The organism is Vibrio sp. 99-8-1 (genome assembly GCF_013114595.1).
Taxonomy (GTDB): domain Bacteria; phylum Pseudomonadota; class Gammaproteobacteria; order Enterobacterales; family Vibrionaceae; genus Vibrio.
Map to the genome: position 1 here is coordinate 1 of NZ_VTXE01000002.1, position 57,671 is coordinate 57,671.

Here is a 57,671-nt window from a genome sequence, read left to right on the forward strand (position 1 = left end):
TGTTACTGATTCTTGCCGTAGAATGACTATGCCTTCAAATCAGTGCCTTGATCAGCAGCCAATAAATTCTCGCTGAACAAGCACCTTGAGGTCACTTGAGTATAGTGGGTTACGTATCGCTTTCAACAAAAAAAGGAGCCTAAGCTCCTTTTTAGCAGTAACGCAAGATTAACCTTGCATCTGTCTCTCTTTCATTTCAGCTAATGTCTTACAGTCGATACATAGATCGGCAGTAGGGCGAGCTTCAAGGCGACGAACACCAATTTCTACACCGCAAGATTCACAAAAACCAAAATCATCTTCTTCAATCTTGAGAAGTGTTTTCTCAATCTTTTTGATTAGTCGACGTTCACGATCACGGTTACGAAGTTCTAAACTGAATTCCTCTTCTTGTGATGCGCGATCAACTGGATCTGGGAAATTTGCTGCTTCGTCCTGCATATGGTGCACAGTACGCTCAACTTCATCCCTAAGTTGATTACGCCAAGCTTCTAAAATCTTAGTAAAATGAGCCATTTGTTCTGGTGACATATATTCTTCACCAGCTTTTTCCTGATAGGGCTCAACACCTGCAATGGCTAGGATGCCTAGCGCTTTTTTCTTTTCTGGCATACCTCATCTCCTACTTACACCAATTATTAACTGATTTGCAGTTAATTTAAGGCGGGTATTTTTAGCAGAAAGAAAAGCTGGAAGCAAACACTGGATTTTTCTAATTGTTCCCAGTGTGAAGATCGCATCATTTTCGCATAACAGTTTTTGCTTAACTATCAATAAACGGGATAGGTTTCACAAGATTCATTTTGCTATTTGATATTTCTGCTTTATAGCAGAGGATCTCTACACCAACTTCTTTTGCTTGTTTTAATAATTGTGAATAATGTGCATCTATATGGTGTGCAGCGGATACTTTTTCAATCCCTGAATGTAAAACAGTAAACAAAAGTACGGCTCTGCTTCCAGAATTGACCATTTCTGTGAGTTCACGCAGATGCTTCTGCCCTCTCGTTGTGACCGTATCAGGAAAATACCCTTGTCCATTCTCCTCAAGTAAGGTCACGCTTTTTACTTCAATATAGCACGGTGTTCTATGCTCTGATTGGAGATAGATATCAATTCGGCTATTTTCGCGACCATATTTTACTTCAGTTTTAAGGTTTTCATAGTCAGACAGTTCTTTAATTACGCCATTCTTGATCGCTTCAACAGCAAGTTGATTGGCTTTTAGAGTGTTAATGGCAATGAGATCACCTTGTGGGGTCTGGCTCAACTCCCAACTATTAGGGTATTTTCTTTTTATATTGCTAGACGTTGAGAACCAAACTTTGTTTCCCGGTTCAGCACACCCGGTCATGGCACCTGTGTTTGCACAATGAATGGTTCGGATTGTGCCATCTTCTAATTCTATGTCGGCCAGGAATCGTTTATAGCGTTTTATTAATCGGCCACTTTCTAGTATCGGTTCAAATTGCATAGTCTGTTGTTTTTATTCATAGGATGAGTTTATTATACTCAAGTGACCTCAAGATGCTTGCTCCGTGAGAACTTATTGGTTTCTGATCAAGGCATTGATTTGAAAGCACAGTCATTTTATGGCAACAATCAGTAACACAGAGCAGGAGCCAATAAAGCTTGCCTGTTGGGATCTCATCTGCATGCCCATTTTTACGTCAGATAGCTTTGAAAGGGGATGCCATTTCTTCGATTATCTTTCTTGAACTGAACCTGTTGATGCCGCTCTGAATCCTGCACCTAGAGGTCACTTGAGTATATACTGTATCAAATCCAAGATGTTTTTAATTGCGATAGCATAAGGCTCTCCAGTGTCACAACTTCCGATTCAAGCTGTTCTTCCAGAATTACTAAAAAAACTGCAATTAGAGAGTCAACTTATCTTAAAAGCCCCTCCAGGCGCCGGAAAGTCGACGCTATTACCACTAGAAATACTCAAGCAAAAGTGGTTGTCGGGTAAAATAGTTATGCTTGAACCTAGACGTTTGGCGGCAAGGAATATTGCTCGATATTTAGCGAGCCAGCTTAATGAAAACGTTGGTGAGACGATTGGCTACCGTGTTAGAGGTGAAAGTAAAACCAGTGCGTCGACTCGATTAGAGATAGTGACAGAAGGGATAATGACTAGGATGATCCAGTCTGCTCCCGAACTGTCGGGCGTTGAATTGCTGATTTTTGATGAATTTCATGAGAGAAGCATTCATGCTGATGTTTCTTTGGCGTTTAGTTTAGAAGTGCAACAAGTTTTTAGAGATGACCTTAAACTGCTGATAATGTCGGCAACGTTAGATCAATCAGCACTGCAACGATTGTTGCCTGAAGCTGCCTATGTAGAGTCTCAGGGGCGACATTATCCGATTGAATATCGTTATGCTCCTTTGAGAGTGAATGAAAGAATGGACCAGATGATATCTCGTCAAATCCGCACGCTCCTTGATTCAGAATCCGGTTCAATTTTAGTTTTTTTGCCGGGTATGGCAGCCATCAAGCAGGTACAAAATAAACTCAATATCGCCATGGATAACGTGGATGTACTGCCACTTTATGGTCAACTTGATTTTTCACAACAGCAGAAAGCGATCTCGCCGAGCAAGTCTGGGAGGCGCAAAGTTGTGTTGGCCACCAATATTGCTGAGACTTCTTTAACTATCGATGGTATTCGAGTGGTTATTGACAGCGGTATAGAGCGACTGGCTAAGTTTGATTTGAAGTCCGGGATAACCCGTTTAGAAGAAGGGCGCATTGCTCAATCTTCAGCGGAGCAAAGGGCGGGTCGAGCGGGGAGGCTTGAAGAAGGGGTCTGCTTGCGGATGTACAGTAAGGAGCAACTCGCTCTACAACCGCAAGTTCCACAGGCCGAAATTCTTCATTCAGATTTATCATCGCTCTGTATGGAACTCTCCCAATGGGGAGTGACTTCTGTTGAGGAGCTGAGTTGGCTGGATATACCCTCGATAAACGCCATTAATCAAGGCTATGAGCTACTAACAAAGCTAGGGTTAGTTACGGATAGTCGGCAGTTAACCGAATGGGGAAAAGAGCAGAGCCAGTTAGGTACCGATGTTCGGTTGGCGGCTATGCTGCTTAAAGCTAAGCAGAACGGTACTGCTATGCTGAGTTGTGCGTTATGTCTGGTGGCATTAATTGAGGAGTCTCGCCATAGCGGTGTAGACATTGCTAGTGAAGTCTATGCAATTAAAAATCATCGCCATAATAAGCAGTCACTGATTGCAAAGCGAGTAGCAATACTGGCTAAAAGGATGGCAGTCACGGTTAATTTAAAAGAGATAGATGATACTCTGATAGGACTCTGCTTAGCGGTAGCATATCCCGATCGAATCGGACAAAATCGAAATAATCGTTCAGGTAAGTTTATTTTGGCTAATGGTCATGGTGCGACTATCTCGTCAGATGATCCACTCTCAGATAGCCAGTATATTGTCGCGATTGATCTTATGCGTACTCGAGATAGAGAGAGCCAAATATTTTTAGCTGCAAAGTTGGATATAGCGTGTTTGACAGAGTCACTGCCATATCTAGTTGAGGAGAGTGAATCGGTAGAGTGGGATGTGGCTAAAGGCCGTTTAATCGCTGAAACCAGACAGTGTATCGGTAATTTAGTGATATCAAGAAAGGCACTACCTCAGCCAGCTCAAGCACAGCTAACTCAAGCTTTACTGAACTATATTCATCGCTCAGGGCTACAATGCTTGCCTTGGGATAAACAGAGCCAAGCTCTTCTGGAACGGTACCGGTGTGGTGCTGAATGGTTCCCGGAGAAAGAGTGGCCGAATTTATCTGCAGAAGCTCTACTTACACAACTAGATGCTTGGTTAGAGCCGTTTATGAATAATATGAAAAGCGTGAAATCGCTACAGAGTATTGATTTATCAGCGGCGCTCACAGCGTATTTAGGTTGGCCATTAAACCAACAAGTGGATGAGTTGTTGCCCATAGAGTATCAATTACCTACGGGCAGCAAAAAGCGTATTCGTTATCAAAGCGGTAAAGAGCCTATGCTGTCAGTGCGAATGCAAGAAGTGTTTGGAGAGAAAGTCTCCCCAGCGATAGCTAATGGTAGAAAAACCATCGTATTAGAGTTACTTTCTCCTGCGCAGAGACCATTACAAATTACGGCGGATTTAGCAGGATTTTGGCAGGGAGCCTATAAAGAGGTGCAAAAAGAGATGAAGGGACGATACCCCAAACACCTATGGCCTGACGATCCTGCAAACCATATCGCGACAACCAAAACAAAACGACAGTTGAAAATATGACCAATAAGAAAGCAGTCGAAAAGAAGAGCAGCGCTAAAAAGCGTGTTGCTGCAAAGAAGAAGCCCAGCAAAAGAGCGGCTACAGGTAAGAGACGCAGCAGAAAGTCAACTCAAAAAGTGTCACTATTGCGTCGTTTTTGGCGGTTGAGTTGGAAGCTTGCACTGGTTTCCGCCGCTTGTCTGCTGTTTATCGGTATCTACTTAGATACGGTTGTACGATCCAAATTTGATGGGCAGATATTTGATTTGCCTACGGTTGTGTATGCTCGAGTTCTTACCATTTTCCCTGGGCAGGAGATGAGTATTGCGGAAATGAGACAAGAACTTGATGTTTTAAACTATCGAAAAGTAGCAAAGCCTAGACATGCGGGAGAGTATTCATCATCGTCAACCAAGTTAGAGTTAATACGTCGACCATTCGAGTTTGAAGACGGACCACAGCCGGATAGACGGGTGATGCTTCACTTTGACAATTTAGGCTTGAAGCGAATCTACTCTCTTGAAAATAAAAGCGACATGGGCTTTTTACGCATAGAGCCTAAAATGCTAGGGATGTTGGAAAATGATGTCGACCAAACTCGCCTTTATTTAAAAAGAGAGCAGTTTCCAGAGTTTCTTGTTGATGCTCTGCTGACCACGGAAGATAGAGATTTTTATCAACACGATGGGGTTTCTCCTACCTCTATTTTACGTGCATTGGTTGCCAATATTAAAGCTGGTAGAACGGTACAAGGTGGTAGTACCTTGACCCAACAATTGGCTAAAAACTTGTTTCTATCCCGAGAAAAAACCTTATGGCGGAAAATTAGAGAAGCGTATATCGCTCTTATCATTGATTATCGTTATGACAAAGACCGAGTATTAGAAGCTTACCTAAATGAAGTGTATCTAGGTCAGGCCCAAGGGCAGGCGGTACATGGCTTTGGTTTAGCTGCTCGATTCTATTTTGGTGTTCCTCTTCAGGAGTTGAGATTGGATCAATTGGCTCTATTAGTCGGAATGGTTAAAGGCCCTTCTTATTATAATCCCATCCGTTATCCTGCTCGCAGTAAAGCGCGACGAGATTTAGTGTTAAGGCTGCTAATGCAGCAAGAGATTCTGACCGCGGCACAATACGATCAAGCAGTAAGTCGGGAGTTGGATATACAGAAAAAGCCACAAATAGCCAGCAGACAACCCGCATACTTTCAACAATTGAAAATAGAGTTGCAAGAGAAGTTGGGGGATGAATTTCACCAACATGCTGGATTACAACTGTTTACAACATTGGATCCTGTCTCTCAATCGCTAATGGAGAAAGCGGTAGCGAAAAAAGTCGCACAGCTAGAAAAAAATAGCGGTAAAGGTCTGGAGGCAGCAGTGGTTGCTGTAGACAGGCAGACGGGAGAGATACGAGCCATGGTTGGTGGGAAAAGAGCGGGTTATGATGGATTTAATCGAGCGTTAAATGCCAGTCGGCCAATAGGCTCTCTGGTCAAGCCAGCCGTTTATCTAACTGCGCTCTCTTCTCCATCTCAGTATACATTGGCGACAACGTTACAAGATAAACCAATCAAGATGAAAGGGAGTAAAGGGTCTGTATGGCAGCCACAAAATTTTGATAAAAAATTTAGAGGAGAGGTGCCTTTATATAAAGCGTTAGCCTACTCGCTAAACATACCGACAGTTCGTCTTGGTTTGGCATTAGGGATTCCGAAGGTGACGAACACGCTAGACGCGCTAGGGGTTGATAGACAAGAGATTCGTCCGGTACCTGCTATGTTCTTAGGCGCTTTTTCTCTCTCTCCTTTTCAAGTGTCGCAAATGTATCAGACGTTAACTAATTCCGGAAAACTGGCAAAATTATCAGCACTGCGTATGGTAAAAGACATTGATGACAACGTATTATATCAATCCATCCCAACCATGAGTGCGACGGTGGATGAGCAAGCGGCGTGGTTAACAACTTATGCGATGAAAAAAGCCGTAGCAGAAGGCACTGGCCGTTATTTGCAGGGTCAATTTGGTTGGGCGGCATTGGCGGGGAAAACCGGAACCAGTAATGATAGCCGAGACAGTTGGTTTGTTGGGGTTGATGGACGTGAAGTGGTTACCATTTGGGTTGGGCGGGATGATAATAAACCGACTAAATTAACGGGATCGAGTGGAGCTTTGCGAGTTTATGCTGAGTATTTGAACAAGAGGATCCCGCAACGCTTGTCATTACCGTGGCCAAAAAGTATCTCTACCCTAGGGTTTAGCAGAACAAGCAGTGGTGCTCTTAAATTGGATTGCTCAAACAGTTTTAAATTACCTGTATGGGACAAAGATGGTCAAATTCTTCGTTCTTGTCAGAGCTCACCCGCACAGTGGATAAAAAGGCTTTTTGAATAAGCCGATTACGGTTAATTAAATGATGATTTCTCCGGTAGTGTCGTTTAAATCGCCACTATTGATATGTGTTTTAATTCTAAATCCACTTTCTTTGAGGTTTGGGCGTGAAAGGATTTTATGACTACTTACGAATCGTAGCGATTGTATGCTGCTGTTACTCTGTGAGCATACACGCTGCACAAGTTACTGCGGATTCGTCTTCTCAGGAACGTCCTACCATCGCCGTGGTATTGGCCGGAGGAGGAGCAAAAGGTGCCGCACATATTGGCGTACTCAAAGCGCTGGAAGAGATGCACATTCCTGTGGATATTGTGACAGGAACCAGTATGGGGGCGTATGTTGGAGGCTTGTATGCCACAGGCATGAGCGCCGATGAGATAGAAGCGTTAATTTATACTACGGATTGGAATAGCGGTTATCGTGACAGAGTCAGTCGTAGTGATAGACGAGTAAGAGATAAAGCCTATGAAGACTACTTTCAACTGACCACAGACTTAGGGCTAGGTTGGGGGGAGATACGTTCGCCTAAAGGGATCGTTCAAGGGCAAACTATGATGCGGATTCTCCGCGAATCATCAGGAAACTTCCCTAGATTTGAGTCATTTGATTTACTTCCTCTTCGTTATCGGGCCGTTGCTACCGACATCGTAGAGCTGGATGAAGTCGTGTTGGATAAAGGATTACTTACCGATGCGATGATGGCCAGTATGTCGGTGCCGGGAGCTCTGCCGCCTTTCCCTTTAGAGGGTAAGTTACTTGTTGATGGCGGAGTGACCAATAATATGCCCGTCGATCTAGCACGCTCTATGGGGGCGGATATCGTTATTGCCGTAGATATAAGCACTGATTATCTCGATCAAGAAGGCGTGATCGATATGATGACGGTTGCCGGTCAACTTTCCAATTATCTTGTTCGGCGTACCACTAATGAACAAGCTGAGCAGTTAACGGACAAGGATACACTGTTAAAACCTGCTGTTGGGGAAATGGAGACCATGGAGTTTGACAAAATGCCTCAAGCTTATCGTTTCGGTTACCAAGCGGCACAGCAACAAAGTGAAAAACTGCAAAGATATGCGGTGACAGTTGCTCAGTATCAAAAGTATATCGACGATAAAGAAGATGCCAGAAGAGCTCTAAAACATGGTGATGAGCTGGTGGTGGATAACATCGTGCTTAATAACCATTCACATTATAAAGATGAGCTGGTGCTTGATCGTTTAGGAGTGAGTACCGGTGAGAGAGTATCGACAGAGTCTTTAGAGTTGAGTGTCAGTAACCTCTATGCCTTAGATAGGTTTGAAACTGTCTCGTATCATTTTGATACATCATCCGATGAAACCACACTGACTTTTAATGTAAAAGAGAAAGAGTGGGGACCTAACTATGTTAATTTTCGTTTTTTCTTAGAGGAAGATTTTACTTCTGAGAGTCAATATGCCTTGGGTGTATCCACCAACTTTACTGGACTAAATAGCGTTGGGGCTGAGTTAAAAGCGAATTTAGAGCTGGGGACCGACAGAAATATTGCGCTTAACTGGTCTTCGCCATTTTTTAGTAATCAGTACTTATTAAATTTACTGAGTGTCAGTTATAGCAAAGATAAAAAGAATACTCCTATATCGGGCTTAAATGGTGAAAGTAACTTGGATATGGCGGATAACTCTTTATCCACGACTTATTCGGAGTTTAAAGGCGAAGCCGCCATTGGTTTTCAGCCTCAGTTATGGCAAGAGTTAAGGGTAGGTGCCCGTTTTATTGATGGTGAGGCAAACCTAAGTACAGCTCCAGATTATGGCTTTGCGGACTATACAAGGAAAGGTATGTTTGCTCGCTATCGCATTGATACTCTAGATGATTTTAGTTTGCCTACCAAGGGATTTCAGTTTGATATTGAGTACTTTGTGTCGGATGATTCTGTGAAAGGTTCCACTATAGTAAGGGACGAAAACAACGATCAAGAAGAGTTTGATTTCAAAGACGATGTGGTTCATGAAATTTCAACCCTTGTACGTGGTGCCTATAGTTTTGGTGATAATACTTTAGTCGGACATCTTGAATATGGCGCGGTAGAGGACAAAACCGCCAATAATCTTGCTATTCAACCTAAAGAGCTTGGCGGATTTTTGCGTTTGTCGGGAATATCCAGAAACAGCCTTGTTGGTCAAAACCTGTTTTTTAGTAGCTTAGTTTATCGTTATCGCTGGTTTAATAATGATTTTGGGCTGTTCACTGCCCCGGTTTACTTAGGTGCGTCATATGAGTATGGCGGAGTATGGAATGATACAGATGTCAAAATCAAAGACGCGCCTCTTTACCATGCAGGGTCTGTTTTTGCTGGTGTAGCATCACCTATTGGGCCGATTGTATTTGCATTTGGGATGACAGAAGGACATCGTCAATCTGTTTACTTAATACTCGGTCATACTTTTTAGTCTAATAACAAATAATAAAAATCATAAAATTCATAATGATATAAATTGCGCATTGTAGAACTTTAGTCGCAAGATGATATGTTGGTCAAAATGATTGGATTTTAATTTTTAGTTAAATTTGCTATTCTCTCTTGCACAGTTTGGCCCTCGCCGCTGTCCGTTTATTAACCTGAATTAAATAATAATGTGCGGCAGGAAGCCAAGTTTTCCAAGGATGTTCATTTTCATACTAAAAAGAAATTGAACCGCAATGAGAGGAATTAGTCGTGCTTGAAGCCTATCGAAAACACGTCGAAGAACGTGCAGTGGAAGGAATAGTTGCAAAACCACTGAATGCAGAACAAGTTGCTGCATTAATTGAACTGGTTAAAACCCCACCTAAAGGTGAAGAAGCGTTTATTCTTGACCTACTAGAAAACCGAATTCCCCCTGGTGTTGATGAAGCCGCTTATGTAAAGGCTGGTTTTTTGACGGCTGTTGCAACGGGTGAAGCAAGTTCTCCGCTGGTAAGTAAAGAGAAAGCTGTTGAGCTTCTTGGCACAATGCAAGGTGGGTACAATATTGAACCGTTAATTTCATTACTTGATGATGACTCTTTAGCGCCAATATCAGCAAAAGTGCTGTCTCATACTTTACTCATGTTTGATGCTTTTTATGACGTAGAAGAGAAAGCAAAGGCCGGTAATGAATATGCCAAGCAAGTATTAACCTCATGGGCAGAGGCTGAGTGGTTTTTATCTAAGCCTGAGCTTAAAGAGAAAATTACACTAACGGTATTTAAAGTAACTGGCGAAACAAATACGGATGACCTCTCTCCAGCTCCTGATGCGTGGTCGCGTCCAGATATTCCGCTGCATGCTTTAGCGATGCTTAAAAACCAAAGAGAGGGTATTGAACCGGATCAAGCGGGTAGCATTGGCCCTGTAAAACAGATTGAGAGCCTTAAAGAGAAAGGTCATCAACTTGTATATGTTGGTGACGTTGTAGGTACAGGTTCATCTCGTAAGTCTGCCACAAACTCTGTGTTGTGGTTTATGGGGGATGATATTCCTAATGTACCGAACAAACGTGCTGGTGGTTATGTATTGGGTGGCAAAATAGCCCCGATATTCTTTAACACCATGGAAGATGCTGGTGCGCTTCCTATTGAAGTTGATGTCTCTAAATTGAATATGGGTGATGTAATTGATGTCTATCCATATGAAGGCAAAGTCACGGATAACGCGTCAGGCGATGTGTTGGCGGAGTTTGGCTTAAAAACAGATGTGTTGATTGATGAAGTTCGTGCGGGTGGTCGTATACCTCTAATTATCGGTCGCGGATTGACTGATCGCGCTCGTGAAGCGTTAGGGTTGGAGCCATCAGAAATTTTCCGCCGTCCAGTTGCGGTAGAAGATACGGGTAAAGGTTATACATTAGCGCAAAAAATGGTGGGTAAAGCTTGTGGTGTTGACGGTATTCGTCCAGGTACCTATTGCGAACCTAAAATGACCACCGTTGGCTCACAAGATACGACCGGGCCAATGACTCGTGATGAGCTAAAAGATCTTGCTTGTTTAGGTTTCTCTGCAGACCTAGTGATGCAGTCTTTCTGTCACACTTCAGCGTATCCAAAACCTGTTGATGTTAATACGCACCATACATTGCCTGATTTCATAATGAACCGTGCCGGCGTTTCTTTGCGCCCTGGTGACGGTGTTATTCACTCTTGGTTAAACCGTATGTTGCTACCCGATACAGTTGGAACCGGTGGTGACTCTCATACTCGTTTCCCTCTCGGTATCTCATTCCCAGCAGGTTCTGGTTTGGTGGCGTTTGCTGCTGCGACTGGAGTGATGCCGCTGGATATGCCTGAATCTATACTGGTTCGTTTTAAAGGTGAAATGCAACCGGGTATTACGCTACGTGATCTGGTTCATGCGATTCCATATTATGGTATCAAGCAAGGACTCCTTACTGTAGAGAAAGCGGGTAAGATCAATGAGTTCTCAGGTCGTGTACTAGAGATCGAAGGTGTTGAACATTTAAGTGTGGAACAGGCATTTGAACTTTCTGATGCTTCTGCAGAACGTTCTGCGGCAGGTTGTACGGTTAAATTATCTCAAGAGTCGATTGAAGAGTACCTTAACTCCAACATTGTTATGTTGAAGTGGATGATTTCTGAAGGGTATGGTGATGTACGCACCCTTGAGCGTCGTATTACATCCATGCAAGAGTGGCTTGAAAATCCTGAGTTAATGACGGCAGATAATGATGCTGAATACGCTCACGTGATTGAAATTGACTTGGCTGAGATCAGTGAGCCAATTTTATGTGCGCCAAATGATCCGGATGATGCGCGTCTACTTTCTGATGTACAGGGTACTGCGATTCAGGAAGTCTTTATTGGTTCTTGTATGACCAACATTGGCCATTTCCGTGCCGCGGGTAAGTTGCTTGATAAGCATAGCGGTCAACTTGATACTCGTCTTTGGATTGCTCCACCGACGAAGATGGATAAAGATCAGCTCACAGAAGAGGGGTACTACGGTATCTTCGGTCGTGCTGGTGTTCGTATCGAAACTCCGGGCTGTTCTCTCTGTATGGGTAACCAAGCACGGGTAGCCGATGAAGCGACAGTGATTTCAACATCAACTCGTAACTTCCCTAACCGTTTAGGTACGGGGGCGAATGTCTATCTTGCATCTGCTGAGTTAGCATCGGTTGGCGCTATTTTAGGCAAAATTCCGTCTAAAGAGGAGTATCTAGAGTTTGCTAAGCAGATTGATGCGACAGCAGCAGATACTTATCGCTACCTAAACTTCCATAAAATGGGACAGTATACAGAAAAAGCGGATACGGTTATTTTCCAAGAGCCAGCATAAAGGCTTGGAAGAATCCATTCACTGAACTAAAAACCTACTTTATTAAGTAGGTTTTTTTATAGCAGTGGTGCAAAAAATGAAGTAGCTAACTTGACGAGCAATTAACATGTGCTAAGTCTTAATAATGAGACAGAAAAACAGCCAATGTCTCGATACTGTTATATCCCTGCGAATATTTTCTTGTATACAGAGAAAGTATTTTTTTAGGGTCAATAGACCACTGAGTAGTGGGTGCATTCCTCTCAACAAATATAATAAAAAAGGATCTGTCATGGGCACACAATTTCGAATGGATTCTGTTGCGGGCTCTCTTGTCGTGGTTGGTGGTAAGCAAGAACCGTGGTTGTCTGTTTTAGAGCAAGAAGGTTGGCAATGTCAGCGGTGTGGTGATTTACGTAAAGCGGACATACTGTTAAATGATATTGGTCCTTGTATTGGTATCGTAGATTTAAGTCAGGATGAATTTAGTTTAAACGGCATTGCTAATTTAGTTAGTAGCTATAAACACGTCCGATGGTTGGCATTTATAAGAGAATCACAATTAAGCTCTGATACCATCTGCCAGTTTATTGTTAACTTCTGTATCGATTTTTTTACCGCTCCAATGCCAGATACACAACTGATGAGCACCATTGGTCACCAGTTAGGCATGCTTAAATTAGAAAGAAAAGTATGGCCTAATTATGGATGCAATAAAGACATGGGGTTAACAGGTGAGTCGGTTTCTATGAAACGGCTCAGAGAACAGGTTAAACGCATCAGCTCTACGGACGTCAGTATTTTAATTTATGGTGAAAACGGAGCTGGAAAAGAGTGTGTGGCAAAAGCTATTCACACTATGTCTACCCGTTCGAAAGAAGCTTTTATTAGTGTTAATTGTGGGGCGCTATCAGAAGCTAGGATGGCTCAGGAGCTATTTGGCAAAAATATCGATGCTGATGCCGGCCCATGTTTATTAGAAAAAGCGCATGGTGGTACTCTATTTTTTAATGACATTTTAATGATGTCACGCTCTCAACAGAGAAACTTACTTCGATTCTTGCAAGATGGAAAAATCGAGTCAATTGATGGCAGGAAAGAATTGGATGTGAGGATATTAGCAGGTTATAGCACGGATATTGAGAAGTCGTTAGCAGACAAAGATTTTAATGAAGAGCTTTATCATTATATAAACGTTCTTAGAATTAATATTCCTAGTTTAAAGGAACGGACTGGTGATATAGCGATTTTGGCTAAACATTTTTTGCAGGAGTTTTCTAAAGAATATAATGCGCAGGCAAAAGGTTTCTCTGATCAAGCTTTGAAGGCGTTAATGCAATATCATTGGCCGGGTAATGTGAGAGAGCTTTCTAACCAAGTAAAACGAGCGGTATTGATGTCTGATAGCGCTATAATTGATATTAATCAGCTTGATCTTCCTAAAGTTATTAGTGGTAGACGAAGCCTTAAAAGTATTCGAGAAAATTCTGAGAAAGATGCCTTGGTTTTGGTATTAGAGTCGCATGAAGGGCAAGTTTCACCCGCGGCAAAAGAGCTAGGGGTCTCTAGAGCGACCATGTATAGGTTATTGAATAAGCATAATTTAATTTCAGAATCCATGTAATGATCATTGTCTACACAGAGAACTTTCCGCTAACGAGTGACAGCGGGAATTAGATATTTCTCACATATACTCAAGTGACCTCAAGATGTAAGATTCAGAGCAACATCAACACGTTCAGTTCAAGAAAGATAATTGAAGGAATGGCATTCCCTTTCAAGATTATCTTCCGCAGAAATGGGCGTGTTGATGTGCTCCCAAAGGGCGAGTTTTATTGGCTCCTGCTCTGTGTTACTGATTCTTTCCGTAGAATGACTATGCCTTCAAATCAGTGCCTTGATCAGCAGCCAATACATTCTCGCTGAACAAGCTCCTTGAGGTCACTTGAGTATATTAATAGATAGCAGATGTAAGCGTGAATAAATTTTCACTTTAGTAGTAAATAGCTATTGCATATAACTTAAAAGTGGTTACAATTTGAGCGTGAATAACATTCACTCATCTTTACGATTAATTAGTTTTTAACAGGAGGCACAAATGAAATATTTCACATTCGTTCATACAATTTGTGCGTTCTTAAATTCTGTATCGCTGGATAGATCCGTATTTTTTATGGCTTCTTCTATCACCAAGCATACTGATACTAATTAATCCGTAACCTGAAAGGCTGCGGAAAATGGCAGCTAAATAGGGTTATAGTCTATATTTTCAATTCTACTGCCATTTTTCCAGTCAAATTATTTAATTAACTGGAGATTAATCATGAGTCACTCTATCTATTTAAAAGTAGCGGTTTTATTTGTTAAAGCAGATTTACGCCGAGAAGAAAAAAAATGGCAAAGTGCAATACGTCGTTCAAAGTATGATATTCCTTGGCAGAATACACATCTGTTGAAAGATATTGGCCTTGAAAGTGATGGTCGAGTTATGGGATATACCGAGCCTGAAAACTTAGTTGTAGAACGTCGTATGCGTCATCTTCGTCGTGTTTTTCGATCGAGACTGGTAACGTAATGGTAGGGGGAAGGTAAATTTCCCCCTATGATTGCGGCTTTAAGGACAAGGATTGGAGTATTCAACTCCAATCTTTTCAATCTCTTCTAGTAACTCCTTGCTTAATTCTACTTCCATACTGTTAATATTGGCGGATAGCTGTTCTAGGTTTGTAGCACCAATAATGTTTGATGCCACAAATGGTTGTTGATTAACAAACGACAACGCCATTTGTGCTGGCTGCAATCCAAATTGCAAGGCAAGATCGGCATAAGCTTGAGTCGCTTTTATACCTTGGGGTGTAAAGTAACGCGAGAATCGCTGCCACTGACTACAACGAGCTCCGTCTGGTTTGGCATTGTTTAGATATTTTCCTGAAAGACAGCCAAACGCGAGTGGAGAATAAGCAAGTAACTCAACACCTTCGTGCTGGGCAATTTCTGCCAATCCTATTTCAAAGCTGCGGTTGAGTAAGTTATAAGGGTTTTGGATCGAGACTATCTTAGGTAAGTCATGTTTTTCGGCTAACTGAAGAAACTTCATTACTCCCCAAGGCGTTTCATTGGATAAGCCAATATAACGAACTTTCCCTGCTCTAACGAGCTCAGCAAGTGCTTCTAGAGATTCAATGAGAGTGACTTCTTCATTTTCATCTTGATAGTGATAATTGAGTTTGCCAAAGAAGTTGGTTTGTCGTTGAGGCCAATGCAGTTGGTAGAGATCTATGTAGTCAGTTTTAAGACGAGTAAGGCTACTATCTATCGCGCTGTGAATATTTCTTCTACTTAAACTCATCTCGTCTCTGATATGAGGAACGTTAGCGGGCCCTGCTACTTTAGTCGAAAGAATGACCTTTTCTCGCTTGCCTGATTTCGCCAACCAATTACCAATAAATTGCTCGGTAGAACCTTGAGTTTCTTTCTTTGGAGGGACAGGATACATCTCTGCCGTATCAATGAAATTTACGCCGTGATCAAGAGAAAAGTCAATTTGTTCAAAGGCTTGTGACTCAGTGTTTTGCTCGCCAAAAGTCATTGTACCTAAGCATATTTTACTGACTTCCAATGTTGAATTTGGCAGCTTATGATATTTCATAACACTTCCTTGTACTGTTATTTTTAACCAATATACCCAAAGAAGAGACAGTAATGAAATTAGAATTTACCGATAGCTGAACTAAGCTTATATAGAAAGAAGGAGATTCTATGGAAAAAATTCAATTAGACCACTGGTTACATGCCGACCACAATGAGAAGCATATTCAACCTAAACTGTATGTTATTAGTTGTGAAGATCTGTCTGACTACTTATTGGCAGTGGAGTATAAGCACAAGCTGGAGCCTATTTACCGAAATGACGAAGTAATACATTACTCGTCGCTGGATCAGATAAAAGATGATCTTGGTCGGTTAGGTGTAGAGTCGGTGTATTTACGTTTGCACAATACTGATGATGAATGTGGTTCTCCCGAAGGGACGATCCCTTATCACGATATCGAACTCTCTCTGCAGCGCCACTAAGATTGAGCGGATATGTAACGAGATAGAATGTTAGCGGTAAACTGAGTCCTGAGATAGAAACCTCTTGGGAGCGTTTTTATCGGTTTGCCTGAAGCTCCGTATGCTTCTGTAACAACTCGGCTATTTGCTGCTTTTGGTCTAAGTTGCATTACTTCACCGTGTTTGGCTGTGATGTTTTCTACTTCACCTAAAACGATTAACTCCATCAACTCTTCCCAGTCAGCTTGAAGAGCTCGCTCCTCCTGCTCTGAAGGCGACCAAAGAATAGGGGTTCCAACCCTTCTATCTGCAACAGGAATTTCTCTTTCTCCTTCAACAGGGATCCAGAGCACTTTAGATAGCTTCTGTTTAACATGGCACTGTTGCCAAGTTAAGCCATGTACACCAATTAAAGGAGCAACACAGACAAATGTCGTTTCTAACGGCTTTCCGCTATAACTGATAGGAATACTTTTTAACTCGATGCCAAGCTCGACAAAATCTTGTTGTGGTTTGCTCCCTGCAATAGCGCCTAAGTGCCATTCCAACAATTGACCTACCCAACCTTTGTCTCGTTTTAGATTTTTTGGTACAGAAATATTGGCTTCTTCTGCCAATTCATAGAAAGTAAAACCAGCAATTGCATGCGCTCTATCTAGTAATTCTTGTTCTGATTTTGGCTGCGGTTTCATGATCGATTAACAAAGACAATTGTGAAGTAAGAAGTGGCTAGTGTAACAAATAATGCCTAGTAAAGATCGACTATCAAGCGATATCAATCATATTTCGCGATAGCTCTAAACGATGAGCATGATGATCTATGGCTAAATAGACAACCGTGTCCATTGGATCTGATGATGAATTAATGATCATAATGCCACTTATCCACAGGCTATTTTAAAAATGATGAGCTTTAGCCACTACTGGATCAATTAACAGGTCTTTTGAGGCGATAAAACAGTTGCTAAATTGGTGCTATGATGAAATTGGCAGTTGTTAGTGTGGATAACCCTCTATGCGGTTGATCTTTGACCGATCTAAAAAGATAGAAGATCCTTGTTGTTTTTTATCATGGTGAATCTACTTTGATCTTAATTAACTGATTGATTTTTAGTTATTTTGTATGTGTATGTTACAGCGTTGGTCATTTTTCTTGATTATATATTGCTCGTCTTTATTGGCTTATTTAAAATTCTTCACATAGTTATTCACAGAAATGGTGAATAAATTTGTGATCTGACGCGTTTGGTGTTGATAACTCTATATTTGAACAAAAGTTATTCAAACTCGCTTTGGCAGAAAATAAATATTTCGTAAATTAGACATGTAAGTTTGCGAGAACTGGGGATATGTGGAAAAATCACGCCAAGAAAAATTTTTTAGAGGTCAGCCAGTGATCGATGGCGATGGTTACCGCTTAAATGTGGGAATAGTGATTTGTAACAACCATGGTCAGGTATTCTGGGCTAAACGATATGGACAACACTCTTGGCAATTTCCTCAAGGGGGAATTGATGATGGAGAAACCGCTGAGCAAGCCATGTTTCGAGAGTTATATGAAGAGGTTGGTCTTACAAAACAGGATGTAACAATTGTTGCCACGAGTCGTCATTGGTTAAGGTATCGCCTACCAAAACGCTTAGTTCGTTGGGACTCAAAACCTGTTTGTATCGGGCAAAAACAGAAATGGTTTTTACTGCGTTTAGATAGCGATGAATCTAAAGTAAATATGCAGCGTGGAAAAACCCCTGAATTTGATGGTTGGAGATGGGTAAGTTATTGGTACCCAGTAAGACAAGTAGTTTCGTTTAAAAGAGATGTTTATCGTCGTGCGATGAAAGAGTTTGCATCTTTGGCTATGCCATTTAAGGAGCGAAAGATAAAAGGTAAACGCAAAAATCGTAGAGGGTAATCATGTTAACTCAACTAAGGGACATAGTTGAAAAAGTCTCAAAGCTTGATGATGTTCATCAAGCTTTGAAGCTATTGGTGCAAGAAACATGTAAAGCCGTTCAAACCGAATGCTGCACAGTTTACTTGGCTAATGATGAAAAGAACCGTCTTGAGCTAATGGCGACTCAAGGGTTAAAAGTTAAAAAGAGACACTTCTTTGTAAAATATCAAGATGGTTTGGTGGGTTTGGTTCGACGTAACGCAGAACCGTTAAACTTGGCAGAAGCGGCTAAACATCCTGAATTTAAACTCTTTCCACAGCTGGGGGAGGAGATCTACAACTCCTTTCTTGGAACCCCTATTATCTACCGCAAGCAAGTCCTTGGGGTACTGGTTATTCAGCAGCAATCCCCCCGTTTATTTAACGAAATGGAAGAGTCGTTCCTTGTTACTCTCGCGGCTCAGATAGCGGTCATTATTGCTCATGCTCAAGGCCAAGGTCAGTGGCTGTTAAATAAAAAAAGAACCGAGATCATTACAGGCATTGGGGCATCTCCGGGAGTGGCAGTAGGGGAGTTTTGGTGGGACAACACCCAACCTGAGTTATCCGATGTATACCCTGCATCTGCCCTTGATGTCTCTCAAGAGCAAGAGTGGCTAATGTTGGCGATTGAAAATGCGATTGCCGATTTTCGACGAATGCGGAAAAAACTGGATAGTGAGCTTAATAAAGATGCGCTCGCTATTTTTGATCTGTTTACGCACTTATTGAATGATCCAATGTTACGGGCTGATTTAAAAGATCAGATTAACAAGGGAGACAGAGCAGATTGGGCATTGAGACAGGTGGTCGAAGCCTACTCTAACCGCTTTGCCAAAATGTCTGACGTTTATATGCGTGAACGTGCGCAGGACATTCGAGAACTTGGACAGCGTTTACTCTACTTTTTACACAACTCTGAGGTGAGTACTCTAGAGCTTCAGCAACCGATTATCTTGGTCGTAAGGGAACTAACGGCCTCGCTTTTAGCGGGCATACCAAAAGAGAAATTACTCGCGGTTGTCTCGCTAGAGGGGGCGGCTAACTCTCATGCTGCTATTTTGTCTCGTGCTCTTGGAGTGCCCGCAATCATGGGAGCGACCTTTACACCTGAGTCAATTCAAGGCAAACGGGGGATTGTAAATGGTTATAGTGGCGAGATTGTTGTAGAGCCAAACAAAACGTTGCTTAAAGAGTATATTAGCCTGCAACAAGAAGAACATGAATTATCGGAGTTAGTTGAAGGTGAAATTTCTCAAGCGGCTTGCACTAAAGATAACTGCCAAGTCGAAGTATTATTGAATGCGGGTTTAAGTGCTGATGCGAACATTGCGATCAACAAAGGCGTTGACGGTGTTGGCTTATATAGAACAGAAATCTCCTTTTTATTGCAGCACGGCTTTCCTTCTGAAGAAGAGCAGGCTTCCCGATATCGGAGCATATTGTCGAGTTACCCAGATAAAAAAGTAGTGATGCGTACTCTAGATATTGGTGGAGATAAGCCGTTACCTTATCTTCCTATTGAGGAAGACAATCCATTTTTGGGTTGGCGGGGCATCCGTTTCACCCTTGATCACCCTGATATTTTTTTGGTGCAACTTAGAGCAATGCTGAAAGCCAGTGTTGGTATCGATAATCTCAGAATTTTATTGCCAATGATTGCTAGCTGTCAGGAGTTGGATGATGCGCTGCTTTTGCTTAATCAAGCTTATATCGAAGTTAAAAAGATAGAGCCTAAGGTTGTTAGACCTGAAGTCGGAATCATGGTAGAAGTGCCTTCGATGTTGTATTTATTGCCATTACTCGCCAACAAGGTTGATTATGTATCAGTGGGGAGTAACGATTTAACACAATATTTACTGGCCGTTGATCGGAATAACGCCCGAGTTGCTAGTATTTATGAACCCATTCATCCTGCGGTGATAATGGCGTTAAAACAGATACAACAAACCTGTCAGCAATATCGCTTACCTGTTAGCGTGTGTGGTGAGTTAGCGGGTGATCCTATCGGCGCATTGTTGCTTGTTGGTCTCGGGTATCGCTCACTAAGTATGAATACCGCGAACGTGGCTAGAGTTAAGTACTTGCTTAGGAAGGTAGACTCTAAGCAGTTAGAAACGTTAACGGCCAAAGCGTTGGGTCAGCCTTATAGCAGTGAAATATATAAAATGATGGTCGAATACTTGGAAAGCAAGCAGCTTGCCGGGTTTGTTCGAGCAGGTAAAAAATAGAGGCGATTTTGAATTACGAATTACTTATATCTTTGCTGTTACTAGGCAGCTTTGTTGGTGTGATGGCGGGACTGTTAGGTATTGGTGGCGGTCTAATTGTTGTTCCTGCCCTTTTGGTACTGCTCCCTAAAGCCGGTATATCGGCTGACGTAGTAATGCATATCGCTTTGGCTACATCCCTTGCTTCCATCATCATTACCTCTGGCTCTTCCGCTTTAAACCATCTGAAGTTAGGAAATGTAGATGTCTTTGTGATCAAGTGGCTACTGCCTGGTGTGGTTATTGGCGGCTTGATGGGATCTTACGTAGCGGAGTTAATTCCTAGCGAAAATTTACCGAAGGTGTTTGGCGTTATCGTACTGTTTTTAGCAGGCCAAATGCTGTTGTCGGTGAAATCAAAGAAAGTTAGAGTAATGCCATCAACGATAATGACCTCTATATCGGGCTGTTTGATCGGTATAGTGTCAACGCTTGCTGGTATTGGCGGAGGCTCTTTAACTGTGCCTTATTTAAACCGCTATGGTGTAGAAATGCGTAAGGCAATCGGCTCTTCTTCTGTCTGTGGTTGTGTTATCGCATTATCGGGGATGGTTGGTTTTATTTGGAATGGATTTGGAGTTAGTCATTTGCCGGACTACAGTATTGGTTATGTTTATGTTCCGGCCTTGCTTGCTATTGTCTCAACTTCCATTTTTACGACGAAGTTTGGTGCTCGGCTGGCCAGCCGTTTACCCACCGTTCAGCTTAAGAAAGTGTTTGCGGTATTTTTACTGTTTATAGCAGGAAGAATGTTGTTATCTTAATTCATTTCGAGTTCCGAAAAACGAATCGTCAAAGTGCATGCTCTTGAGCTGTTGCTAGGATGAGTTTATTATCGGGCACCATATTATCAATCCGTATTCATTATGTGATTTAAAGAGAGTTGTTATATGCCACAAGGCTTTATTGAGTTTCCTCAGATTGATCCTGTTCTTGTCTCCATTGGTCCCTTATCGGTACGTTGGTATGGGCTGATGTATCTGTTTGGTTTTTTGTTTGCTATGTGGTTAGCAAACAGGCGAGCAGATAAGAAAGGAAGCGGATGGACTAGAGAGCAAGTATCAGACTTGCTCTTTCTTGGCTTTTTAGGTGTGGTGATTGGTGGTCGTGTTGGTTATGTTTTCTTCTACCAGTTTTCAGCATTTTTAGATGATCCTCTGTACCTCTTTAAAGTGTGGACTGGGGGAATGTCATTCCATGGTGGATTGTTAGGTGTTATTAGTGCCATGGGCTGGTACGCCTATAAAAATGGACGCACTTTCTTTAATGTCGCTGACTTTATCGCGCCATTGGTGCCATTTGGCTTAGGTTTAGGTCGACTAGGCAACTTTATGAATGATGAGTTGTGGGGACGAGTGACGGATGTGTCATGGGCAGTCTTGTTTCCTAGTGGGGGCTTCCTTCCTCGTCACCCCTCCCAGCTTTATGAGTTTGCGTTAGAGGGGGTGTTGTTATTTATTATCTTAAATATCTATATTGGTAAACCACGCCCTGCTGGCGCCGTGTCAGGCTTATTTATGCTTGGTTATGGTGTATTCCGATTTATCGTAGAGTATTTCCGTGAACCTGATGATCATCTAGGGTTATTTGGTGATTTTATTTCCATGGGACAGATTTTATCTTCTCCAATGATTATTTTCGGTGTGCTACTAATCACTTGGGCATATAGAAGTGACAAAAAAGAGGCTAAGCAGTGAAACAGTATTTAGATTTATGTCAGCGTATTGTAGATGAAGGTGTTTGGGTTGAAAATGAACGAACCGGTAAACGTTGTTTAACGGTCATTAATGCAGACTTGTCCTATGACGTTGCGAACAATCAGTTTCCCTTGGTGACAACCCGTAAAAGTTTCTGGAAAGCTGCAGTAGCCGAACTGCTCGGCTATATCAGAGGTTACGACAATGCTGAAGATTTTCGTAAGTTAGGTACTAAAACTTGGGATGCCAATGCCAACCTTAATCAAGCTTGGCTGAACAATCCATATCGTCAAGGTGAAGATGATATGGGTAGAGTCTATGGTGTGCAAGGAAGGGCTTGGTCTAAACCTGATGGTGGCAGTGTCGATCAACTCAAAAATATTGTTAATGACTTAACAAATGGCATTGATAATAGAGGTGAGATTTTAAACTTTTATAATCCTGGTGAGTTTCATATGGGGTGCTTGAGACCGTGTATGTACAGCCATCATTTTTCGTTGTTAGGTGATACTCTCTATTTAAATAGCACACAACGTTCGTGTGACGTGCCTCTAGGGCTAAATTTTAATATGGTGCAGGTTTATGTGTTTTTAGCGTTAATGGCGCAGATAACCGGTCACAAAGCAGGAGTGGCGTACCATAAAATTGTTAACGGCCATATTTATGAGGATCAACTGGACTTAATGCAGAATGTTCAGCTTAAACGTGAGCCACTCGCTCCGGCGAAATTTAGCATTAACCCAGACATTAAATCACTAGAAGATTTAGAAACATGGGTAACCTTAGATGACTTTGACGTGACGGATTACCAGTGTCACGATGCCATTAAGTATCCTTTCTCTGTATAGCGATTTTAATCACTGAGCTGACAAGGTTAGTATTAACAAGAATCTTTATTGAAAAAGCCTCGTAACGATGAGTTACGAGGCTTTTTTATCTCTACTTACATCACCTCTGAGAGAGGTGAAAGTCTATGAAAGGGCACTATACAGTTAGAGCTAAGATGGCTCCCGGCATAATGATAAAGACACAGACAAGGTAAGCAACTACGACAGATTTATTTTCCATCGCTAGATTTGAAATGATATCTGCACCTTTAAGAGGCAAGTCACGCAAGAACGGAATGCCAAAAATAAAGATAGTGGCTAATACATTGAAAGTTAAGTGGACTAAGGCGATTTGTAGGGCAAATACCGCATACTCACCTGTGACTGCTGTTGCCGCTAAAAGCGCAGTAATACAGGTGCCTATATTAGAGCCAAGAGTGAATGGGTAGACGTCTTTTACTTTAAGAACACCTGTACCTACTAGAGGAACCATTAGGCTCGTGGTGGTAGATGAAGATTGAACCAGAACGGTAACGATAGAACCCGATAGAATACCGTGTAAAGGACCTTTACCAATGGCGTGCTGTAAAATATCTTTTGCACGACCAACCATCAGTTTCTTCATTAACTTACCCATTACCGTAATCGCTAAGAATACAGTGGCGATACCAATAAAGATAAGTGCTACGCCACCAGCGACGTCACCAAATGTGCTTAGCGGCTCTTTCAACGCTGAAACAACAGGCTTGGTTATTGGCTTTATAAAGTTGAACCCTTTAATGCTCATATCGCCTGTTGCTAGCATAGGAGAGACTAGCCAGTGAGATATTTTCTCTAAAATACCAAACATCATTTCTAAAGGTAGGAAGATCAATACAGCCAATAGGTTAAAGAAGTCATGTATGGTGGCACTTGCAAAAGCACGTTTAAATTCGTGTTTGCAGCGGAGGTGACCGAGGCTCACTAGGGTATTAGTGACTGTTGTTCCGATATTTGCACCCATGATCATAGGGATTGCGGTTTCTACCGGAAGTCCACCAGCAACAAGACCAACGATAATAGAGGTAACGGTACTAGAGGATTGAATTAATGCTGTGGCGACTAAACCTATCATTAATCCCGCTACAGGATGGGAAGCAAATTCAAATAGTGTTTTTGCTTGTTCACCGGTTGCGAGCTTAAACCCACTACCAACCATAGAAACAGCCAGCAGTAATAAATAAAGCATGAATACCAAGTTTGCCCAGCGTATCCAATTAGCAGACTTCTTATGCGATGATGCTGCAGTTGTGGCTTGGTTCATAATTTTTCTCCGAGACCCGATTATTGGTCATTTTGCTTATCTGCTCGGGATAGTAGAGGTTGAATATTTCACTAATATGACAGTTTTGTAAAATACCGATAATGATTTATTAAGTGTAGGTAAACGTTTGCCTCTGTGCTTTTTATTTGTAATTTTATGATTTTATTGTGTTTTTTATTTTCTGGTGTTCTTTAAATTGATGATTGAAGAGAGCAATTTGACAAAAAAAGTTATTTTTAATGTGACAAAAATGTCATCTAAGATATTTATGTTTCGGTAAAACTATACTATTGTTTATATCTGCTCGGAAATTCCGAGTTATTTGCCTGTATATCATCAATATATACAGTTTGCATGAGAGGAAATATGTCGCATTTAAATTACAATCATCTCTACTATTTTTGGATGGTGTGCAAGCAGGGCTCAGTCTCAAAAGCGGCCGATGCTCTCTTTCTCACACCACAAACGGTTACCGGACAAATTAAAGCGCTTGAAGAACGAATCAATGGCAAATTAACTAAGCGTAATGGTCGTAATGTTGAACCAACAGAGCTCGGACAGCTTATTTATAAGTATGCTGATCGTATGTTTGGCCTCAGCTATGAAATGCTTGATATCGTAAATTATAGTCAGCGCTCAAATCTATTGTTTGATGTCGGAGTAGCAGATGCTTTATCTAAGCGGTTAGTCAGTAAGGTATTAATGAACACCATACCGGAAGATGGAAGCATTCATTTACGCTGTTTTGAATCAACCCATGAACTGTTGTTAGAGCAGCTATCTCAACATAAGCTGGATATGATCTTATCCGACTGTCCAATCGACTCTAGCCAATTGCCCGGTTTATATAGTAAGAAGCTTGGTGAGTGCTCACTTAGCTTTTATTACTCTGGCGCGTTAGATAACGTTCAGTTTCCTGAAATCTTGGAGCAAAAAAAGTTGTTGCTGCCTGGTAGCCGAACATCAATGGGGCGAAAAGTTTCAGCTTGGTTTGATCGGCAAGGCATTCAGCCTAATATTTTGGGGGAGTTTGATGATGTTGCGCTGATGAAAGCATTTGCCCAATATCATTCGGATGTTATATATCTTGCTCCTGATCTATATCTGTCGGAACTAAGTAGTAATTATGCGTTCCAACAAATCGGTGAAGCCAAAGAGTTAAAAGAAGAATATTATGTGATTTTTGCCGAAAGAATGATCCAGCATCCCGCGGTTAAAAATGTTTGTGATGCAGATTTCGGTCATTTGTTTGACCCTATTTTATAGTAAAGCTCAGTTTTACAGATTTAGGCCTTATTAGTAGTATGTTATTTGTTAATAGATGTGCATATCTCTTCAATATGACGTTGAATTGTATTACCATTCATAGATCAAATAATAACAAATTTATTAATAAGTCAGTATGGCAACTGGCACCTCTATTTATATTATTAGCTCATATAAAATTTAGCTTGTTGGAGGCTATTAGATGAACCTACAAGAAATGGAGAAAAACTCCGCTAAGGCAGTTGCCTTATTGAAAGCGATGGCAAATGAAAGACGATTGCAAATATTGTGTATTCTTCATGAGCAAGAACTTTCTGTAGGTGAGCTCTGTACCATGCTTGAACTTAGTCAATCTGCATTATCTCAACACCTCGCATGGCTGCGTAGAGATGGGCTTGTTGCGACAAGAAAAGAAGCTCAAACAGTTTATTATTCACTGAGTAGTCACGAAGTGAAAGAGATGATCAAACTGCTGCACGCTTTGTACTGCCCTGCATGATATAGAACCACTAAATCAACTCAATAATACCGATAAAACTAAAAATGGATGATTAGAAAAGAGTGTTATTGGAGTTGATATTTTAGGTATAAAAAAACCGGCGAAAGCCGGTTTTTTGTTTCAAGTAACTATCTAAGCAGATTAAAGTGCTTTGATTGCCGCGTTGAAACGAGACTTATGACGAGCAGCTTTATTCTTATGAATAAGGCCTTTAGTCGCCATACGGTCTAGAAGAGGTGTAACTACAGCTAGTGCAGCAGTTGCAGCTTCTTTATCGCCAGCTTCAATAGCTGCGAGTGTTTTTTTCATGTAAGTGCGCATCATTGAACGACGGCTAGCATTGTGCTGACGACGTTTCTCAGCCTGGATAGCGCGCTTCTTAGCAGATTTACTGTTTGCCAAGGGTCTAACTCCCAAAAACTTAGTTCGGTGACAATTTAAGGCGGAGGAATATGCCTCTTTATCGCCGATATGTCAAATGATTTGTGCAAAAACCCAACTAATTCACTCAAATTTGGAATAGTAAGGTTAACGCGGTTAAGATGGCGTGGATTCTAACAGCATTTTCAGACCAATGCTATTAAATATACTCAAGTAACTTTAAGGTGTTTGTTCGGCGAGAATTATTGGCTTCTGGCAAAGGAACGGATTTGAAGGCATAGTCATTCCACAACAAGAATCAGTGGTATAGGACTATGGGTAATAAAGCTCACGCTTTGAAAAGGTATCTTCAAGTCATTTGAGTATATGTATATTGCATTGGTACAGCATTTAAAGAGGTATTTGTGAGTAAGCGACTGCTGAAATCAGGCTTAATAGTTAGCTTGATGACTCTTGTTTCACGTATTCTCGGATTAGTCCGTGATGTAGTAGTAGCAAATTTGATGGGAGCAGGCGCTAGTGCTGATGTTTTCTTCTTTGCCAATAAAATTCCTAATTTTCTTCGTCGGCTATTTGCGGAAGGGGCATTTTCTCAAGCTTTTGTTCCAGTATTAACCGAATATCACGCTCAGGGGGATAAGGAAAAGACCAGACAACTTATTGCCCGCGTATCGGGTACGTTAGGCGTTCTGGTGACTATTGTGACGGTTATTGGTGTTGTTGGCTCAGGAGCAGTGACGGCTCTATTTGGTGCCGGCTGGTTTATAGACTGGTTAAACGATGGCCCATCCGCTGGAAAATTTGAACTGGCTAGCTTTATGTTAAAAATCACTTTTCCCTATTTGTGGTTTATTACTTTCGTCGCGCTTTCGGGGGCGATACTGAATACCTTGGGCAAATTTGCTGTCTCCTCTTTTACTCCTGTTTTCTTGAATGTCATGATCATTGCCTCTGCCTGGTTTATTGCCCCTAACCTGTCACAACCAGAGGTCGGCTTGGCGATAGGCGTCTTTTTAGGAGGCTTAGTCCAGTTTCTATTTCAAATTCCATTTTTGATTCAGCAAGGGGTGTTGGTTAAGCCGCAATGGGGATGGCGTGATCCCGGTGTAGTGAAGATAAGAACGTTAATGATTCCTGCTCTATTTGGCGTATCCGTCAGCCAGATAAACTTACTGTTTGACACCTTCATTGCCAGTTTCTTAGCAACAGGTTCCATCAGTTGGCTCTATTACTCTGACCGGTTATTGGAGTTTCCGTTAGGTTTGTTTGGCATCGCTATTGCGACGGTTATATTGCCTGCATTATCAAGAAAGCATGTGGATAATCAGCATCAAGCATTTAAAAACACCATGGATTGGGGAATTCGCATGGTGCTGTTACTTGGTCTTCCGGCCATGTTAGGTTTGATGGTTTTGGCAAAACCTATGCTGATGGTGCTATTTATGCGTGGAGAGTTCACTCCTCATGATGTAAATCAAGCGTCCTTGTCGCTAATTGCTTATGCTGCTGGTTTACTTAATTTCATGCTGATAAAAGTACTGGCTCCCGGATATTACTCGCGTCAAGATACCAAAACCCCAGTTAAATATGGAATTATAGCGATGGTGTCAAATATGGTCTTTAATGCTATTTTTGCCTCTTTCTATGGTTATGTGGGGCTGGCGATGGCGACCGCTCTATCTGCTCTGGTAAATATGTCTTTGTTGTATCGAGGTTTGCATAAAGCCAATGTCTATTGCGTTACTAAGCAGACCGTTGTTTTTACAGCAAAATTGATTGTTTCTGGTGCCGCTATGGTTGCCGCACTTTTGTGGCAGTTACCAGAAATGTCTCAGTGGCTAAGTTGGAACATAATGGAGCGTGTCATGATGCTCGCTACGCTTATCGGTTTTGGTGGGCTAGTTTATGTTGTAACCGCGCTAATATCAGGTATCCGCTTAAATCATTTAAAAGCAGTTACGGACTAATACGGATTGGTATATAATCCGTCGGTTTCACACTAAATAAATTAACAATACTGAGTTTATAGCAAGTTCAAATGGAATTGATTAGAGGCATTCACAACATTAAAGCGCAACATAAAGGTTGTGTTTTAACAATAGGTAACTTTGATGGCGTTCATTTAGGACATCTAAAAGTGTTGTCTCAGCTATCGCAAAAAGCAGAGTCATTAGCATTGCCATCAGTGGTCATGACATTTGAGCCTCAACCAATGGAACTCTTTTCCACCGGTCAAGCTCCTGCTCGATTGACACGGCTTAGAGATAAGTTTGTACAACTGAGCAAACTCAATATTGATAGGTTGCTCTGTGTTAATTTTAATAAGCGTTTTGCACAGTGGCCTGCGGAGTCCTTTATTAGCGACTTGTTGGTTAATCGACTGGGTGTTAAATTCTTGGTTGTCGGTGATGATTTTTGTTTTGGACAAAACAGAGCCGGTAACTTTGATATGCTGAAGAAAGCGGGTGAAAAGTATGGCTTTGAAGTGGTGAACACTCAAAGTTTTTGCGTTCAAGAGCATCGTGTAAGCAGCACATCAATTAGAAAAGCGTTAGCGGAAAATAAATTGGTTCAAGCAGAAGCCTATTTAGGCAGAGCTTATAGTATAAATGGTCGTGTTTCACATGGACAAAAGCTAGGTAGAACCATTGGGTTTCCTACCGCCAATATACCGCTAAAGCGATGTGTCTCTCCTGTCTCTGGTGTTTATGCTGTACAGGTTCATGGTCTTGGCGAACATTGCTACGGTGGTGTTGCGAATATAGGGCAGAGACCAACAGTAAACGGTACTCGCCAACAACTGGAAGTTCACCTGTTTGATTTTAATGAAAATCTATATGGGAAACAGCTTGAAGTTTCTTTAGTAAAGAAACTACGAGATGAACAACGTTTTGAGTCGTTCGAAGCGTTGAAAGCACAAATTAAATTGGATGCTGAGGCAGCGAGGGTGTGGCTGCGTCAGCTAAAGAATTAGTCGACAATCAATTGCGACTAAATAATGTCTAACGTCGCCCAACACAACGGAATCAGAAATCAATGACTGACTATAAAGATACCCTGAACTTACCTGAAACAGGGTTTCCAATGCGTGGTAACTTGGCCAATCGTGAGCCAGAAATGCTTAAGCGTTGGTATAAAGAAGATCTTTACGGTGAAATCCGTAAAGCAAAAAAAGGCAAAAAATCCTTTGTATTACATGATGGCCCTCCATATGCCAACGGTGATATTCATATTGGTCACGCGCTGAATAAGATTCTAAAAGACATTATTATCAAATCAAAAACGTTATCGGACTTTGATGCGCCATATGTACCTGGTTGGGACTGTCACGGCTTACCGATTGAGTTAATGGTTGAGAAGAAAGTAGGTAAACCGGGTCAAAAGGTTACCGCTGCTGAGTTCCGTGAAAAGTGTCGTAACTACGCTGCTGGTCAAGTGGAAGGACAGAAAGAGAGCTTTAAGCGTCTTGGCATCATGGGCGAGTGGGATAAACCTTACCGTACTATGGATTTCTCTACCGAAGCGAACATTATTCGTGCATTGGGTAAAATTGCCGACGAAGGTCACTTGCTGAAAGGGTTTAAACCTGTTCACTGGTGTACTGACTGTGGTTCGGCATTGGCTGAAGCGGAAGTAGAATACAAAGATAAGGTTTCTCCATCCATTGATGTGATGTTTAAGGCGGCGGATGAGTCGGCTTTACTTAATAAGTTCTCTATTGCTGATGGACATCAAGGCGAAGGTGACATCTCAATTGTTATCTGGACAACAACGCCTTGGACGCTACCTGCTAACCGAGCAGTTGCCGTTAGAGCCGATCTTGAATACGTACTTATCCAAGTTGAAGGCGATCAGCCTCAACGACTGATTGTTGCCTCCGAACTGGCCAAAGATGTCATGGACAGAGCCGGTATAGAGCACTTCCATAATTTAGGTTTCTGTAAAGGTGATGACCTTGAGTTATCACGCTTCAATCATCCATTTTATGATTTTGATGTGCCTGCAATTCTTGGTGACCATGTTACGACTGAAGCGGGTACTGGTGTTGTTCATACTGCACCTGGTCATGGTCAAGAAGACTTTGCTGTTGGTCAACAATATGATTTAGAAGTTGCGAATCCAGTGGGTTCAAATGGTGTATTCTTGCCTGATACAGAGCTATTTGCTGGTCAACATGTCTTCAAAGCCAATGATGCCGTGCTGGATGTGTTAAAAGAGCGTGGTGCTTTATTACATCATCACGCTTATGAGCATAGCTATCCTCACTGCTGGCGCCATAAAACACCAATCATATTCCGTGCAACGCCGCAGTGGTTTGTGTCAATGGATCAAGCCGGGCTTCGTAGCAAAGCGTTGGAAGCGATCAACGGTGTTCAATGGATCCCTGATTGGGGCCAAAGCCGTATCGAAGGTATGATCGAAGGTCGTCCAGAGTGGTGTATCTCTCGTCAACGTACTTGGGGTGTTCCTATTGCACTATTCGTGCATAAAGAAACATCTGATTTGCACCCGAACACGCCAGAGCTGATTGAAAAAGTCGCTAAGTTGGTGGAAGAGAAGGGTATTCAAGCATGGTGGGATGTTGATCCTAGCGAGCTAATGAGTGCAGAAGATGCGGATAAGTATGAGAAAGTGCTAGATACTTTAGATGTTTGGTTTGACTCTGGTGTGACTCACTATGCGGTTGTAGATAATCGTGACGAGTTTAACGGCCAAAGTGCGGACATGTACTTAGAAGGTTCGGATCAACACCGTGGTTGGTTCCAATCGTCGTTAATCTCTTCAATTGCAATGAAAGGCGTAGCGCCATATAAGCAAGTGCTTACGCATGGTTTTGTGGTTGATGGGCATGGACGTAAGATGTCTAAGTCTATTGGTAATGTTGTTGCACCAAAAGATGTCACAAACAAACTGGGTGCCGATATCCTTCGTCTATGGGTTGCGTCAACCGACTATACGGGTGAAGTTGCGGTATCAGATGAGATATTGAAACGCAGTGCGGATGCTTATCGTCGAATTCGTAACACCGCTCGCTTCTTCTTAGCGAACTTAAATGGCTTTAATCCTGAAACCGATATGGTTGCAGTTGAAGATATGATCGCATTAGATCGTTGGGCTGTAGGTAGAGCCAAAGCAGCACAAGATGAAATCATCAAAGCCTATGAGGAGTATAATACCCACGGTGTTATGCAACGTTTAATGCAGTTCTGTTCTATTGAAATGGGCTCCTTCTATCTTGATATCATTAAAGATAGACAGTACACGGCGAAAAATGGCGGCTTGGCTCAGCGTAGCTGTCAATCTGCGCTTTACCATATTGTAGAAGCCTTAGTTCGTTGGATGGCTCCAATCATGTCGTTCACTGCGGATGAAATCTGGAACCAGATGCCGGGTGACAGAAATAAGTTTGTCTTTACCGAAACTTGGTATGAAGGGCTATTTGCTTTAGATGCAGGTGATGAGCTAAACGATGAGTTTTGGAACAGTATTCAAGATGTTCGTGGTGCAGTGAACAAATTGCTTGAGTCGGCGCGAAGTGAAAAAGTAATTGGTGGTTCTTTACAAGCTGAAGTCACACTATTTGCAGATGATGCTTTAGCAGAGAAACTCAATAAACTGAGTGATGAACTTCGATTTGTATTGTTGACATCAAAAGCGCAAGTGAAAGGGATCAGTGAACAGTCTGATTCTGCTCAGGCGACTGAAATTGACGGTTTGTTTGTTGAAGTGATCGCCGCGGAAACAGAGAAATGTGATCGTTGCTGGCACCATGTTGCAGATGTGGGCACCATTGCAGGTCATGACAATATTTGTGGTCGTTGTGTTTCTAACGTTGAAGGTGACGGTGAAGCTCGTCAGTTTGCTTAATTTAGGATCGCTATGAATAAAGAACCAACGTCATTAGAATCAATGTCGTTACAGCAATCGGGAGTACGCTGGCTTTGGCTGGCGACTCTAGTGTTTATTGCTGATATCGGTATTAAATACCTTGTTATGAACCGTATGGGGTTTGGTTGGGATAATCGTATAGAGATCTTGCCATTCTTCAATTTTCTTTACGTGCATAACTATGGAGCAGCGTTTAGCTTCCTTAGTGAACAAGGTGGTTGGCAGCGTTGGTTCTTTAGCGCTATCGCATTTATTGTTTGTGGCATGCTTGTTTATTGGATGTCAAAACTGCCGGCAAAGGAAAAGTGGAACAATATTGCTTACGCTTTGATAATTGGTGGTGCAATAGGCAATGTGTATGATCGATTAGTGCACGGTTTTGTGGTGGATTATCTTGATTTCTTCTGGGGTAACTATCATTGGCCAGCATTCAATTTAGCGGACAGTGCGATATGTATTGGCGCTGCGATGATCATCCTTGATGGCTTTCGTAAAAAGCCAACAGAGTAAAAGCATCGCGAATGAACTCATGACGACAAATAGTTGCAGTTACTTGAGTTCAAAGTAATGTTCATTACATCAACAAGATAACTTAAAACACCAGAGCCTTGCTCTGGTGTTTTTTATTGTCACAGTTTATACATCCATAGAAAACTAAAGGTTTTTTCTAAACAAGCTTGATGGTTAAATAGAGAAAAATTTTAATTGTCTATTAAAGGATACCGCTGTGAACGCAATTCAGTCAGATAGTGTTGTTACGCTCCACTTCACCATTAAACTAAGTGACAACTCAGTAGCAGATAGTACCCATATGTCGGGTAAACCTGCTAAATTTGTTATGGGTGATGGAAGTTTAAGCCCCAACTTTGAGAAGCATTTACTTGGTCTAAAACAAGATGATAGCCGATCTATTGCGTTAAAAGCTGCCGATGCGTTTGGTATGCCAAATCCAGACAATATTCATCATATGGATAGAGCCAAATTTGTAGGCGATGCGAATGCTGAAGTAGGCGCAATCATGGCTTTTTCTGGTGCTGATGGTAATGAAATTCCCGGAATTATTACTAATATTGCTGGTGACTCAGTCACGGTAGACTTTAATCATCCGCTAGCAGGACAAGATGTCACCTTTGAAGTTGAAATTAAATCTGTAGAATAGCGGCGTTAAAGAGATAGCAATGAGCAATGACATGAAAATATTATTAGCAAACCCAAGAGGGTTTTGCGCGGGAGTGGATCGCGCAATCAGTATCGTTGAGCGTGCATTAGACATGTATCAAGCTCCTATCTATGTTCGGCATGAAGTGGTTCATAACCGTTTTGTGGTAGAGGGATTAAAGCAACGAGGTGCTGTATTTGTTGAAGAGCTCAATGAAGTTCCTGACAACAGCATTGTGATTTTCTCCGCTCATGGTGTCTCGCAGGCCGTACGTGAAGAAGCAAAAGCTCGAACTTTGACAGTATTCGATGCGACGTGTCCACTGGTGACAAAGGTCCATATGGAAGTAGCCCGTGCGAGCAAAAAGAATATGGAAGTCGTATTGATAGGGCATGCAGGCCATCCAGAAGTAGAAGGGACCATGGGGCAGTACTCAAGCGAAACTGGTGGTATGTACCTGGTTGAGAGACCTGAAGATGTTGACTCTCTCTCGGTGAATGATCCGTCTCATCTTCACTATGTCAGCCAAACGACTTTGTCTGTAGATGAAACTTCCGAGGTTATAGAAAAACTTCGTCAGGTCTATCCAAACATTCAAGGACCACGTAAAGATGATATCTGCTATGCCACTCAAAACCGCCAAGATGCCGTGCGAGAACTGGCAGAAAAAGTGGATGTGATGGTTGTCGTTGGTTCAAAAAACTCGTCTAATTCAACCAGACTGAAAGAGCTGGCTGAGAAGCTAGGAACGACCAGTTATTTAACAGATTGCCCAGAAGATATTCTTCCTGAGTGGTTAGATGGGTCAATAAAAGTGGGTGTTACGGCTGGGGCATCTGCACCAGAAGAGCTAGTGGATAACATTCTGGCTCGTATTCAAGCCTTGGGTGCAGAAACCATCGAAGAGATAGATGGACGTGAAGAAAACATGTTTTTTGAAGTACCGAAAGAGCTGCAAATAAAAAATATTAGTTAATATTTAGCCTCGCTTTATAGCCGTGTCATCCTAGCACAACAAAAAAGGGTTCCTATTAGGAACCCTTTTGTATAGTCAGTCGTTTATATGAAGTATTAAACTATTATGCTGTTTTGGTCACACCATCTGGCTTTTCTTCATCTGCCAACTCAGAATCACCCTTGCCTTTAGATGTCTTAATTACATAGGCCGTGATAGCCAGTGCAGATGCAACACCAATAACGGTTGAGATGTTGATTGGTAAACCAAAGCCTAGTTTAGCGCTGCTCATGATGAACGAGACACAAACCGTTGTCATGAACATGGCTGGTACAGTAGCAATCCAGTGAAGTTTATTGTGACGCAATAGGTAAGCGGCTGCTGTCCAAAGCATCATGGTCGCGGTTGACTGGTTTGCAAAACCGAAGTAACGCCAGATAATGCCAAAGTCTACTTGAGTTAGGATGCCGCCAATAATAAATAGAGGTACCGCCATCAGTAAACGTTTTGGAAGTGATCTCTGCTCAACATTAAAGTACTCGGCCAGAATCAAACGGCTTGAACGGAATGCTGTATCACCAGAAGTAATTGGTAGAATAACAACCCCTAGGAAAGCCAAAATACCACCAAATACACCAAGTAATCCAAACGATGCAGAGTAAACAACATTACCAGGGCCACCAGCTTTAACCGCTTCTTGAAGTCCGTCAATGGTGCCAAAGAATGTTAGTGCAAGAGTACACCAGATAATAGCGATAATACCTTCACCAATCATTGCACCGTAGAAGACGAAACGACCGTTTTTCTCATTTTCCATACAGCGAGCCATCAAAGGAGATTGCGTTGCGTGGAAACCAGAAATAGCACCACAGGCGATAGTAATAAATAACGCAGGCCATAGTGGAAGATTGTTAGGGTTCATATTAGTAAACATGTCACTCAGCGCGTATCCACCTAAAATGGTGTGTTCGCTAGAGAAGCCTACCGCAGCGATCAAGCCAACAGACATGAAGACTAACAGCGCACCAAAGAATGGGTAGAAGCGACCAATGATTTTATCGACTGGTACAATCGTTGCGATAATGTAGTATGCGAAAATCATGATCACCATGGTGATTTTTGATACTTCCATACTTGATTGCTCGTTCACTAAGTTGGTCAGCATTCCTGCTGGCGCAGAAACAAATACCACGCCCACAAGCAGAAGTAACACAATGGCGAATACGTTCATAAAGTGACGAGCACCATTACCTAAGTAGCGACCTGATAATGTTGGAATTGACGCGCCATTATTGCGCACCGATAACATGCCTGAAAAGTAGTCGTGTACCGCGCCTGCAAAAATACAACCCAGTACAATCCATAGTAATGCCGCTGGGCCGTAAAGGGCACCCATAATTGGGCCGAAAATTGGGCCAACACCAGCGATATTAAGTAATTGAACGAGATACACCTTTTTAGTCGACATTGGTACATAGTCAACGCCGTCATTTAGCGCATGCGCTGGTGTTTGACGTTTTTCATTGATACCGAATACTTTCTCAACGAACGCGCCGTAGATAAAGTACCCACCGATTAAAGCAGCGATACAGAATAGAAACCACATCATAATTATTGTCCCACATATTGATTATTTATATATTTCAGCGTTGATACTAAAAGGAGAGATGGTCAAATGCATCCAGAGACAAGGTAAGCGGTTAAATATTGAATTAACTGGTCGATATAGTAATTGAGTGGTTTGTTAATTGTATTCGATAACTCTGTGTCGACGTTGGGAGCCACTCGTTATGCTGTGTGAGAGTATTTTTCTGTCTAGCTGAGGCGGCATGGTCCTGAACGACTGCGGAGTCGCGATGTGTTCAAACTGGTGGTTTGAAAATATATTATTGTTAAATAAGCCCCTTTAAGTTATTTCGCTATATAGAAAAACAGAATGATTGAGTGACATTATAAAACAATGTTGTCTGTTTTAAGGTACTATTTATTGATAGACATCACTTTGCAGTTAGTCGATGGAGTGAGCAATTTAAGGGCAATAACATGAAACTAAAAATCTATTTTTCTCTATTGGCGCTGCTATTGTCAGCGTGTTCTGCTGGTGTTGAGGATTTAGCCGCGAGCGGTAATTGGTCTGATATTGGCTACCGTGACGGTATAAAAGGTCAGCACTCTCGTTCGTTTTCGGAGTTGCAAAAGTTAGGAGAGGCAAATCAAGCTGAGTATGACCAAGGTTACGTAAGGGGAGTAACTGAGTATTGTAATCCTGAACATGCATATCAAATAGGTCTTTCTGGTTCGTACTACCAAGGCGTATGTGAAGGAACCGTTAGCGCACAAAAGTTCCGCATGGAATGGTTAAGAGGTTGGAACGAGGGTAAGTAAACCTCCCTCGTTAATTGAGTGACTAGAAAGACTTGTGCTACTGTTTTTCTACCACTTTTCGTAAAAAGCCACCTTGTTGCTCCAGTTGCTGTCTGGCTTGTGGCAGTTCCATGCCAGTTAGTATCATCAGTATGGACAGTTTTACATCAAATTGAGTTTCAGCAAGGCGGGCTTTCGCTAGCGTAGCATCACAATCTGTTGCTTGCATAACAATACGAACCGCCCGAGCAGAAAGCTTTTTATTGCTGGCCTTCACATCCACCATTAAGTTTTGATAACTCTTCCCTAAGCGGATCATACTGGCGGTGGTGAGCATGTTAAGAACCAGTTTTTGTGCGGTACCAGACTTTAATCTGGTGGAACCGGTTAACGCTTCTGGTCCAACAACGGGGCTAATGGCTATGGCGGCAATGTCAGCAATTGGTGAGTTGGGATTGCATGATAGTGCGACGGTCGTTGCCCCGAGACGATTGGCGTAATGAAGTGCGCCAATGACATAAGGAGTTCTTCCACTGGCAGCAATAGCAACCAATACATCATCACAATTAAATTGAATGTTTTGTAGATCTTCAATTCCCATGCTTTCCGAATCTTCAGCACCCTCTACCGCTTTGAATATCGCCTCTTTTCCTCCGGCAATAAGTCCAACAACCATATCATCAGACACACCGAAAGTCGGAGGGCATTCAGAAGCATCGAGAACGCCTAATCGACCACTGGTTCCTGCGCCAATGTAAATCAGTCTGCCACCTTTTTTGAAAGAGTGGGTGATGCGATCAACGGCTAGCGCTATCTCAGGTAGTACTTTTTCAACCGCCAGAGGAACGGTTTTGTCTTGCGTATTAAGGCGCTGAACAATCTCTAAAGAGGAGAGTAAGTCAATATCCATCGTTTCTGGATTTCGCCCTTCTGAGACTAAGCTGGAGAGGGCGGATATTAGGGCATCATTTGTCATCTATACTTCCTCTGTATCTGCTGGATAAATCACGCCGAGTGAGACAAGGCGCGTTGCACCCGTTACTTGCGGCAAGTTGCTGGGTAAATTGTGGATTCTCTGCTTGGCTAACCAAGCAAACGCAATCGCTTCCATATAATCGCTGCTAATGCCTCGCTCATCGGTGGTTGCCACCGTCCACCCTGTTAGCAGCTGATTTAGCCTTGCCATAATTAAAGGATTATTCGCTCCCCCCCCACAAACAAGCAACTCAGGAGACGTGCCATTGCTATATTGGCGAACTTCATCGCTAATGGTGATAACGGTCAGTTCCACGAGCGTGGCTTGAACATCTTCGGCAGCGAGTTTTTGACCATATTCCGCCAATTTATTGTTGAGCCAGCTATGGTTAAATCGTTCTCTGCCAGTACTTTTGGGAGCGGGTTTTGAAAAGAAGTCATCTTGTAACAGTAGTGCCAATAAACCTTTATTTACTGTGCCAGACAAAGCAAACTCTGCATTCAAATCAAAAGGTTGAGACCGCTGTTCAGCGATCCAGCTATCAAGAAGCATATTTCCAGGTCCAGTATCATAGCCGATAGTCGCAATATTGGGTCTCAACACTGAAATATTGGCGATACCGCCTATATTGAGCACCACGACACTAGAGTGATTGGCTTGAAAGATGGATTGATGGAAAGCAGGTACAAGTGGCGCTCCTTGCCCTCCGTAAGCCATATCTTTACGACGAAAATCGGCTACGGTAGTTATGCCTGTTTTGCTGGCGATGATATTGGCATCACCAAGCTGCATGGTAAATGGAGCCGTTCCATCGGGTTGATGAAATACAGTTTGTCCATGATTGCCTATGGCTTTAATTTGTTGGGCTTGGTAACCAGATTGATCCAGTAGTTGCTTAATGGCGTCAGCATATAGATGCCCTAAGCAATGGTCTAACTCACCGATGGTTTTCAGCGTGGTCTCTTGACCGATAACGATATCGAGTAACGCCTGTTTTAATTGTTCTGGTACAGGGTAGAAGCTTTCTGCAAGCAGTGTTAACTTGTTTTGGTCAAAGCGAACGAGCACTGTATCTACACCGTCTAAGCTAGTACCAGACATCACACCTATATAGAGTTCACCTGCTTCCATAAAAAATCCTATCTATTTTAAATTGTTAGCTCGCTCATCAGTATATACTCAAGTGACCTCAAGATGCAGGATTCAGAGCAACATCAACAGGTTCAGTTCAAGAAAGATAATCGAAGGAATGGCATTCCCTTTCAAGGTTATCTGACGCAGAAATGAACATGTTGATGCGCTTCCAAAGGTCGAGTTTTATTGGCTGCTGCCCTGTGTTACTGATTCTTGCCGTAGAATGACTATGCCTTCAAATCAGTGCCTTGATCAGAAGCCAATAAATTCTCGCTGAACAAGCTCCTTGAGGTTACTTGAGTATATCATCTGCATAAGACGTTTTCTTTACTGGGCTTTATTTAAGCTGAACTGCTCGAGAGAAAAATGCGGTTACTTGATGATAGGCTTTGCTGCTATTATTCAGCTTCTGGGGCATAACTTCGTTTGTTAAGCCATCAAGCAATAATTTGTAATCATTTTCGTTATTAAAGGTGTAATTATGGGACCGCTTTGGTTAGATGTCGCTGGCTATGAACTTTCACAAGAAGACAAAGAGGTATTGCAGCATCCGACGGTTGGTGGGGTTATCTTGTTTGCTAGAAACTATTATGATAACCAACAGCTTACAGCCTTAAATACCGCTATACGGAAAGTGACCCAAGGTAAAGTTCTGATTGGTGTTGATCAAGAAGGTGGACGAGTTCAACGCTTTCGTGAGCATTTCTCATTGATTCCCCCTGCTAGCAGCTTTGCGCTGCAGCCAAATGGTGAAGAGCTAGCTCAACAGGCTGGTTGGTTGATGGCGGCAGAGCTTATTGCTCATGATATTGATTTAAGCTTCGCTCCGGTGCTTGATGTTGGTCATCAGTGTCAGGCTATCGGCAACCGTGCCTTTTCTGATAACGCCCAATCTGTATTGCGTTTTAGTACCGCATTTATGAAAGGGATGAAAGAGGTGGGAATGGCTACGACGGGGAAACATTTTCCTGGGCATGGTGGTGTTATTGCCGATTCCCATCTGGAAACTCCTTACGATGATAGACGTACCATTTTTGAAGAAGACATGGCCATATTTACCAAGCAAATCAATAGTGGGGTGTTAGACGCCATTATGCCAGCCCACGTAATCTATAGTCATTATGATGATCAGCCAGCCAGCGGTTCACCATATTGGTTAAAAGAGGTATTGCGGAAGCAGCTAGGTTTTAAAGGGATCGTATTTTCTGATGATCTCAATATGGATGGCGCTGGTATTATGGGAACACCTGCAGAACGCTCACAGCAATCTCTTGATGCTGGCTGTGATATGGTGCTGATGTGCAACAACAGGCAATCTCAAATTGATGTGCTTGATAACCTAGTCGTGACAACTGAGCCACAAGTAAGGCATCTGTTCAAGAAACACGCTTTTACTTTATCAGACTTACAATCGTCATCTCAGTGGAAAGAGGCGTCTATTGCAATGAAGCGATTGTTGGACTAAATGATCCCCAATTTTTCTTTAAGCACTTTTAAGTGTCTTCTGCTCACAGGAACGACATGATCTGAGTTGGTGATGATTTCTGCTAAGCCATTCTCTAATAGTTTTATCTCTTTGATCGTATTGGTGTTAACTAAATATTGTCGATGGCAGCGAAGAAGGTTTGTTTTCTCTTCTAGTGTTTTAAGGGTGAGCTGGCTTGATGCGGAAAGGTGAGCAGATTGAACATGAACACCGCTGATGTCGCTATAGACCATCTCTACATCTTTACTGGCAATGATCACTATTCGGTTATGGCCAATACAGGGGATCTGTTCTAAATAGCTTGGTGCTAATATGGTGATATCCGCTTGTTTAAGTTCTTTTTCATGCTGCTTGACTAAACGGCTGATGGTTTTATTGAGTCTGCAGGTATCAATAGGTTTAAGTAGGTAATCAAAGGCATTGTCTTCAAATGCTTGAATCGCATATTGATCAAAGGCAGTCACAAACACAACTGATGGCATCGTGTCTTGATCAAGCATCGCCAGCAGTTCAATGCCGCTTATTTGTGGCATTTGAATGTCTAAAAACACCACATCAGGTTTTAGGCTGTTGATTTTTTTCAACCCTTCAATGGCGTTACTGGCTTTATCAAGCACATTAATCTGGTTGGTTTCATGTAAAAGTTCTGTTAGCTCTTCTTGCGCGAGTAGCTCATCATCAATGACTAATGCAGTTAACATGTACCGTCCTTTCTTTCACTATTCGATTCGTTGTTTATATTTTTATTGGGGATAATAAAGCTCATTCTAGTAAATTCATTATTATTTACTACCGTCTTGAGTGAGCCATCATGTCCAAAGTAGTGAGTTAGGCGTTTGCTCACAATTTGCATGCCTAATCCTTGATGACCTTCTTGAGGTTCAGAGTAGCTACCAGCATTATCCTCAACAATTATCTCGCAGCCTTTGCTGTTACATTGGTTATAAATCCTGATATGTCCACCTTCAAGCATATGCGAGGTACCATGTTTTATGGCGTTCTCCACCAGTGGTTGAAGGGTAAAGCTCGGGAGCTCTCTATCTTGTAATTCCGGATCGATGTCTATATCGACTTCTAGTCGATCACTAAAGCGGGCCTTTTCTATCGTAAGGTAGGCATTCACATGCTCAAGTTCTTCGCGTAATGAGACAATATCAACGTTCTGTTTTAAGTTACTGCGAAAGAAGTGAGAAAGGTGCTGAATCAATGCTCTTGCCTTGGTCGGGTCTTTTCTCACTACGGCGCTAATAGTATTGAGAGCATTGAAGAGAAAATGAGGGTTGATCTGTGCATGTAATAGTTTGATCTCGGCTTGGGAAAGCAGTATTCGCTGCTCTTGATAATCGCCAAATAAAATCTGGCTTGAGAGCAGCTGTGCAATGCCTTCAGCCATGGACATATTAATGGTAGAAAACAGTTTTCGTTTTGGTTCGTATAGCTTAATGGTTCCAACAACCTGATCTCCGGCCCTTAACGGAATAACCAATGCTGACGCTAGCTTACAATCATGAGAAATGGAGCATTGATAAGGGTTTTCTTTGCCATCCATGTAGATGATGTCATTCTCTTCGATGGCTTTCCTGGTGCAGTAGGATGAAATAGGTGTATTAGGTTTGTGGTGATCATCACCGATACCCACAAAGGCTAAGATTTTGTCTTTATCGGTAATTGATACGGCACCAACACTGGTCTCCTCATAAATGATTCGTGCCATCTTTTCTGCATTATGGGCATTAAACCCTGTACTTAATATCCCCACAGAGCGTTCAGCAATCGTCAATGCTCGACGAGAAAATGTCGCTGAATATTTTTCAAAAATCGTTTTTCTGTCTTGGAGAATACTGATGAAAAGTGCGGCACCAACCGAGTTGGCTATTATCATAGGAGTAACAATGGTTGATACTAACTGGAACGCTTGATCAAAGGGTTTTGCAACAAGCAAAATAATCAGCATTTGTATGACTTCAGCAAAAAAGGTAATCGAGAAAACTACAAGTGGATTAAATAGCTGCTCTGGTTTGTTTTTCTTGATTAAGTAAGCGTGCAGCAGGCCACCAATTAAACCTTCAGCGGTTGTTGAGATTGCACAGGCTAGATCGGTAAAGCCACCCAATGTGTATCTATGTACTCCTCCAGTGAGTCCGACGGCGAAACCAACCACAGGTCCACCAAACAGACCGCCCATTACTGCTCCCATCGCGCGAGTATTGGCAATAGCGTCGTTTATTTGCAAGCCAAAATAGGAACCCATAATACAAAACAGCGAGAATATGACATAGCAGGTCAACTTGTGTTCAATACGGTTTGACATGCTTAGTAAAGGCAGGAATATCGGGGTTTTGCTCAGCATATAGGCCAATACTAAATAGACACACATCTGTTGCAATAGGGATAAAACGAGTTCCATAATGGCCTAAAGTGAAAAATGGTTTGTTATTATTTTAAGCGAGATCTGTTGTTAAAAATAGCGATGGAGAGTTGATATCCAATATCGATACAACAATAAAACTGGGTGTAACGTTATATTTACACCATGTGTTTTTTATTATTTACACTTGCAATAGTGGCTCTAGCTGTTATCTTGTTGCTATATAGGTGATTTTGATTATCACATAAATTCTAAGTGTAAACTAATTTGTACGGAAATGAGCATGGAAAGAAGTGAATTAAGTAATGTCAATATTAGTGATGAGCAGGTTCTGATCACTCCAAATCAACTAAAAGATAAATTACCCTTGAGTGATAATGCTCGACGTTTTATTCAAGAGTCCCGTCAGACTATATCAAATATCATTCATAAGAAAGATCATCGTTTACTGGTTGTGTGTGGACCATGCTCAATTCATGATATAGATGCAGCAAAAGAGTATGCGAAACGCTTAAAAAACCTTTCTGAGCAACTCAGTGATCAAATCTATATCGTCATGCGTGTCTACTTTGAGAAACCAAGAACAACCGTTGGTTGGAAGGGCTTAATCAATGACCCACAATTAGACGGTACCTTTGACATTGAACATGGTCTGCATGTTGGTCGTAAGTTGCTGGTGGACTTAGCTGAAATGGAAATACCATTAGCAACAGAGGCGCTGGATCCTATTAGCCCTCAGTACCTGGCGGATACTTTTAGCTGGGCTGCGATTGGTGCCAGAACAACAGAATCTCAGACACATAGAGAGATGGCGAGCGGTTTATCTATGCCTATTGGGTTTAAAAATGGAACAGATGGCAACTTAGCAACTGCGATCAATGCGATGCAAGCGGCTGCGTCCAGTCATAGATTTATGGGGATTAATCGTGATGGTCAAGTGGCACTATTGACTACTCAAGGCAATACCGATGGGCATGTCATACTTCGTGGTGGTAAACAAACCAATTATGATTCTGTATCGGTTACCGAGTGTGAAGAAGAGATGGCAAAACACAATTTGGATGCATCCTTGATGGTGGATTGTAGCCATGCTAATTCTCGTAAAGATTATCGTCGTCAGCCACTGGTTGCGGAAGATGTTATTCACCAAATTAGAGAAGGCAATAAGTCAATTATTGGTTTGATGATTGAAAGTCATATTAATGAAGGGAACCAATCTTCTGATCTCGCATTGGAAGATATGCAATACGGTGTATCAATTACAGATGCGTGTATAAATTGGGCAGCAACTGAGGCACTATTACGTCATGCACATAAAGAGCTAGTGCCATTCCTAGAAGATAGGTTAAAGTAATCTGAAAACATCTTGAGCTGTGTTATGAGTCGCTTACATAGGATAACTATGCTGCTCTCCTCATGCCTTGCTCAAACCGATTTCAGATTGAACAATATTTGTACTCGAAAGGTAAACAGACCCTAGTTATAGATGTAATAAAGTAGAATAAGGCAACCTTAATGGCGGTAGAGTTAAAGGCATTACGAGATAAAATAGATTCCGTTGATAAACAGATGATTGAATTATTAGCGGAGCGTTTATCATTGGTGGAGCAGGTAGGTGAAGTGAAAAGTGAGCATGGATTGCCTATTTATGCCCCTGATAGAGAAGCGGCTATGCTGGCTTCACGTCGCAGTGAAGCGGAAAAACAGGGTGTTCCAGCTCAGCTGATCGAAGATATCTTACGAAGAACAATGCGAGAATCTTATGCCAGTGAAAATGATTCGGGTTTTAAGTGTTTAAATCCTGAGTTAAGAAGCATCGTTATCGTTGGTGGTCACGGGCAGCTAGGTGGCCTGTTTCGTCGAATGTTCGAACTGTCCGGCTATCAGGTAAAAGTACTGGGCAGCCAAGATTGGGAACACGCTGATACCTTGCTTAGTGATGCAGGTTTAGTGGTGGTGACGGTACCTATTCATCTAACGGAAGGTGTGATTGATCGGTTAGCTGGGTTACCGGAAGATTGTATTCTATGTGATTTAACCTCAATTAAGTCTGCTCCGTTACAGCGAATGCTACAGGTTCATTCCGGTCCTGTTGTCGGGCTTCATCCTATGTTTGGTCCTGATGTGCCGAGTTTAGCAAAGCAGGTCATTGTCTACAGCGATGGTCGAGGTGGAGAACATTATCAATGGTTGCTGGATCAGTTTGTGATTTGGGGGGCAAGTTTAAGCGCAATTGATGCCGCTGAGCATGACCATGGAATGACATTGATACAAGCCCTTCGACACTTTACTTCTTTCGCTTATGGGCTGCATTTAAGTCGAGAAAACCCAGATATAGATAAGCTGTTACAACTAAGCTCACCAATATATCGATTAGAGCTCGCCATGGTTGGGCGCCTGTTTGCTCAAGACCCTAATTTATATGCAGATATTATTCTTTCTTCACAAGAAAATATTGAGATGATTAAGCGTTTTCACCACTGTTTTGGCCAAGCAATATCCGTGTTGGATGGTCATGACAAGGAAGCATTTGTGACAAGCTTTAATCAGGTGAGTCATTGGTTTGGTGACTATTCGCAGCAATTTATGTCTGAGAGTCAGAGTTTATTGAAACAGGCGAATGATGCTATTCATCGTGGCTAAAGATTGCTAAAAGCATATTGATAAAAAAATGGGCGTAGAGCCCATTTTTTTATGTGATTGGTGTTTAGGTTTAATTCTGTTTCTAACCTTAATTTGAAAACAATAATTTTCCGTATCGTTCCAACTTCTCTAAACGAATTTTAGCATTGGCCATAAAGGTCTGTTTATCTTTTCCTTTCAGCGATTTAGACTGAGGTAGTTTTACCGTACGAGCATTTTTATGCACACCGTTAACCAAGAACTCGTAATGCAAGTGAGGTCCGGTTACTCGCCCTGTACCGCCCAAAGTGCCAATACTTTGTCCCTGTTTGACTCTTTGTCCACTTCTGACTAAGCGCTTTTTCATATGCAGATATTTGGTGATATAGGTATTGCTATGACGGATAAATACGTAATTACCATTGTACTTATTATAACCTGACTTCTCGACGATGCCGTCTCCTGCTGCCCAAATAGGTGTGCCCACTGGCGCTGCGTAATCGGTACCTCGGTGGGCGACGACTTTACCCGTAACTGGATGACGGCGGCGAGGATTGAAATTAGAGGTAACACGACGAAAATCGATAGGAGAACGCAAAAATGCTTTTTTCATAGCGCGACCATTTTCGTCATAATAGTTTTCAGTTTTATCATCTAAAATGGCTTTAAAGGTGTCACCTTGGTTGGTGAACACTGCGGCAATAATTTTGCCTCTGCCCATTATTTCGCCTTCGACTATTTTTTCTTCATAGAGAACTTTAAAACTATCTCCTGAGCGAATATCTAATGCAAAATCAATATCCCAGCCAAAAATTCCCGCCAGTTCCATCGTTTGATTTGGCGTGAGATCGGCAGAGAGTGCAGCATTCCAGAAATTAGAGGTAATCACTGCTTCAGTGTAGTTGTACTGAATATTGACGGTTTTCTTCTCAAATTCACTGGTGTATGTATCGCCAGACTTGGTGATTCGAAATGTCTCAAATGGTGTGATAACACGTTTAATTTGCAGCAGTTGATGATTGTCATCAAACCCAAATAACAGCTCTTCACCCACACGCAAACGAGTGAGCTGGTTGTTGATATCTTTATTACTGTTAATTAAGTTATGAAGTAGCCTTGCACTTAATCCAATACGTTTAAAGAGTACGGCTGCACTTTCTCCTGAAGCAACTTTGTATTTTTCCCAACGAACAGTCGATTTTGGTAGCGCGGAATTGTGAATATCTAAAGATTCAAAATTAATCGTGACGGGATAGAGTTTACCCACTGCAAGTGTAGACTGATTTTTAGTTAAATCAGAGCTATCTGGCAAGAACAATACAACGGTGATCAATGCTGAAATCAGCACAATCAGTGCTCGATGGATAAGTGGCAGACGTAAAAAAGTCGAGAGCATGTTCAATCTTTGCTAAATATTAGTGAAAAAAGACAATAGGAGAGTCTAACTGGTTTCAAAATACATAGCTATTCAAGTAAGATGTGCGGATAGTATTTTTTGCCAAATTCGTGGGAGCAAACAGAAATGGCGAGTATTGAAGCAGCTTTAGCTGAAATTAAGCGCGGTGTAGAAGAGCTAATTCCTGAAGCAGAGTTGATTGAAAAGTTAAAAGAGAACCGACCTTTAAGAATTAAACTGGGTGCCGATCCGACAGCACCAGATATTCACCTTGGTCATACTGTTATTCTTAACAAGCTTCGCCAGTTTCAAGAACTTGGTCACGAAGTGACGTTTTTGATTGGTGATTTCACCGGTATGGTTGGTGACCCATCAGGTAAAAACACCACGCGTCCGCCGTTAACTCGAGAAGACGTGTTAGCGAATGCCGAAACGTATAAACAGCAAGTATTCAAAATTCTTGACCCAAGCAAAACTAAAATTCAGTTTAACTCTGAGTGGTTAAATGAACTTGGTGCTGCGGGTATGATTAAGTTGGCTTCTCATCAGACTGTGGCTCGTATGTTAGAGCGTGACGATTTTAAAAAGCGTTATGCTGGTGGGCAACCTATTGCTATTCATGAATTTATGTACCCATTATTACAAGGGTATGACTCTGTAGCGATGGAAACAGATGTTGAGCTTGGTGGAACGGATCAGAAGTTCAACCTACTTATGGGTCGTGAGTTACAAAAAGCCAATGGACAGAAGCCACAATGCGTTTTGATGATGCCTCTGTTGGTAGGACTGGATGGCGAGAAGAAAATGTCCAAGTCTGCTCACAACTACATTGGTGTTAGTGAAGCTCCAAGTGAGATGTTTGGTAAAATCATGTCTATTTCTGATGACTTGATGTGGAGCTATTATGAGCTTCTCTCTTTCCGTCCTTTAGCTGAGATCGAGCAGTTTAAGTCAGATGTAGAAGCTGGAAAGAATCCAAGAGATATTAAGATTCTGCTGGCAAAAGAGATTATCGCTCGCTTCCACAGTGAGTCAGATGCTGATGCCGCTGAACAAGAGTTTATCAATCGCTTCCAAAAAGGGGCGATGCCAGACGAAATGCCTGAGTTTACTTTTGATGCTGGTATTGCCATTGGCAATCTACTTAAAGATGCGGCTTTGGTTAGTTCTACCTCTGATGCTATGCGTATGATCCGTCAAGGCGCAGCTAAAATTGACGGTAAAAAGATAGAAGATACCAAACTGATTCCTGAAAAAGGAACGGCGGTATATCAAGTTGGTAAGCGTAAATTTGCTCGTGTTACTTTAGGTTAAAGTGAAACGCTAAGACTAAGATTTACAGCCACATTTATTGTCATGAAAAGAGCGCTAAAAAAGTGCTCTTTTTTTTCATTTTTTTCGTGCAAATTTTCTTCTAGGCCGTTAAAATCCAGCCCGCTGCAAGTCGCAGTATATCTGGAGATTTTTATGAACAATACCGACCATCCTCCTAGTATGAAGGGAGAAAAATAGCCCGTTAGGTATTGTTGCACTCCGCTTCTGCCTTCCGGTAGAAGAACTACGTTTCAAACTCTTCTTTTTTTCTCCTATTTCCTGCTCAGTGAAATATAAGCATAACTGTTTAATAAACAGTTGGGTGCTTTTCGCTTGATGGTCGTTACCAACAGCCAATCGGGAGATTTGCCATGACGGTAATGAACAATATATTCATTGAAACTGCTTGCCCATATTCAAATGATGAAATAGGGGCAGCGAAAAATGCTTTTCTTAAGTATGAAGAGCAACAGCAAGTACATTTACTCTCAGTGATGCCTATAGAGCAAGCTGTAGGGATATTGGAAAACTGTTCTGTAAATTATGTACAACATCTTATTCAACAATTAGAACTCACTGGGTTTGATAAACGCGCTCGTCATTATGCCCATCAATTAGGTTTTATCCGCTCTGAAGCCGAAACGGCAAAAGGGTATTTGACCACTGGTGTGCTGGAGCATGTTAAGCAGCGGGTTGGCTGGATTGTGATGTTGGCATTGTTGGGTATTGTATCTGGAATGATCATTGCCCAATATGAAGACACACTTAATCAGTTAATACTATTGGCGGTTTATATGCCTGTCATTGCGGCTGCAGGCGGCAATACAGGGTCGCAAGCTGCAACCTTAGTGATCCGAGCATTAGCAACAGGAGAGCTTAAAAAGCGGCAGTGGTTGAATGTTTTTTGGAAAGAGAGCCGTATCGCTGTTTGCTTAGCGCTTGTGGTGGCGGTTGTTATTATTGGTCGTGTGCTCTTTTTCAATCAAAGTACGGTAAATGGCTTTGACATTGATAGTATTGCGATATCAATTGCTGTGGCGTTATTTATTCAGGTGGTTATATCTACGGTAATTGGTGGTTTATTGCCGATACTTGCGCGAGCATGCAAGCTCGACCCTGCGGTATTAGTGAGCCCTGTGCTTGCCTCTGTAGTGGATATTTCCGGCATATGGATCTACTTTACTGTAGCGAACCACTTCTTAGGTTTAAATTAACCAAGTCGTTAAAAAAGTGCTTTTCAAACTGAAAAATGGGAGGGGTGATGCTTGCGTCACTCTCTCTTTTATCTATGTAGTAGTCGGTAATAAACTGTACAAATGTCCCTTTGGGCTGACCTGTTTTATCAAGCATATAGCCTGCCATATTGTAGCTTCCATAAAGAGAGCCACTTTTGGCTTGTAATTGCCCTTTTATGGGGGCTTTTCGCATGCTTTGTCGATACTTAAGGGTGCCACTCTCTCCCGCAATAGGAAGCAGCTGCAACAAATCAAGTTCTTTGTCGTTTTTCCAAATGTAATTGAGAACCTGACTCATATCACTGACAGTCATACGGTTGTTTCTAGATAATCCAGAGCCATCCGCTAGCTGTGCATCGTTTAAATTTATGTTGGTTTTACTATAGATGATCTGCTTAATAGCTTCTGTCCCATTAGTAAAGCTACCTGCTTGGACAAAAAAGCGCTTGCCCATCGTTTTGGTTAAGTTATCGGCAATTAAGTTATTGGATTTTTTCAACATAATACTTAAAAGTTCAGGCAAAGGCTTTGAGTGATGAGTCGCGATAATGTCACCCGTAGTGCTACTTTTTACTAATATCTCGCCAGATAAACGAATATTGTATTTGTACATTAAGCGCTTAATTGTTGCGATGGCATACATGCTAGTATCCTGCACGGCAAATTTTAGCGGTAACGGTTTTTTTCGTTCAGTCATACAACCTGAAAGTAAATAATGGTTATTGTCCGACGTGGTTAATTCAAGATCGCACTGTTGCTCTTTCATTTCGGTTTTAGAGACCGTTGAGGTTGTTGATGTGACAACAATAGGTTGATGAGCAGGAACGTGAACCCGAGTCGAACCATTTTTTTTGCTGTAAATAGACGCTTGAACACAGTTGCTATCGAGGGTAATAGCACTAGCGGGAGCACTATAGCAAACACCTAAAATATCCCATGGCCAACCGACACCTCGCTCGTAACCGGTAAATGCACTGTTATCTAACAGCAGGTTTCCTTTTATCTCTTTGCTTCCTTGAGAGGAAAACTGCAAGAAAAGCGCATCAAGATCATCACTGGTGAGTGTGGGGTCGCCAGAGAAGCGAATAACAACGTCACTGTTGTGACGCTCTATCTGAGTCGCAAATCGAAAGTTATCGCCTAGTTCAAGCTTAGCGGCTAGAGCAGTCACTATTTTAAGAGTACTTGCAGGTGGAAAGAGTTGTTGGTCATTAATACTTAGTTGTTGCTGATTATTGGCGATAACAGATAGACCTACGCGGCTACCCTGCGGAAGGTAACTTAATGGAAAATAGGCGAATACTTGGAATGAGAAAACAGACAGTAGTATTAATAATAGACGTCGCATACTGAAACTAAGGTAACTAGACATGAGTACCAGTATAACCACAATTTACCTTATCAGGCTCCTTTCTAATCACATAAATCTGTCGGAACGGTGGTTAATTTGTTTAATAGTTAGAGTTTGTCCAGTCGCTGTGGACTTTTCGCCTGTATTTATCAGTTTTTAGTTGCTGTTAACTGTAAGGCTGTCGCTGTGAAGTGTCATTTTTTAGACGGAGCGGAGAAGTCGCTCTGTTTAGGTTGTTTATATGGTAAAAAGGCTCGCGTAAACGCGAGCCTTTTGGTTATCTAGACTGCTAAATGAATAGCAAGGTTTGATAATTAGAAGTCGTAACGTAGACCTAGAGCCATTTCGTTCTCTGCTGCAATTTCACCAATCGCTGATGAAGCTACAACGTCATCTTTATCCATTAGGTTAAAGTTGTAAGAAGCGTATGCACGGAAGTTAGGCTTGAAGTAGTATGTTGCATCTACAGCAATGTTATCTGCAGTTGTGTAACCATCAGTTTCTGCTGTGTTATACGTTGAGGTAAATACCCACTGGTTAAGGTTGTAGGCAACGGCTGCTTCAACACCACGATAATCTTGAATACCCGAGAAGTGATCGTTTAGGCCACTAGTGTTGTTGTACTGATCGCTATCAAAGTCTTTTTCACCGTCAGTAAAGTTACCAGCAATATAGAAGCCGCCAATACGGTATGATGCTGCTAGCATATACTCATTGCTCTTATCTTGCTCAGCATAACCACCACCTAGTTTTACACCACTGTCGCCAATAGAGTAAATGGCAGATAGTGAGTAGCCATCCGCTGCATTTTCAGTGAACTCGCCTGAAGGATCATTGTCAATGCGGTCTGCGAAGCGGTAGCTTGCTTTTAGGTCGAAATCGCTAAATTGGCCTTTATAGGTCAGCATATTGTCAGCACGGTCTGCTGCGTTGATTTTGTCTGCTGCAGAGTTACCGTGGTAAGCCATGATATCGGTAAAGTCAGTGATAACACCTAGTGCACCATCGTTTTTACCGTAAGTAAGTTCACCATAAGTACCACCAATACCTGCGTACGCATAACGGTTTGTTAGCGAGTCGCTGCTACTGTCAGTTGCACCGCCGTTGTCGGCAGTTGTGAATTCACCTTCGTAGAAACCAACACCATATAGGCCGTCAGTAATCTGTGTCTTACCCAAGAAATTTAGACGAACGCGAGAGTTATCTGCAGCTTTGCCATCTTTTAAAGACATGCGAGCTTCAGCACGACCACCGATTTCCAACGAGTTTCCATTTGAGCTGTAAACTGTTGTACCTTCGATGCTTCCATCTTGTTTGCCGTCAGAAGCATTTGCTCCAGTAGCAACTACTGCTGCTGATACTGCTAAAGCTAAAAATGTTTTTTTCATTGTGTTATTCCTAATCTACTGTGACTTACTGTTGTTATTCACGATTATTGAAAAATGCGAAAATTAATTTCGTGTAAATACTTATTGCTTCGAAATCGAATGGAACAGCATTTTTCCGGTAACCACTTTGTACCGTTAAAGTTCCTAATCTCGTTAGTAAAATGATATAAAAGGCGTTATCGAACATTGTTTTTTATGTTTTTTATATTAATTAACTTACTGAAATATAAAGATTTGAATGCTTTTCTATCTGAGGGGTGAAAATAGAGAAATTTAGTTTTTTTTAGATGATTAATGTGGCGAAAATATTTGCTTTATGCTGATTAAAATGAGGATTGAGAGATTTTTGTGATACAAAACGTGATTAATGATGACCAAGCTCGAATCTTTGTTTACACTAGACTAAATTATTACCCATTCTATCTTCCCGACTCAGCAACGCCCTGAGCGGGTTTATTTTGTCCAAAGTAAATATTGGATGTAGAGGTTTTTTACAATGGAAAAAGTCCCAATGACTGTTCGTGGCGAAAAAAAGCTACGAGATGAACTTGATGTGTTACTAAAGCGTCGTCCGCTTATTTCTGAAGCGATTGCTGAAGCGAGAGAGCTTGGTGATCTAAAAGAAAATGCGGAATATCATGCGGCTCGTGAAGAGCAAGGTATCTGTGAAGCACAAATTCGTGATATCGAATATAAGCTATCTGTTGCTCAGGTAATTGATGTTACTAAGATGGATAACAGTGGCAAAATTATATTTGGTACTACTGTTACTTTGATTGATCTGGATACCGATGCTGAATCGACTTACCAAATTGTTGGTGATGATGAAGCAGAAATTAAAGCGGGTCGTATTTCGGTAAGTTCGCCTATTGCCCGTGGATTAATTGGTAAGATGGAAGGGGATGAAGTTGCTATTTCAACTCCTGGCGGTGACAAAGATTACGAAATCGACAAGGTTGAGTATATCTAAGCAAATGTCAGATTATCACAATAAAAAAAGACCACGAAAGTGGTCTTTTTTTATTGTTAGACATCCTGCTATTTTCTAGGGATCTCGATTTTACGCTGTTCCGACTGACGGTATAGAACCAGTACTTTACCAATGGTTTGTACTTTTTCTGCGCCAGTTTCACGAACAATCGCATCAATAATAAGTAGTTTCGTTTCTCTATCTTCAGAGGCAACTTTTATTTTGATTAACTCGTGGTGGTCAAGAGCAATTTCAATTTCCGCTAGTACAGCTTCTGTTAGTCCGTTAGCGCCCATTAGCACGACAGGTTTCAGGTTGTGTGCTAGGCCTTTAAGATGCTGTTTTTGTTTGGTGCTTAGTTTCATTACGCGGCCAATTATATTTAAGTAGATGGAAGTTATTATCTTTTACTATAATAAAATTTAAAAGATATACAGTTTCTAGGGTTGAAAAACTCTATTTTAACGCCATCTAATCACGAAGACTATATTTTCTACCATACTTTATTTGATGAGCTATCATCATCTACTAAGATGAGAATGAGTAAACAGATACATTCTGCAAGTTCAGGGCGCTGGCTTAAAGAGCATTTCGGTGATAAATATGTCAGCGAAGCTAAGAGAAAAGGCTGTCGATCTCGCGTAATTTTTAAAGTTGCATGAGTTGTTTGCAGAAAGATAAACGTCTTAAACCGGATATGTCGGTTGTTGACTTGGGAGCGGCTCTAGCAGAGTGTTCACAATACGCAGCCCTGATAGTCGGTGACGAAGGTCAAGTTATTGTGTGTGATTTTTACCCCATAGACTCAATTGCTGGGGTGAGTTTCCAGCAAGGTGACTTTCGTGAAGATGCTGTGTTAGAAGCTTTGTTAGAAACAACTCAACCCGATAGTGGTTGATATTGTTATCTCTGATAAGGCACCTAAGATGGCAGGGGAATTGTCGGTAAATCAACCAAGCGCTATATATTTAGTCGAACTTGCGTTGGATATGTGTCGACAAGTTCTAGCTAGCGATGTTAGTTTTGTGGTTGAGGTATTCCAAGGTGAAGGCTTTGATCAATACGTTAAGATGTACGCGAGCTATGTAAAGTCGTGAAAATTTGAAAGCCGGATTCATCCAGAGCACGTTCTAAAGAAGTTTATATCGTTGCAAAGGGTTATAAAGGTTAACACTACACTGTAGCTACAGTGAAAAAACTGTAGTACTCTACTTTTAATTACAATTAGTTATCGAGGGGCTGACACCTTGAGTGACATGGCAAAAAATTTAATTCTGTGGCTGGTAATCGCTGTTGTCTTGATGTCGGTGTTCCAGAGTTTTGGACCTGGAGAAAGTAACGGCAGAACAGTCGATTACACCACATTTGTACAAGAAGTTGGTCAAGGCCAAATTCGTGAAGCGCAATTCAACGATAAGGAAATCGTATTCTATCGTCGTGATAACTCACGCTACGTAACGTATATGCCTTTCTATGACGTGAAGCTGCTTGATGATCTGATCAATAAAAACGTAAAAGTTCAAGGTTCACCACCTGAAGAGCAAAGTTTATTAGGAACGATATTTATCTCTTGGTTCCCAATGATTCTGCTTATTGGCGTATGGATATTCTTTATGCGTCAAATGCAAGGCGGTGGCGGAAAAGGCGCGATGTCTTTTGGTAAGAGCAAAGCTCGCATGATGAGCGAAGAGCAGATCAAAACAACCTTTGCTGATGTGGCGGGTTGTGATGAAGCCAAAGAAGACGTAAAAGAACTAGTAGATTACTTACGTGACCCAAGCCGATTCCAAAAGCTGGGAGGCAAAATACCGACTGGTGTTTTGATGGTTGGTCCTCCGGGTACAGGTAAAACCTTGCTTGCTAAAGCAATTGCAGGTGAAGCAAAAGTACCGTTCTTTACTATTTCCGGTTCTGATTTTGTTGAAATGTTCGTTGGTGTTGGTGCATCTCGTGTGCGTGACATGTTCGAACAAGCGAAAAAAGCCGCGCCATGTATCATCTTTATTGATGAAATTGATGCCGTAGGTCGCCAACGTGGTGCTGGTGTTGGTGGTGGTCATGATGAGCGTGAGCAAACTCTAAACCAGATGCTAGTAGAAATGGATGGCTTTGAAGGTAATGAAGGTATTATCGTTATTGCAGCAACCAACCGTCCTGACGTACTTGACCCAGCTCTACTTCGCCCAGGTCGTTTTGACCGTCAAGTAGTGGTTGGTTTACCGGATGTTCGTGGTCGTGAGCAGATTCTAAAAGTACATATGCGCAAAGTGCCTCTATCTGGTGATGTTGAACCATCATTGATTGCACGTGGTACACCGGGGTTCTCAGGTGCTGATCTAGCAAACCTAGTGAACGAAGCAGCACTGTTTGCTGCACGTGGTAACAAGCGTAATGTATCTATGGTTGAGTTTGAACTTGCTAAAGATAAAATCATGATGGGTGCAGAGCGTCGTTCCATGGTTATGTCTGAAGACACCAAAGAGTCAACTGCATACCATGAAGCTGGGCACGCGATTGTTGGTCGTTTAGTACCAGAACATGACCCTGTATATAAAGTATCTATTATTCCTCGCGGACGTGCATTAGGTGTCACTATGTACTTACCTGAGCAAGATAGAATCAGTATGTCTCGTCAGCATCTGGAATCAATGATTTCCAGCTTGTATGGTGGCCGTTTGGCAGAAGAGATCATCTATGGTGCAGATAAAGTATCTACTGGTGCCTCTAATGATATCGAAAGAGCCACAGATATCGCTCGTAAAATGGTGACTCAGTGGGGCTTCTCTGAGAAGCTTGGTCCGCTTCTTTATGCTGAAGAAGAGGGAGAGGTATTCTTAGGGCGTAGTGTTACTCAAACTAAACATATGTCTGATGATACTGCCAAGCTAATTGATGATGAAATTCGTACGCTAATCGATCGAAACTACAATCGAGCCAAAGAAATTCTTGAGAGTAATATGGACATTATGCATTCCATGAAAGATGCATTGATGAGATATGAAACCATTGATGCTGGTCAGATTGATGACTTGATGGAGCGTAAAGAAGAGATTCGTGAACCTCAGGGTTGGAGCGCAGATGCAGAAGCTAAAGTCGAAAAGGCGAAAGCAGAAGCAAAAGAAGCGATGCAGAAACCTGAAAAACAAGAAGCCAAAGCAGAAACTGAGCAAGAAGAGAAAACTGCTACTGTGAAAACAGAAGAGAAAGCAGAGAGCGATTCTAAAGACAGCGATGCTTAAAGCAATAACTAGATAAGAATAAGACCTCGGCTATGCTGGGGTCTTTTTGTATGCTTATGATAATAAAATCGAAAAATAGAGCGCTTAAACTGGATAAGCCTCAAGTAATGGCCATCTTAAACGTGACGCCAGATTCGTTTTCCGATGGTGGACAGTTTAATAGCGTAGAGCGGGCTGTTGCCCAAGCAGGACGGATGGTTGAAGCTGGTGTCAGCATTATTGATATCGGTGGTGAATCTACTCGTCCCGGAGCTCCTGCTGTCTCTCTTGAACAAGAGCTGAATCGAACGATTGCTGTTATTGGTGCTATTAGAGAAAAGTACGATATCTGGATCTCCATAGATACCAGCAAAGCGGAGGTGATGCGACAGGCAATAGAAGCAGGAGCCGATATGGTTAATGACGTTCGTGCCTTGTCTCAACCGGAAGCATTAGATGTGGTCGCGCATTATCAAGTACCTGCATGCATCATGCACATGCAAGGAGAGCCTGATACCATGCAAAATAATCCCAGCTATAGCAACTTAATTAGCGACGTTAAAGCGTTCTTGCAACAGAGGATTGAAGCGTGTATGGACGCTGGCATTGAGCGTCAACAATTGATTCTTGATCCCGGTTTTGGCTTTGGCAAAACCCTCGAAGACAACTATCAGTTGCTAAATAGCTTTGATAGCTTCGAGACATTTGGTTTGCCTTTGTTGGCAGGGATGTCACGAAAATCAATGCTCTTCAATGTTCTTAACAAGAAACCAGCAGAATGCATGGCAGGCAGTATTGCTTGTGCTACTATCGCTGCAATAAAAGGTGCTCATATTATACGAGTGCATGATTTTGAACAGACAATTGATGCAATGAAAGTTGTAGATATGACGTTAAAGAATAAGAAATAGATAGGAAATAGTTATGTCGAAAAGACGTTATTTTGGTACCGATGGTGTTCGCGGTAAAGTTGGTCAGTATCCTATTACTCCTGATTTTGTGCTGAAATTAGGCTGGGCGGCAGGTCGAGTACTTGCTAAGCAAGGCACACGACAAGTGATTATAGGTAAAGATCCTCGAATCTCTGGTTATATGCTGGAATCGGCATTAGAAGCGGGTCTTGCCGCTGCAGGCTTAAAAGCAACATTAACAGGACCAATGCCAACACCTGCCATTGCTTACTTAACCCAAACTTTTCGTGCTGAAGCGGGTATTGTTATTTCTGCCTCGCATAACCCTTACTATGACAACGGCATCAAATTCTTTTCATCCGAAGGGACAAAATTACCCGACGACGTTGAACTGGCTATAGAAGCTGAATTAGACAAAGAGTTAGTCTGTGTTGACTCTTCCGAGCTAGGTAAAGCGTCTCGTATGGAAGATGCTGCCGGCCGTTATATTGAGTTTTGTAAAAGTACGTTCCCTAAAAATCTAAATCTAGCTAAATTGAAAATAGTGGTTGATTGCGCCAATGGTGCCACTTACCACATTGCACCTGCGGTTTTTAAAGAATTAGGTGCAGACATCATTGCTATGGGTGTAGAACCAAATGGCACCAACATTAACGCAGGTGTTGGTGCAACTGATGTTAAAGCTCTTCAACAGCGAGTTGTTCAAGAGCAAGGGGATCTCGGTTTAGCATTTGATGGTGATGGTGACCGAATCATAATGGTTGATG

The 57,671-nt window shown here is 41.9% G+C and carries 45 protein-coding genes and 1 pseudogene (1 of these 46 running past the window's edge); 31 read left to right on the top strand and 15 right to left on the bottom strand.

Features of this window, described 5'->3' with window-relative positions; translation table 11 throughout:
- Positions 1-168 precede the first annotated feature (168 nt).
- Together dksA and sfsA are read right to left on the bottom strand one after the other, a co-directional pair.
- Positions 169-612: an RNA polymerase-binding protein DksA gene (gene dksA, locus F0227_RS00880; RefSeq protein ID WP_171751272.1), complete on the bottom strand. Its 444-nt coding sequence runs from the start codon at positions 610-612 to the stop codon at positions 169-171.
- A gap of 151 nt (positions 613-763) precedes the next feature.
- Entirely contained in the window at positions 764-1,474 is a 711-nt protein-coding gene (gene sfsA, locus F0227_RS00885; protein WP_171751273.1) for a DNA/RNA nuclease SfsA, read from the bottom strand.
- 349 nt (positions 1,475-1,823) lie between these two features.
- On the opposite strand from sfsA, the gene hrpB reads away from it, so the two are divergent.
- From hrpB to F0227_RS00915, 6 genes are all read left to right on the top strand, one after another.
- Positions 1,824-4,289 carry an ATP-dependent helicase HrpB gene (hrpB, locus tag F0227_RS00890; RefSeq protein ID WP_171751274.1) on the top strand — a complete coding sequence of 822 codons (2,466 nt, stop codon included), beginning with the start codon at positions 1,824-1,826 and terminating at the stop codon, positions 4,287-4,289.
- Positions 4,286-6,661: a penicillin-binding protein 1B gene (mrcB, locus tag F0227_RS00895; protein WP_171751275.1), complete on the top strand. Its 2,376-nt coding sequence runs from the start codon at positions 4,286-4,288 to the stop codon at positions 6,659-6,661. Before hrpB ends, mrcB begins: the two co-directional genes overlap by 4 nt.
- A gap of 161 nt (positions 6,662-6,822) precedes the next feature.
- Entirely contained in the window at positions 6,823-9,096 is a 2,274-nt protein-coding gene (locus tag F0227_RS00900; protein ID WP_317918118.1) for a patatin-like phospholipase family protein, read from the top strand.
- Between the two features lie 266 nt (positions 9,097-9,362).
- Positions 9,363-11,960, top strand: coding sequence for a bifunctional aconitate hydratase 2/2-methylisocitrate dehydratase (acnB, locus tag F0227_RS00905; RefSeq protein ID WP_171751277.1), 2,598 nt, complete (start codon positions 9,363-9,365; stop codon positions 11,958-11,960).
- Between the two features lie 271 nt (positions 11,961-12,231).
- The gene (locus F0227_RS00910) at positions 12,232-13,563 is read left to right on the top strand and encodes a sigma-54 dependent transcriptional regulator (RefSeq protein WP_171751278.1); all 1,332 of its coding nucleotides are present in this window, start codon (positions 12,232-12,234) and stop codon (positions 13,561-13,563) included.
- 699 nt (positions 13,564-14,262) lie between these two features.
- The gene (locus tag F0227_RS00915) at positions 14,263-14,514 is read left to right on the top strand and encodes a DUF1127 domain-containing protein (RefSeq protein WP_171751279.1); all 252 of its coding nucleotides are present in this window, start codon (positions 14,263-14,265) and stop codon (positions 14,512-14,514) included.
- 39 nt (positions 14,515-14,553) lie between these two features.
- On the opposite strand, the gene F0227_RS00920 is transcribed toward F0227_RS00915, so the two are convergent.
- Positions 14,554-15,588, bottom strand: coding sequence for an NADP(H)-dependent aldo-keto reductase (locus F0227_RS00920; RefSeq protein ID WP_171751280.1), 1,035 nt, complete (start codon positions 15,586-15,588; stop codon positions 14,554-14,556).
- Between the two features lie 110 nt (positions 15,589-15,698).
- On the opposite strand from F0227_RS00920, the gene F0227_RS00925 reads away from it, so the two are divergent.
- The gene (locus F0227_RS00925; protein WP_171751281.1) at positions 15,699-16,013 is read left to right on the top strand and encodes a DUF6482 family protein; all 315 of its coding nucleotides are present in this window, start codon (positions 15,699-15,701) and stop codon (positions 16,011-16,013) included.
- On the opposite strand, the gene mutH is transcribed toward F0227_RS00925, so the two are convergent.
- On the bottom strand, positions 16,010-16,684 hold the full coding sequence (gene mutH / locus F0227_RS00930; protein WP_171751282.1) for a DNA mismatch repair endonuclease MutH: 675 nt from the start codon (positions 16,682-16,684) through the stop codon (positions 16,010-16,012). The two genes, F0227_RS00925 and mutH, sit on opposite strands and share 4 nt — an antisense overlap.
- Before the next feature lie 701 nt (positions 16,685-17,385).
- Between mutH and rppH the strand changes: the two genes are divergently transcribed.
- The 5 genes from rppH to F0227_RS00955 all read left to right on the top strand — a co-directional run bounded on the left by rppH (position 17,386) and on the right by F0227_RS00955 (position 22,740).
- The gene (gene rppH / locus F0227_RS00935) at positions 17,386-17,904 is read left to right on the top strand and encodes an RNA pyrophosphohydrolase (protein ID WP_171751450.1); all 519 of its coding nucleotides are present in this window, start codon (positions 17,386-17,388) and stop codon (positions 17,902-17,904) included.
- Between the two features lie 2 nt (positions 17,905-17,906).
- Complete coding sequence (gene ptsP, locus F0227_RS00940) at positions 17,907-20,156, top strand: phosphoenolpyruvate--protein phosphotransferase (protein WP_171751283.1); 2,250 nt, start codon at positions 17,907-17,909, stop codon at positions 20,154-20,156.
- Between the two features lie 8 nt (positions 20,157-20,164).
- A complete protein-coding gene (locus F0227_RS00945) occupies positions 20,165-20,959 on the top strand; it encodes a sulfite exporter TauE/SafE family protein (RefSeq protein WP_171751284.1) in 795 nt (264 codons plus the stop codon).
- Between the two features lie 126 nt (positions 20,960-21,085).
- Positions 21,086-21,892 (top strand): prolipoprotein diacylglyceryl transferase, encoded by an 807-nt coding sequence (lgt, locus tag F0227_RS00950; protein ID WP_171751285.1) that lies wholly within the window; start codon positions 21,086-21,088, stop codon positions 21,890-21,892.
- Positions 21,889-22,740, top strand: a complete 852-nt coding sequence (locus F0227_RS00955; protein WP_171751286.1) for a thymidylate synthase — start codon at positions 21,889-21,891, stop codon at positions 22,738-22,740. Before lgt ends, F0227_RS00955 begins: the two co-directional genes overlap by 4 nt.
- Before the next feature lie 136 nt (positions 22,741-22,876).
- Here F0227_RS00955 and F0227_RS00960 read toward each other — a convergent pair whose 3' ends face one another.
- The gene (locus tag F0227_RS00960; protein WP_171751287.1) at positions 22,877-24,022 is read right to left on the bottom strand and encodes a Na/Pi symporter; all 1,146 of its coding nucleotides are present in this window, start codon (positions 24,020-24,022) and stop codon (positions 22,877-22,879) included.
- A gap of 366 nt (positions 24,023-24,388) precedes the next feature.
- Between F0227_RS00960 and nhaR the strand changes: the two genes are divergently transcribed.
- Complete coding sequence (nhaR, locus tag F0227_RS00965; protein ID WP_171751288.1) at positions 24,389-25,288, top strand: transcriptional activator NhaR; 900 nt, start codon at positions 24,389-24,391, stop codon at positions 25,286-25,288.
- A 202-nt stretch (positions 25,289-25,490) separates the two neighbouring features.
- Positions 25,491-25,787, top strand: a complete 297-nt coding sequence (locus F0227_RS00970; protein WP_171751289.1) for a metalloregulator ArsR/SmtB family transcription factor — start codon at positions 25,491-25,493, stop codon at positions 25,785-25,787.
- Between the two features lie 141 nt (positions 25,788-25,928).
- On the opposite strand, the gene rpsT is transcribed toward F0227_RS00970, so the two are convergent.
- The gene (gene rpsT, locus F0227_RS00975) at positions 25,929-26,189 is read right to left on the bottom strand and encodes a 30S ribosomal protein S20 (RefSeq protein ID WP_171751290.1); all 261 of its coding nucleotides are present in this window, start codon (positions 26,187-26,189) and stop codon (positions 25,929-25,931) included.
- Between the two features lie 383 nt (positions 26,190-26,572).
- Between rpsT and murJ the strand changes: the two genes are divergently transcribed.
- The 6 genes from murJ to ispH all read left to right on the top strand — a co-directional run bounded on the left by murJ (position 26,573) and on the right by ispH (position 34,192).
- Entirely contained in the window at positions 26,573-28,135 is a 1,563-nt protein-coding gene (murJ, locus tag F0227_RS00980) for a murein biosynthesis integral membrane protein MurJ (protein WP_171751291.1), read from the top strand.
- A 71-nt stretch (positions 28,136-28,206) separates the two neighbouring features.
- Positions 28,207-29,142 carry a bifunctional riboflavin kinase/FAD synthetase gene (gene ribF / locus F0227_RS00985; protein WP_171751292.1) on the top strand — a complete coding sequence of 312 codons (936 nt, stop codon included), beginning with the start codon at positions 28,207-28,209 and terminating at the stop codon, positions 29,140-29,142.
- A 62-nt stretch (positions 29,143-29,204) separates the two neighbouring features.
- Positions 29,205-32,036 (top strand): isoleucine--tRNA ligase, encoded by a 2,832-nt coding sequence (gene ileS, locus F0227_RS00990; RefSeq protein ID WP_171751293.1) that lies wholly within the window; start codon positions 29,205-29,207, stop codon positions 32,034-32,036.
- 12 nt (positions 32,037-32,048) lie between these two features.
- The gene (lspA, locus tag F0227_RS00995) at positions 32,049-32,567 is read left to right on the top strand and encodes a signal peptidase II (protein ID WP_171751294.1); all 519 of its coding nucleotides are present in this window, start codon (positions 32,049-32,051) and stop codon (positions 32,565-32,567) included.
- 217 nt (positions 32,568-32,784) lie between these two features.
- Entirely contained in the window at positions 32,785-33,216 is a 432-nt protein-coding gene (gene fkpB, locus F0227_RS01000) for an FKBP-type peptidyl-prolyl cis-trans isomerase (protein WP_171751295.1), read from the top strand.
- Between the two features lie 19 nt (positions 33,217-33,235).
- Entirely contained in the window at positions 33,236-34,192 is a 957-nt protein-coding gene (ispH, locus tag F0227_RS01005) for a 4-hydroxy-3-methylbut-2-enyl diphosphate reductase (protein WP_171751296.1), read from the top strand.
- 103 nt (positions 34,193-34,295) lie between these two features.
- Here the strand turns inward: ispH and F0227_RS01010 are convergent, their stop codons facing one another.
- Positions 34,296-35,780, bottom strand: coding sequence for a carbon starvation protein A (locus tag F0227_RS01010; protein WP_171751297.1), 1,485 nt, complete (start codon positions 35,778-35,780; stop codon positions 34,296-34,298).
- Between the two features lie 434 nt (positions 35,781-36,214).
- Here F0227_RS01010 and F0227_RS01015 point away from each other — a divergent pair, with 434 nt between their 5' ends.
- Entirely contained in the window at positions 36,215-36,556 is a 342-nt protein-coding gene (locus F0227_RS01015) for a DUF2799 domain-containing protein (protein ID WP_171751298.1), read from the top strand.
- A gap of 37 nt (positions 36,557-36,593) precedes the next feature.
- Here the strand turns inward: F0227_RS01015 and murQ are convergent, their stop codons facing one another.
- Entirely contained in the window at positions 36,594-37,511 is a 918-nt protein-coding gene (gene murQ / locus F0227_RS01020) for an N-acetylmuramic acid 6-phosphate etherase (protein ID WP_171751299.1), read from the bottom strand.
- A complete protein-coding gene (locus F0227_RS01025) occupies positions 37,512-38,642 on the bottom strand; it encodes an anhydro-N-acetylmuramic acid kinase (RefSeq protein WP_171751300.1) in 1,131 nt (376 codons plus the stop codon).
- Between the two features lie 484 nt (positions 38,643-39,126).
- Between F0227_RS01025 and nagZ the strand changes: the two genes are divergently transcribed.
- Positions 39,127-40,110: a beta-N-acetylhexosaminidase gene (gene nagZ / locus F0227_RS01030; protein ID WP_171751301.1), complete on the top strand. Its 984-nt coding sequence runs from the start codon at positions 39,127-39,129 to the stop codon at positions 40,108-40,110.
- On the opposite strand, the gene btsR is transcribed toward nagZ, so the two are convergent.
- Together btsR and F0227_RS01040 are read right to left on the bottom strand one after the other, a co-directional pair.
- Positions 40,107-40,832 carry a two-component system response regulator BtsR gene (btsR, locus tag F0227_RS01035; RefSeq protein ID WP_171751302.1) on the bottom strand — a complete coding sequence of 242 codons (726 nt, stop codon included), beginning with the start codon at positions 40,830-40,832 and terminating at the stop codon, positions 40,107-40,109. The two genes, nagZ and btsR, sit on opposite strands and share 4 nt — an antisense overlap.
- Positions 40,826-42,538, bottom strand: coding sequence for a sensor histidine kinase (locus F0227_RS01040; RefSeq protein WP_171751303.1), 1,713 nt, complete (start codon positions 42,536-42,538; stop codon positions 40,826-40,828). Before F0227_RS01040 ends, btsR begins: the two co-directional genes overlap by 7 nt.
- A 244-nt stretch (positions 42,539-42,782) precedes the next feature.
- Between F0227_RS01040 and F0227_RS01045 the strand changes: the two genes are divergently transcribed.
- Both F0227_RS01045 and tyrA read left to right on the top strand, forming a co-directional pair.
- Positions 42,783-43,853 (top strand): 3-deoxy-7-phosphoheptulonate synthase, encoded by a 1,071-nt coding sequence (locus F0227_RS01045; protein ID WP_171751304.1) that lies wholly within the window; start codon positions 42,783-42,785, stop codon positions 43,851-43,853.
- Between the two features lie 161 nt (positions 43,854-44,014).
- A complete protein-coding gene (gene tyrA, locus F0227_RS01050) occupies positions 44,015-45,142 on the top strand; it encodes a bifunctional chorismate mutase/prephenate dehydrogenase (RefSeq protein WP_171751305.1) in 1,128 nt (375 codons plus the stop codon).
- Positions 45,143-45,230: 88 nt separating this feature from the next.
- Here tyrA and F0227_RS01055 read toward each other — a convergent pair whose 3' ends face one another.
- The gene (locus F0227_RS01055; protein WP_171751306.1) at positions 45,231-46,517 is read right to left on the bottom strand and encodes a peptidoglycan DD-metalloendopeptidase family protein; all 1,287 of its coding nucleotides are present in this window, start codon (positions 46,515-46,517) and stop codon (positions 45,231-45,233) included.
- Between the two features lie 126 nt (positions 46,518-46,643).
- Here F0227_RS01055 and tyrS point away from each other — a divergent pair, with 126 nt between their 5' ends.
- Both tyrS and F0227_RS01065 read left to right on the top strand, forming a co-directional pair.
- Positions 46,644-47,831, top strand: a complete 1,188-nt coding sequence (gene tyrS / locus F0227_RS01060; protein WP_171751307.1) for a tyrosine--tRNA ligase — start codon at positions 46,644-46,646, stop codon at positions 47,829-47,831.
- 371 nt (positions 47,832-48,202) lie between these two features.
- A complete protein-coding gene (locus F0227_RS01065) occupies positions 48,203-49,045 on the top strand; it encodes a magnesium transporter (RefSeq protein ID WP_171751308.1) in 843 nt (280 codons plus the stop codon).
- Here F0227_RS01065 and dacB read toward each other — a convergent pair.
- Both dacB and F0227_RS01075 read right to left on the bottom strand, forming a co-directional pair.
- Entirely contained in the window at positions 49,011-50,414 is a 1,404-nt protein-coding gene (dacB, locus tag F0227_RS01070) for a serine-type D-Ala-D-Ala carboxypeptidase (RefSeq protein WP_171751309.1), read from the bottom strand. The genes F0227_RS01065 and dacB overlap by 35 nt on opposite strands.
- A 317-nt stretch (positions 50,415-50,731) precedes the next feature.
- Positions 50,732-51,805, bottom strand: a complete 1,074-nt coding sequence (locus F0227_RS01075) for a porin (RefSeq protein ID WP_171751310.1) — start codon at positions 51,803-51,805, stop codon at positions 50,732-50,734.
- 496 nt (positions 51,806-52,301) lie between these two features.
- Here F0227_RS01075 and greA point away from each other — a divergent pair, with 496 nt between their 5' ends.
- Positions 52,302-52,775: a transcription elongation factor GreA gene (gene greA, locus F0227_RS01080; RefSeq protein ID WP_171751311.1), complete on the top strand. Its 474-nt coding sequence runs from the start codon at positions 52,302-52,304 to the stop codon at positions 52,773-52,775.
- 68 nt (positions 52,776-52,843) lie between these two features.
- Here greA and yhbY read toward each other — a convergent pair whose 3' ends face one another.
- Positions 52,844-53,140: a ribosome assembly RNA-binding protein YhbY gene (gene yhbY, locus F0227_RS01085; protein ID WP_171751312.1), complete on the bottom strand. Its 297-nt coding sequence runs from the start codon at positions 53,138-53,140 to the stop codon at positions 52,844-52,846.
- A gap of 174 nt (positions 53,141-53,314) precedes the next feature.
- Between yhbY and rlmE the strand changes: the two are divergent.
- The 4 genes and pseudogenes from rlmE to glmM form a co-directional block, all read left to right on the top strand.
- Positions 53,315-53,946: pseudogene (gene rlmE / locus F0227_RS01090) on the top strand (23S rRNA (uridine(2552)-2'-O)-methyltransferase RlmE).
- A 76-nt stretch (positions 53,947-54,022) separates the two neighbouring features.
- Positions 54,023-56,014: an ATP-dependent zinc metalloprotease FtsH gene (gene ftsH, locus F0227_RS01095; protein ID WP_171751313.1), complete on the top strand. Its 1,992-nt coding sequence runs from the start codon at positions 54,023-54,025 to the stop codon at positions 56,012-56,014.
- A gap of 56 nt (positions 56,015-56,070) precedes the next feature.
- Positions 56,071-56,904: a dihydropteroate synthase gene (gene folP, locus F0227_RS01100; RefSeq protein ID WP_171751451.1), complete on the top strand. Its 834-nt coding sequence runs from the start codon at positions 56,071-56,073 to the stop codon at positions 56,902-56,904.
- A gap of 13 nt (positions 56,905-56,917) precedes the next feature.
- Positions 56,918-57,671 carry the 5' portion of a phosphoglucosamine mutase gene (glmM, locus tag F0227_RS01105; RefSeq protein ID WP_171751314.1) on the top strand. It continues 584 nt past the right edge of the window, so 754 of the gene's 1,338 nt are visible here — the first part of the coding sequence; the start codon lies at positions 56,918-56,920; its stop codon lies off the right edge, out of view.

Excerpts from the sequence above, each read along its gene's own strand:
- dksA (WP_171751272.1), bottom strand. The coding sequence starts at position 612 with ATGCCAGAAAAGAAAAAAGCGCTAGGCATCCTAGCCATTGCAGGTGTT.
- sfsA (WP_171751273.1), bottom strand. The coding sequence starts at position 1,474 with ATGCAATTTGAACCGATACTAGAAAGTGGCCGATTAATAAAACGCTAT.
- mrcB (WP_171751275.1), top strand. The coding sequence starts at position 4,286 with ATGACCAATAAGAAAGCAGTCGAAAAGAAGAGCAGCGCTAAAAAGCGT.
- F0227_RS00910 (WP_171751278.1), top strand. The coding sequence starts at position 12,232 with ATGGGCACACAATTTCGAATGGATTCTGTTGCGGGCTCTCTTGTCGTG.
- F0227_RS00915 (WP_171751279.1), top strand. The coding sequence starts at position 14,263 with ATGAGTCACTCTATCTATTTAAAAGTAGCGGTTTTATTTGTTAAAGCA.
- F0227_RS00920 (WP_171751280.1), bottom strand. The coding sequence starts at position 15,588 with ATGAAATATCATAAGCTGCCAAATTCAACATTGGAAGTCAGTAAAATA.
- F0227_RS00925 (WP_171751281.1), top strand. The coding sequence starts at position 15,699 with ATGGAAAAAATTCAATTAGACCACTGGTTACATGCCGACCACAATGAG.
- mutH (WP_171751282.1), bottom strand. The coding sequence starts at position 16,684 with ATGAAACCGCAGCCAAAATCAGAACAAGAATTACTAGATAGAGCGCAT.
- ptsP (WP_171751283.1), top strand. The coding sequence starts at position 17,907 with ATGTTAACTCAACTAAGGGACATAGTTGAAAAAGTCTCAAAGCTTGAT.
- lgt (WP_171751285.1), top strand. The coding sequence starts at position 21,086 with ATGCCACAAGGCTTTATTGAGTTTCCTCAGATTGATCCTGTTCTTGTC.
- F0227_RS00960 (WP_171751287.1), bottom strand. The coding sequence starts at position 24,022 with ATGAACCAAGCCACAACTGCAGCATCATCGCATAAGAAGTCTGCTAAT.
- nhaR (WP_171751288.1), top strand. The coding sequence starts at position 24,389 with ATGTCGCATTTAAATTACAATCATCTCTACTATTTTTGGATGGTGTGC.
- F0227_RS00970 (WP_171751289.1), top strand. The coding sequence starts at position 25,491 with ATGAACCTACAAGAAATGGAGAAAAACTCCGCTAAGGCAGTTGCCTTA.
- ribF (WP_171751292.1), top strand. The coding sequence starts at position 28,207 with ATGGAATTGATTAGAGGCATTCACAACATTAAAGCGCAACATAAAGGT.
- ileS (WP_171751293.1), top strand. The coding sequence starts at position 29,205 with ATGACTGACTATAAAGATACCCTGAACTTACCTGAAACAGGGTTTCCA.
- lspA (WP_171751294.1), top strand. The coding sequence starts at position 32,049 with ATGAATAAAGAACCAACGTCATTAGAATCAATGTCGTTACAGCAATCG.
- ispH (WP_171751296.1), top strand. The coding sequence starts at position 33,236 with ATGAGCAATGACATGAAAATATTATTAGCAAACCCAAGAGGGTTTTGC.
- F0227_RS01010 (WP_171751297.1), bottom strand. The coding sequence starts at position 35,780 with ATGATGTGGTTTCTATTCTGTATCGCTGCTTTAATCGGTGGGTACTTT.
- F0227_RS01015 (WP_171751298.1), top strand. The coding sequence starts at position 36,215 with ATGAAACTAAAAATCTATTTTTCTCTATTGGCGCTGCTATTGTCAGCG.
- murQ (WP_171751299.1), bottom strand. The coding sequence starts at position 37,511 with ATGACAAATGATGCCCTAATATCCGCCCTCTCCAGCTTAGTCTCAGAA.
- F0227_RS01025 (WP_171751300.1), bottom strand. The coding sequence starts at position 38,642 with ATGGAAGCAGGTGAACTCTATATAGGTGTGATGTCTGGTACTAGCTTA.
- nagZ (WP_171751301.1), top strand. The coding sequence starts at position 39,127 with ATGGGACCGCTTTGGTTAGATGTCGCTGGCTATGAACTTTCACAAGAA.
- btsR (WP_171751302.1), bottom strand. The coding sequence starts at position 40,832 with ATGTTAACTGCATTAGTCATTGATGATGAGCTACTCGCGCAAGAAGAG.
- F0227_RS01040 (WP_171751303.1), bottom strand. The coding sequence starts at position 42,538 with ATGGAACTCGTTTTATCCCTATTGCAACAGATGTGTGTCTATTTAGTA.
- F0227_RS01045 (WP_171751304.1), top strand. The coding sequence starts at position 42,783 with ATGGAAAGAAGTGAATTAAGTAATGTCAATATTAGTGATGAGCAGGTT.
- tyrA (WP_171751305.1), top strand. The coding sequence starts at position 44,015 with ATGGCGGTAGAGTTAAAGGCATTACGAGATAAAATAGATTCCGTTGAT.
- F0227_RS01055 (WP_171751306.1), bottom strand. The coding sequence starts at position 46,517 with ATGCTCTCGACTTTTTTACGTCTGCCACTTATCCATCGAGCACTGATT.
- tyrS (WP_171751307.1), top strand. The coding sequence starts at position 46,644 with ATGGCGAGTATTGAAGCAGCTTTAGCTGAAATTAAGCGCGGTGTAGAA.
- F0227_RS01065 (WP_171751308.1), top strand. The coding sequence starts at position 48,203 with ATGACGGTAATGAACAATATATTCATTGAAACTGCTTGCCCATATTCA.
- dacB (WP_171751309.1), bottom strand. The coding sequence starts at position 50,414 with ATGCGACGTCTATTATTAATACTACTGTCTGTTTTCTCATTCCAAGTA.
- F0227_RS01075 (WP_171751310.1), bottom strand. The coding sequence starts at position 51,805 with ATGAAAAAAACATTTTTAGCTTTAGCAGTATCAGCAGCAGTAGTTGCT.
- greA (WP_171751311.1), top strand. The coding sequence starts at position 52,302 with ATGGAAAAAGTCCCAATGACTGTTCGTGGCGAAAAAAAGCTACGAGAT.
- yhbY (WP_171751312.1), bottom strand. The coding sequence starts at position 53,140 with ATGAAACTAAGCACCAAACAAAAACAGCATCTTAAAGGCCTAGCACAC.
- folP (WP_171751451.1), top strand. The coding sequence starts at position 56,071 with ATGATAATAAAATCGAAAAATAGAGCGCTTAAACTGGATAAGCCTCAA.